Origin of the sequence: Alistipes sp. An66 (genome assembly GCF_002161445.1) — a bacterium.
Classification (GTDB): domain Bacteria; phylum Bacteroidota; class Bacteroidia; order Bacteroidales; family Rikenellaceae; genus Alistipes; species Alistipes cottocaccae.
Genome location: NZ_NFHT01000011.1, coordinates 1 through 57,671, shown reverse-complemented (window position 1 = coordinate 57,671; position 57,671 = coordinate 1). Strand labels below are relative to the sequence as shown.

Genomic DNA, 57,671 nt, shown 5'->3' with positions numbered 1-57,671 from the left:
GTCGAGTTCCGCTCTGACGATGCGGTAGACGGTGGTCCGGGATATTCGTTTGCCTTTGTGAGTTAAAAATAGGGCTTTTTCCGAAGATTTGCAAATATTTTGCCGTTCAATTAGTCCGAGATAGTGCGAAATTTTTTCCCGGACGGGTTCCAGAATCGGAACCAGCCGCTCCTTGTCACCCTTTCCGCGGATGCGCAGCGAGGAGCCGTCGTCGGAGAAGTCGTCGCGGTCGATGCCGATCAGCTCCGCAAGTCGCAGTCCGCAGGTGTAGAAGAGCAGGATGATGAGCGAGTCCCGTTCGCGGTCGAACTCTTCGGAGTCGAATCCGCACTCGTTGACGATGCGGCTCATGCGGCTTTCGGGGACGAAGGCCGGGAGTCGTCGGGCCGTTTTGAGCGACGAGACCGACTGCACGACGTTGTGCGTCACGACGCCCTGCACGAGGAGCCAGCGGAAGAACGAACGCAGCGACGAGACCTCGCGGTTCATCGATGCGGCGCCGATGCCGCCCTCTTCGGTGCGGTGGAGGATCCACGCCCGGATGTCGTCGGTCGTGGCGGTCTGCAACCCGGCGGGGGTGTCGGGGATTCCCGACCACGCCAGGAATTGCTCCACATCGTGGCGGTAATTGCGGATTGTGAGCGGCGAGTAACGCCGTTCGGCTTCGAGATATCGGATGAATTCGTCCAGCATCGAAGCAAAGATAGGGAAAAACCCGTATCTTTGTATGCAAAGAAGCCGAAGTTATGAAACAGCGATGGAAACCCGGCACGGTGCTTTATCCGTTGCCGTCGGTGTTGGTGAGTTGCGGGGCGACGCCCGAGGAGTACAATCTGCTGACTGTGGCGTGGACCGGGACGGTTTGTTCGGATCCGCCGATGTGCTATGTCTCGATCCGCCCCGAACGCCACTCATATGGGATTATCCGCCGCACGGGGGAGTTCGTCATCAACCTCACGACGCGTTCGCTGGCCCGAGCCACGGACTGGTGCGGCGTTCGCTCCGGGCGGGATTTCGACAAGTTCCGCGAGATGGGTCTGACGCCCGTTGCATCGGATCTTGTTGCGGCCCCCGTTGTCGAAGAGTCTCCCGTGAACATCGAATGCCGGGTCCGGCAGGTTGTGCCGCTCGGCAGCCATGACCTGTTTCTGGCCGAGGTGGTCGGCGTTCAGGTCGACGAGGCCTACCTCGATCCCGAGACGGGGCGTTTCTGCCTCGAACGCGCCGATCCGATCGTCTATTCCCACGGGGAGTATTTCGCCCTGGGCGATGCGCTGGGCCATTTCGGGTGGTCGGTGCGCAGGAAAAAACGTCCCGGAAGACGTTAGGCCCCGGTTGCGAACGAGTCGAAGGCCGGCTTCTCTCCGGATGGAAAGTTACGGGAGGATGCCGGCCCGGGGTTTGTCCGATTCCCAGGTCAGTACGACATCCCGGTCGGCCGACAATGCCAGAGAGAGAGTCCCGTCCCGTTCGGTCGTGAACGAGATGTTTGCCTGTGGAGTTCTGGCCCCTTCGGGAAGCCGGATGCGGATGTGCGAATCGCTGCCGCTGCGGATGATCAGTCGGCAGCCGTCGCTTTCCAGTCGGTCGAGCCAGCCGGTCGAGGAGAGAACACGGAGACCGCTTCCGTTATTCCCGACGACGAAGGCTTCCCGCGTGTCATCCGGTGCGGCAAATTGGAGATCGAGCCGGATTCCTTCGGCTTCGGTCGTGTAGGCATGATTCAAGACTCCGAGGACCTGTTGCGGATCGAGTTCGATGCGTTCGGAACAGGCGGCAGGCGAGCCGCTGAATGCGGTGTACAGTGCATATCCTTTTTCCGGAGCGGCTTGCAGGTAGTTCTCGGGAGAAGCTCCGATCCGGCCTGAAATCCGGAGGCGCCGGCCGGACGTATGTTTCAGAACACGGCGTGCCTTGTCGAGCATCTCCCGGATGTATTTCCGATCCGAAGCCGATGTGGTCGTCAGATTGCCCCAGAGTCCGTGCCCGGCTTGCAGAATCGTATTGATCTGGTATCTTTGGGCGCAGTAGGGGGCTTTGTTGTGCGGGTAGACCGCATAGGTGAAGAGCTCGGGCGGGAGCAGTTGTCCCATGGTGTTGATCGTGTTGCGCATGCTCTTTGTGCGGAACGTGGAGTAATCGCCGTAACCGGACGCGCCGTTGTTCATCCAGAAGAATTTACCCTCTTGCAGCGGCATGAGCCCGATCAGGGCCCGTTCCGGTTCCGTGAGGTCGATTTCGACCACGACATCCGGACAGTATGCGCGCAATTCCCGCATCAGTCGGGTTACATAGAAGGGCAGGAGGTAATTGTAACGGTCGATCCGATCCTTCCGACTGTGTTCCGTGCCGCCGTGTCCGAGTCCGGGCTGGGCGCTGTTGAGCGTATTGATTGCATCCCACTTGAAGAAGCGGATCCCCTGATCCGTCAGGCGTTTCAGATCGTCGAGCAGGCAGTCGTAGAACTCGCTTATCAGATCACAGGCGGGATAGTCCCATTGTGCGGCATAGGGCACACCGTTCCGGTCGCGGATGATCCATTCCGGATGCTCTTTGGCCCGATCCAGTGCGGGGTCAATGCCCAGCAGCGAGAGCCAGATGCCGGGTGTGATGCCGTGGCGGCGGAGCGAATCCACGAGTGGCGTCAGCCCGCGGGGCAGGCGTTCGGCATGCGGGCGCCAGTCGCCCATGGCCTGTTGCCAGCCGTCGTCGAAGATGAACAGATCGACTCCGGTTTCAGCCGCCAGTGTGATCTCCCGGGAGATTCTCGATTCGGTGAAGAGCTCTCTCATGTTCGGTGTGGAGTCACGCTGCATTCCCCACGTATTGTAATAGAATTGGGGCTCCCGGGAACGGGTGTTTTCCGTGATGCGGTGGAGCAGGTATTTCCGGATGGCATCGGCCGTGGTTTCATTCGCTTCCAAAACCGTCACCGTGGACCAGACGGTTTCGTAATCCGTATCGTGGGGAATCGCTTCGCCGTCGAGATATCCGCCCCGGCGGATATGCCATTCCAGGGTCCGGCAATCGTCGTGTTGGGCGACAGCCGTAGCAATGAACCACAGGTCGTCGTCGCTCATCGGGTCCATGGCGCCCTTCACCCCCTGGGAGGCATCCGTAAGAGTCGATACCGACTGTGGGCGGAGCATCGTTTCGCAATGATCCTGCGAGGCGTGTTCGTAGGAGGTGAGAATCCGGTGACGGCGGGTCGGGACGAGCAGAAAGGGCCCCTTGACCTCGCAGGAGTCCCCGTCGGAGAGGTTGTGTTTCCGGATATCGGGGTGGAACATGTGGCAAGTGGCCAGGTTGCGGTTCGGACGCCGATCGTCACTCCGTGCCGCATCGTAGTCGGGAAGCACCTCCCGGCCGTAGCTGCCGATGCGTATTTCGGTCGGGGCCCCTCCGTCTGCTTCCGTGAGCGTATAGCGGGGGAAAACGAATCGGTTGCGGCCGTCCATGTTCGTCAGCCGGAATTTCCCGGGACGGTCGGCCCGCAGCCGCAGCCGTTCGCGCAGGAAGATGCCGCTCGGGAAGTATTCCCGGTCGATCATGACGCGAAGTCCCCGCAGTTCCTTTCTTCCGGCAAAGGTATAGGTGACGATCGTTCCCTGATTGGAGAGCTTCTGCTCGGTGGTGGAAACATGATCCCAGAGCGGCATTTCGGAGTCGACCGTACGGCCGTTGACGGCAAACTCGAAGAGAGGTGCACCGACCGGTGCGAGCAGCTCGTTCCCGGAGTTTCTGTCAAGAAGCGATACGGCGCGGATACGCCCGTCGCAGGCCTGCAACGTGGCTGAAAAATCGTTGTTCCCGACTGTAAGCCGTTGTTCCCGGGCGTGGAGACTCCCGGCCGCAAGTATGCCTGGCAAAAGCAGGGCGCAGAGGATCCGTTTCATGGAGAGACTGTTTTTCTGTCGGCAAATGTAACGCGGACCTGCCCGGCAGATTATAATGATTGATTCAAACACTTATTTCTGCGATTCATTCTCCGTACTGTGGACCTGTGGGATGGCGTTTGTCTCCGTCGATCCGCCTTCGGGCTCTTTTTTACCCGAAGTTTCGGCGGCGTAGCGCGAGGGCGGAACGCCGTACTGCTTTCGGAACGAGGCCGAGAAATGGATCAAACTGTTGAATCCTGCGGCGGTCGCGACTTCCGAGACGCTCATCCGGGTCTCCCGCAACATCCTTGCAGCGAGATTCAACCGTACGGACTGGATGTATCGGGCCGGTGAAAGCCCCGTTGCCGCCATCAGTTTCCGGTAGAGGCTGGCCCGGCTCATGCCGATCCGCAGGCAGAGCGTGTCGAGGTTCAGTGTTGGATCTGCGATGTCGTGGTCGATGGCCTGGTTGAGCTGTTGCAGGAATTTGTCGTCGTCCGAATGGATCTCCACGCCGAGATTTTCCAGCGACAACTTTTGTCCGTAGAGTTCTTTGAGTTTTTCGCGCGAGGCAATGATGTTGCGAATTTTGAGGATCAGCGCCTGCATGTGGAACGGTTTCGTGATGTAATCGTCGGCCCCGAATTCGAGACCTTCCTTCATTTGTAGGACGAATTGCCGCGCCGTGAGCAGTACGATCGGAATGTGGGCCGTGCGGGAGTCGTGTTTGAGGTTGTAGCACATCTGCAAACCGTCCATGACGGGCATCATCACGTCGCTGATGATCAGCGACGGCATTTTTTCCAGGGCCAGCAACTGTCCCGTGCGGCCGTTGTCGGCCTCGATGACCTTCCAATAGGGCGACAACCGCCGATGAATATAGGTGCGGAGCTGGCGGTTGTCCTCGACAAGGAGGATCGTCACGTCGTTGCGCCGGTCGGCAGGAGTCTCCGTCGGTTTCGGCTCCGAAGCCGGGGCGTCGTCCGTGTAGCGTTCGAGCGTTTCGCTGTCGAGGTACCCGGAGATGATCTCTTCGGACCGGAAGTGGGCATTCCCACATGGGATGACCGCATGGAACGTACTGCCGTGCCCTTTTTCGGATTCTGCCCAGATGACGCCGTGGTGCATTTCGACAATTCCTTTGACCAGGGAGAGCCCGATGCCCGTTCCGATGCTCTTGATCTCCGAGACCCGGTAGAAGGGATCGAAGATCCGTTCCAGATCCCGGGGATCCATACCGATCCCATCGTCCGTGAGCGTAAGGTAAAGGTAGTTCTCCGCGCCGGGATAGAGCCCCGTGTCACGCTTGGCCCGGTTGGGGAGCTGCGATGCGTCGATCCGTTCGGCGGCGAGGGTGATGTGCCCTTCGTCGGGGGTGAACTTGAAGGCGTTGGACAGCAGGTTGAGCAGCACCTTCTCGAACAGCCATCGGTCGTACCAGAGCATCAATGGCCGTTCGGGGAACGAAAACCGATAGTCGATCCGATGCTTGCGGGCCTGATGGTTGAATGCGATGAAGATCTCCTCGGCGAATCCGGCGAAGTCCCCCTCGGCGACCTTCGGCGACATGGCGCCGGCCTCTTTGCGCCGCAGGTCCATGAGCTGGTTGATGACCAGCAGCATCCGCTTGGCGTTGGCGTACATCATTTGGAGCGATTCGTGGGTGGGCTCCTGCGGATGGTCGGGCGAAAGCATCTCTTCGAGGGGCGAAAGAATGAGGGTCAGCGGTGTCCGGAGTTCGTGTGCGAAGTTGGTGAAGAGTTCGATGCGGGCCTTGTAGAGTTCCTCGTGTTTCTGTTTGAGCATTACGTGCTGCCGCAGTCGTTGGCGTTCGCGGGCATAGCGGTAGATGAGCGTTGCGACCGTGGCCGCCAGCAGCAGATAGATCAGCACGGCCCACCAGCGGAGCCATGCGGGCGATGCGATCTCGATGTCGAGTCCGGCATCCTTCTCGCTCCAAATGCCGTCGTTGTTCGATCCTCGGACGCGGAAGTGATAATGTCCCGGAGCGAGATTGGCATAGTTCACCTCCCGGACCGAACCCACCTCCCGCCATTCGTTGTCGGCACCTTCGAGTTTGTAGGCGTAGGCGTTGCGTTCGGGATAGATGTAGTTCAGTGCGCGGAACGAGAAGGTGAGATTCCCTTCGTCGTGTTTCAGTCGCAGCACTTGGCCGAAATCCGGCCCGATCGGGCGGTTGTTCACCGAAACGGAGGTGATCACCACCGGTGGCGCATAGGTGTTGACTTGCAGGTCGTCGGGGTTGAAACTGACCATGCCGTTGTCGCCTCCGACCCAGATCGTGTTATCGGGAGTGACGAAGGCTGCGGCGGGCGAAAATTCCTGAACGCGGATTCCGCTCGAATGGTCGTAGGTGCGCAGGACACGATTTGTGGCGTCCAGTTCCGAGATACCCGTGCGGGTTACGATCCAGAGACGTCCCGAACGGTCCTCGACGACCGAACAGATCATGTCGTCGTGCAGTCCCTCCTTGTGCGTGAGCGTCGTGAAGCGCTCCGTTTCCGGGTCGAAGATGTTCAGCCCGCCGTCCGAGGTGCCGATCAGCACGCGCTTGCGGCTGTCCTCGAAAATCATCGTGATGCGGTTGCCCGAAACGGCATTGTCCAGATCCGATGTGTAGCGGTCCAGTTCCCCCGTCCGGCGATAGCGGTAAAGGCCCCGGCTGCGGGTTCCGATCCAGAGTGCGTCGTCCGTCGGGCAAAGCACCGATATCTGGGTGATGTTGACCGTCTGGCCTTCGGATGGCAGGTCCCGGTTTTCAATTCCCTTCGGGGAGAGGTATTTGAGCCCGTGGGAGGAGTAGGTTCCCAGCAGGAGCGTGTCGTTCATCTTCGCCAGCGAGTAGATGGCCGTATGCTCGGGATTGCGCACCATGCCGGTCCAGCGCCGGGTGCGGATGTCGAGCGTGTGGAGTTGTCCCGTGTAAAGTCCGACATAGAGCGTCGTTCCGTCCAGCAGCAGGGATTTGACGTTGTTGTCCTTGAACAGATCGCCGGAATCCGTCGTGCAGGGGTAGTAGTCGAATTGACGGGTTGCGACGTCGAAGCGCAGGATTCCGCCTGCGTCGGTTCCGATCCAGAGGACCTTGCCCGAAGGCTCGGCCACGATGGCACTCAATACGCCCGGGGTGTGGTTGCCGCGTCGGGGGTCATGGTAGGAGAACTGGCTGCTTTGGGCGTGTGCATAGTTGACGCCGCCGGCATAGGTCCCCACCCAAAGTGTCCGTGCGCGGTCGATGTAGACCGTTTCCACGGCGTAGTGTGAGAGACCTCCGTTCTCCTGCGACGTCTGGTTGTAGCTTTCGACGACGCCCTGATCCGGGTCGTAGATGCGAAGCCCGTCATATGTTCCCAGGACCAGACGCCCGTCCGATTGCACGGCCATGCTGCGGATCAGGTTGCTCCGGCGGTGCGAATCGTCGGCGATGATCGTGTGTTCGGTCATCGCTCCTGTCTCGGGATCCAGAATGCCGAGCGTGCCGGTGTTGGCGAAACTGATGTAGACAAGCCCTTCGGGGTCGGGATAGACGAGATTGACGGCCCGGTTACGGTCATCCCGGATGATATGACGGAGCGAGCCGTCGGGTGAGAGTTCGGCCAACCCCCGGTCATGGCCGATGTAGAGGTGTTCGCCGTCGCTTGCCAGACTGTAAATGCGTTGTGTGACCGTTTCGTAGCGGACGGCCTGTGCCGAAGGCTGCCCGTCCAGGTGGTAAAGGCCTTCGTAGGTTCCGATCCAGACACCGCCGTGTGTGTCGGGGCAGATGGCGTTGATTTCGTTGACGATTCCGGTGTGACGCTCCCGGTCGATGTAGTGGCGTGTAAAACGCCCCGTGCGCGGGTCGTAACGGTTTAATCCGTTGGCGGTGCCGATCCAGAGCCCCTCGCCTCGGGGATCGTCGGCCATGCAGCGAATGTAACTGTCACTGATCGAGGTCGTATCGTGGAGTTCGTGGCGGAATACACGGAATTCGTAGCCGTCATAGCGGTTCAGTCCGTCACGGGTTCCGAACCAGAGAAATCCTTCGGAATCCTGATGGATAGCGACGACGGACATCTGTGAAAGCCCGTCTGTCACCGACAGGTGGTCGAAACGGAGTCTCTGTGCAGACTGTCCGTATCCGTCGGTCAGAAGACCGATGACGGACGTCAGCAGACACGTGAATTTTCGGAGAGTGGCGTGGGAAAATGGCTTCATGGATCAAATATACGCATTTAATCGAGAATATCGCCCGGGAGTCGATGTGCTTCGGAGTCGGGTTGCGGGGTTGAAACGCTGGAATAAATCAATGAACGTTTCGATTAACCCCTGCCCGCGGATAATCCGTTTCTTTGCTTTCGGAAATCGACCCAAATCCTTTGCCATGAACATGAAACCGCTGTTGATTTTTTGCCTGGCCGTTCTGATCTCCTGGACGGGCTACGCTGCCGGAGATGAAACGTTGTTGCGCCGTGTCGCGGACAAGGTGCTTGCCGATTACCGGATCGCCTATACGGACCGGGCGTCCGGTAGGACCTATGCTTCCGTGGATGAGATTCCGGCCGGGGCCCGGGTCCGCATCGCCAGCAAATACATGGACTGGCATTACAGTCTGGGTGTTCTCAACATGGCTCTGTTGAAGATGGCGGACCGCTTCGGCGAGGAGCGGTATGCCGATTTTGTCGAGCAACAGATCGATTATGCACTCTCCGTTTACGACCGCTTCGGAGTTGAGGAGGGAGAAGATCACGAACCGTACCATTTTCTGCGCAAATTCAACGAACTGGACCATTGCGGGGCCGAATGCGCCGCCATGATCGAGCTCATGGCCCGTCGCCCGGAGAAAACCGCTGCTTACATGCCTTTTGTCACACGGGCGGCGGAGCATATCCGCCGTGTACAGGCGCGTTTCCCCGACGGTACGCTCGTGCGGACATGGCCCTATCGGCATACGCTTTGGGCTGACGATCTCTACATGGGGCTGTCGTTCATGTCGCGTTACGGAAGCCGGTTCGACGACCGCGAGATGTTGCGCGATGCCGCGCGTCAGGTCGAACGTTTCCACCACTATCTCTGGGATCCCGTGACGGAGCTGCTTTGGCATGGCTATTACGGAGACCTGAACCGTACGGCCGGAGCGCATTGGGGCCGTTGCAACGGATGGGTGATGCTGGCTACCTGTCAGCTGCTCGATCTCCTGCCGGCGGAGTTGTGCCGTCCGGTGCTGGATCTGCTCGAACGACAGATCGCGGGTGTGGCGAAGCGTCAGGCGGCTTCGGGGCTGTGGCGACAGGTGCTCGACCGTGAGGATTCCTACGAGGAGGGTTCCTGCTCGGCCATTTTTGTTTATTGTGTGGCGCATGCCGTTTGTGAGGGCTGGATCGACTCTCGTTATGCCACGGTAGCCCTGCGGGGTTGGGAGGGGCTCCGGCGGGAGAAGATCACGCCGGAAGGCGAGTTGCGCGACGTCTGCGTTGGCACGGGAATCGGCACCGACCTGCCGTTCTACTACAACCGTCCGAAGGTCGACGGCGAGACTCACGGTACGGGGCTGTTGTTGGAGGCCGGAATGGAGATCCTGCGGCTGAACGACAAATTGCAAAAATAGATCGAACTTAAATAATCCGAGGAATGAGAAAAATTTTGCTTTTGATCGGCCTGTCGTTGCTGATGCAGACCGTCGGTGCGATTCCGAAAGGGAAGATCCGTATCGAGATCACACCCGATCACACCGAAGACTGGTGTTATCAGGTCGGCGACAGTGTCGCCTATGATGTCGTTGTCACGGTGGACGGCAAACCGTTGGAGAATGCGTCGGTGAAGTATACCTTTGCCCGGGAGAAGATGCCGGCCTATGAGACCCGCGAAGCGGTGCTCCCGGAGGGGCGCATGCGGGTCCGGACCGCCGGCATGGAGTGTCCGGGTTTCCTGACCTGCCGTGTTTTTCTGCTTGATGAACAGGGACGAAGCGTCGCCAACGACCTTGCGCAGGCCGCATTCGAACCCGGGAAACTCCGTCCGATGACCTGGATGCCCGAGGATTTCGAGGCTTTCTGGGAGCAGGCCAAGGCCGAGAACGCGAAAATCCCGATGGCCCCCCGGGTCGAACGGGCCGAAGCGTGGTGTACGGAGACCGTCGATGTCTATTATGTCCGTTTGCAGAGCTTTCGGAAAGACAACTACGTCTACGGTTATGTCTCGGTGCCCAAATCCAAAGGTCCGCATCCGGCTGTGCTGTATGTACCGGGGGCAGGTGTAGCGAAGGTCAAACCTTCGACCTACATGGCTGAAAAGGGTGTGATCACGATGACGATCGGCATCCACGGCATTCCGCTCGACATGCCGGAGGAGAACTACGAAATTCTGAAAAACGGCGCTCTGCTGAATTATCAGTATGCGAACCTCGACAACCGCGACCAATATTATTACAAGCGGGTCTTCATGGGCTGCATCCGTGCGATCGACTATCTGTTCACCCGTCCGGAGTTCGACGGTGAGCGGATGATGGTCTCGGGCGGCAGCCAGGGCGGCGGACTGTCGATCATCACCACGGCGCTCGATCCGCGCGTGAAGTATTTCGTCTGCTTCTATCCGGCGCTGTGCGACCACATGGGCTACCTTTATGACCGGGCCGGCGGCTGGCCCCACATGTTCGACCGGGTAAGGCCCTACTACCGGACTCCGGACCGCATTCTCAATTCGCGGTATTACGATGCGGCGAATTTCGCACGGCTGATCCGGGTGCCGGGATTCTTCTCGTGGGGATACAACGACCTGTCGTGTCCCATTACCTCGATGTACTCGGCCTACAACGTCGTGACGGCTCCCAAGGTGCTGGAACTCGAATTGCGGAACGGACATCGGCGCAGCGACCGTCAGAACCGGTTGGCCGATGCCTGGATGTTGCGCCAATTTTTCGGGGAGCGATGATCCGTTCGGCTGCCGCTCTACTGCTGATCTCCGTATGGCTTTTACGGAGCGGTTCGCCATTTTTTTGTTTCGTTGAATCCAATTCTCAACCGACCATGAACTTTTTGCAAAAAATCTGCTGTCTGGCAGCTCCCGTCGTGCTGTTGAGCGCCTGCTCGACCGACGAGCCCCATTTCAATTATCCCGAGCCGGAACCGACCGATCGGATCTGGCATCCGATGCTCTTCTTCAACTATTGGGAGGGTGAACAGTTGAAAACGGCGATCAGTTCGACCCTGTTGACCCAATGGACCCGCTTCAAGGCGGTGGCCGATGACAAGGTGCGCCGCAATCCGCCTGCCTACAAGGATGACGAGGGCGAACAACTCTGGCAGCGCGATGTCGGGAATACGATTTCGACACTGGCCGTCGCCGGATATCTGACCGGGGATACGGATTATTTCGAGGCGGCCGAACGCTGGGCGCTGGCGGCCTGCGACTATCCCACATGGGGCATGGACGGCACTTCCGACGGCTCCGAATACGGACTTCCTTACGGGCACCAGCTGCTGGGACTGGCCATGCTTTACGACTATGGACAGAATTTTCTGGACGAGGCGACACTCACCACGTTGCGGCAAACGATGATCTCCCGCGTGGAACGGCAATATGCGGCTTACAAGGAGTATGAAAAGGCCTATATCCAAAACCATACGTGGATCAATACCTGCGGAATGCTGGCTGCGGCGCTCGTTCTGCGGAACGACACGCCGAAGGCACAGGAGTGGATCGATTATACGCAGGAGATTCTCGACAAAACGTCCCGGTTGCTGTCTCCCGACGGAGCAAGCCAGGAGGGCCCCGGGTATTGGCAGTATGGCATGGAGTTCCTGATGATGGCCTTCGATCTGTCGCACGACGTGGGGAACGATTTCTACAAGAACAGCACGTGGTGGGAGAATACCGCTGCTTACGGACGGTTCATGACTCTCCCGGCCGATCATTGTACGACCGAATCCAGCCTGGTCGACTGGGCCGATTCGCCGCGTTATTCGTGGTATGGCCCCGAGCATCTCTACCGTCGTCTGGCCGGACTCAACCATCATGCGTTGACGCAGTATGCCGCCGATCAGGCCCGGCGTTACGATGTCAGCTCGTCGTGGCTCAATCTGATCTGGTACGACGATTCGGTGTCGTCCGTTCTGCTGCCGACGACGCCGACGTTCCGCCATTTCGAGAACATGGGACTTGTGGCCTCGCGTACGGACTGGTCGGGTGACGAGTCGTTGCTCGTGTTCCGGAGCGGAGCTCCGCTGGGGCGGTTCGCCGAACAGCAGCCCGAAGGCTCCTATGTTTCGGGGGATATGGGCCATATCCATCCGGATGCCAACCACTTCATCATCTACGCCAACGGCGAGTATATCCTGCGCAACAACGGATATGTCAAGCGAGTGACCAAATATCACAACACGCTGTTGGTGAACGGTCTGGGACAGTGGGGCGAGGTGCGTACCTGGTTTACGCCGTGGCCCTTGACGCCGTCGCGCGACGCGAAGATTGTGGAGGCCGTTTCGGAAGCGGGAGTGGATCGCATCACGGGTGACGCCTCGGCCTGCTACCTCGATGACGCCGGTGTCGAGCGGTTTGTCCGGAAACTGATCTGGATCAAGGAGCAGAATGTGGTGATCGTGTGCGATGACGTGGAACTTGCCGCATCGGGGCGTATCGAGCTGCGCTTTTTTCCGGAGCATGCGCTGTCTGCCGTCAGCGGAGCGGCTGTGGCCGGGGCGACGACGGCCCGCAATTCGATCCGGATGGAGAATCTGACTCCCGCGGTGTCAGCCATGTCGCTGGGCGAGGAATTCATTGAGGAACGCAGTTCTTCGGCGGGAGAGAAGCGCCCGATGGTCACGATTTCGGCCGAAGCCGCCTCTCTGCATCAGGTGACGGCGTTCAGCTGGGCGGCACTTCCTGCGGTGGCCCCGGTTGTGACCTATGATGCTGCATCCGCAACGGTTACCGTTGATGGCCGGACCTACGCCTTGTAGGTCCGGATCCCGGTCGGAAAGTCCTGAACGGAGTTTGAATCATTTCATTAAGGATTTGAATCGCACGGATAAGAACTCCATGCTGTAAATGGCTACCTTGCATGATAGGAGCCCCGACGAATGGAAAGACCAACTAAACGAAGACCCAATATGAAAAGACTTTTACTTTTGATTCTCTCCGGTTTGATGTTGGCGTCGTGCAACGACGAGGAGAAAATCATCGGATCGGAACGTACGTTTGTCGTGAAGTCCACGACGACCGACTGGCCCCGGAATACCTACAAGGCCATTACGCGGACCTATGAGGTGACGGCGTCCGGTGCCGGGAACGGCTGGACGGCCTCGCTGCTCGACGGACAGCAGGGTTTTGTCCTTGAAACGAACCCGGCGGCAAATACCTTTACCGTCTCGATCGGCGAGAACACGGGCAAGGTCAATCTCGAAGACTATGTGTGTGTAACCTATTCCGGAGAGATGATTTATATCCCGCTGCTCCAAATCTCGAACTATTTCTCCGTCAGTCCGGGGGCGGATCTCGGAGGCGGTATCTATAAATATACGGTTGCGGATGACGGCACTTCTACCTATACGGGGACCATTGCCAATCCCGGGACGGGAACCGTTTCGGTGACCTATGTCAGCGGTTCGGAGGTCTTCACGCCGGTGCTCGAACCTGCCGAGAAACCGACGTCGCTGCGTTTTACGGCTCCGGCCAACGTGACGTTCTTCCCCAACGAGGCGATTTATGCCGTTGCCGTGTCGGACAAGCCCGACCAGACGGTTCAGATTACCGTCTATCAGCCGGGGCTGGAGGTCCCGATGGGCGCTCTTCCCGATGCCGGGGCGCCGGGCGGCTATTACTATCCGCTGGTCTGCGGAATCGACGTGGCGGGCGTGAATATCCCGGTTAAAGAAACGGACACGTGGAACGATATTTTCGATCCCGACCTGATGCTTGAACAGACCGGCACTTCGGTCAATCAGACGGCTCCCGTCAATCCGTGCCCCGAGGGTTGGAATGCTCCCACCGAGGCTCAGATGCGGCGGATCATCGAAGCGGAAAACTGGACATGGAACAAGGATGCGGATGCCACGGGACCCGATTATTTCTATTGGAACATGCGGGACGGCGGACGGAGTGACTGCGAGATCTTCGGAGCCACCCGTACGAATCCCGAAATCCGCCCGTGGTCGTGTGAAACGCGCGGCAATGCGCAGCCGCAGGCCTGGCGTTTACAGATCAACCGCAGTTCCTCTGCAAAGTTGTCTATTTCGAGTGCCGGACGTACGACGGTGATGGGGTCCGGAAACTATTCCTATATCGTGCGCTGTGTCCGTGAAGGAGAATAATGGGAGCCATGTTGTGTCGACTGCGTAATTTGTTGCTCGGTCTGCTGACGGGTGTGTTGCCCGCGGTGGTGGCGGCCCGCGACGGCTTCCCGCTGGTGCGGAACGGCCGGTCGGCTCCGGTTTGCTGCCCGGGCGGGGAGGAGGCGGTCGTGCGGACGGCGCTGGCGATCTATGCCGCGGATGCGGAGCGGGTGACCGGCAATCCGCTCGAATCCCGCCGCTCCGTGGCGGACGGGACGGTCGTCGTGGGGACGCTCTCCGGGCGGGAAGGGCTCGATTCGTTGGCCGAAGCCTGGGGTGTTCCGACCGCCGATCTCGCAGGACGTTGGGAGGCGTTCCGCCTGTGCGAAGCCGTCCGGAACGGACAGCGGGTGCTGTTCGTCGTGGGGAGCGATCCGCGGGGAACCGCTTACGGCGTGCTGGAACTCTCCCGGCTGTTGGGCGTTTCGCCCTGGGAGTGGTGGGCTGACGTGACACCCCGCCCGCTCCGGGATCTGACGCTGCCGGCCGATTACGACCGTTCGGAAGCGCCGTCGGTCCGCTATCGGGGTATCTTTCTCAACGACGAAGACTGGGGCCTCGATCCCTGGGGGACCCGTTACGAGGGGAGCGATGTCGCCGGAGAGCTCGGCCCGAAGACCTATTCCCGGATTTTCGAACTGCTGCTGCGCCTGCGGGCCAATACGATTTGGCCGGCGATGCACGCCTCGACGGTGGCGTTTTACCGGGTCCCGGGAAACCGCGAGGCGGCCGAACGTTATGGAATCGTCGTCGGAACGTCGCATTGCGAGCCCATGATGCGCAACAACGTCGGGGAGTGGGACGAAACCCGCTTCGGCGCCTATGACTTTGCCTCGAATCGGACCGGAGTGCTTCGCTACTGGCGGGATCGGGTGCGGGAGGTGGCCCGGGATGAAAATATCTTTACGTTGGGCATGCGGGGCGTGCACGACGGGGAGATGGCCGGTGCGGAGACGCTCGATGAACAGACGGCATTGACCAACGAGGTGATCCGGGCCCAGCGCCGCATGCTGGCGGAGGAGCTGCACCGCCCGGTCACGGTAATCCCGCAAATTTTCGTTCCCTACAAGGAGGTCCTCGATATCTACAACAACGGCGTGGAGGTGCCCGACGACGTGACGCTGATGTGGTGCGATGACAATTACGGCTATATCACCCGTCTGTCGAATGCCGCGGAGCGGGCCCGCAACGGCGGAGCCGGCGTCTACTACCATGTGTCGTATTATGGAAAGCCGCACGACTATCTGTGGCTCACGACTTCGCAGCCGGCTCTGATGGTTGCCGAGATGCAGCGTGCGTGGGAGTACGGCGCCCGGAAGATCTGGATCCTGAATGTCGGAGACCTGAAACCGGCGGAATACCATACGGAGCTCTTCCTCGATATGGCCTGGCGAATTGATGCTGTGACTACGGAGACGGTCGGAGCACACCGGCAGCGCTGGCTGGCCCGGGAGTTCGGCGAAGAGGTGGCTCCGGAAGCCTTTGCGTTGTTGCAGGAGCATTATCGGCTGGCGGCGGAGCGCAAGCCCGAACACATGGGATGGAGCCGGATCCAGCAGCCGGGGGTCAAGGGCGGTATTACGCCCGTTGCCGATACGGAATTCGATTCGTTCGGCCGGGAGGGATTCGCCCGTCTGGAAGCCTACGGGCGATTGCAGGCTGCGGTGCGGCGGTTGGCGGAACGACTCCCGGCCGACCGGCAGGATGCCTGGTTCGAATTGGTCCGCTATCCGGTCGAGGGGGCTGCGCTGATGAATAAAAAGTGGCTCTGCGCACAATATGCCCGCCGTTATGCGGCCGAAGGATTGGCTGCCGGCGCGGAGTATGCCGCTGCATCCCGACAGGCCTACGATTCGATCCGCCTGTTGACCGATCGTTACAACCGGGAGACGGCCGGCGGAAAATGGCGCGACATGATGTCCATGACGCCGCGGAATCTGCCGGTCTTTGCAGCCCCTGCATTCGGGGAGTTTCCAATGGAAACCCGTTCGCTGTTGTGGGTGGAGGGCGCCGCTGCTCCGGTTTCTTCCGATATGGTCCGTTTGCCGCGATTCGTCCGCTCGGCAGGCAACGAAGTGGCGATTCACCTCTTTTCATCCTCCGATGCCGCGATCGGTTCGATGCCGACATGGATCGATATGGAGCGGGTGCGGATGACTCCTTCGCACGAACGGTTGGTGCTGCGGGCCGATTTCTCACGCAAGGCCCGTTCGGGGGACTCCTTTACCATCCGCTTGGGAGAACGGACCTGTCGTTTTGTCGTGGAATGCGAGGATGACTCCGGCATGCCGGGCGTTCCCATGGTAGCCGGAGTCGCAGCGGTGGCCGGCGCCGGTTACGACCGGGCTGACGGTGCGGTGTGCATCGAAGGACTGGGACAGAGTGGCCGGGTCGTACACCTTGAAAAGGGTTGCCGGGCCGAGTATCTGCTCCGCAGCGACCGCACCGGCGCGACCTCCGTCATCATCTGCTTCCTGCCGCAGCATCCTGCCGTGTCGAAAACGCTCCGTTTCCGCCTGACGGTCGACGGCGAGGAGCGTGGGGTCTTCGACATCCGGGAGACCTTCGGTGAAGAGTCCTGGAAGGTCAATGTCCTGCGCAATCAGGCGCGGTGCAGCCTGCGGACGGACCTCGCCGCAGGCCTCCACCGGATCGGGATCGAACCGCTCGACGAAGCGATGATCCTCGACGGAGTCGCCCTTGACCGCACGGAGCGCACACCCTATGTTTTCGACGGATTCACCAGATGACAAATCTATTTGTAAAACCTTTAACACCAATAATATGAAGAACTTTTTACTTCGAAGGACAAATACCCGTTTCCCCGGAGTGCCGCACGCGGGAGCGGGGTGGAGACTTTGCCTGTGGCTCATGGCCGTATGCTGGAGTCTGGGCTCCTTCGCGCAGCCACAAGGCCGACAGGTGAGCGGTTCGGTCACGGATGAATCGGGTACGCCGATGGTCGGCGTTACGATCCTGGAAAAGGGTTCGCAGCGTGGTACGACGACCAATGCCGAGGGGAAATACACGATCCGCGTCAAGGGCGATCAGTCCGATCTGCTCTTCTCCATGCTGGGATACGCCTCCCGGGAAATCCGGGTCGGGAAACGAACCCTCGTCGACGTTGTCCTGGAGGAGGAGACGAGCGCGATCGACGAAGTGGTCGTTGTCGGTTACGGTTATGTGCGGCGTGCCGACCTGACGGGTTCCGTGGCGTCGGTCAATACTTCGGAGATGAACAAGGCTCCCGTGCGTTCGTTCGACGAGGCGTTGGCCGGACGTGTCGCCGGTGTGCAGGTCACTTCGAGCGAAGGCGAGCCGGGGTCGTCGATCAACATCATCGTGCGGGGACAGAACTCGCTGACGCAGGACAGTTCGCCGCTCTACGTGGTGGACGGCTTCCCGTTGGAGAGTTTCAATGCCTCATCGCTGAACCCTGCGGACATCGTGTCGATCGATGTCCTGAAGGATGCCTCGTCGACGGCCATCTATGGCGCGCGCGGTGCCAACGGCGTCATCATGATCACGACCCGCAGCGGACGCGAAGGACGTGCGCAGGTGAGCTACGAAGGTTCGTTCGGCTTGCAGAACACGACGAACCGCATGGAACTGATGAATCCCTATGAGTTTGTGAAGCTGCAACTCGAAATCGACCCCTATCAGGCGCGTCAGAGCTATCTGAAACCCAACTCGCTGGGACTCGACACCCGGACGTTGGAGTATTACCGCCATGCGCAGTACATCGACTGGCAGGAGCGGGTTCTGCAAGTGGCGCCCATGCACAATCATACGGTGTCGCTGACCGGCGGTACGAAGGCCGTGAAGTATGCGGCGTCGCTCAACTACATGGGACAGGAGGGCGTCGTCCGTCAGTCGGGTTATGACCGGGTGTCGGGCCGGCTGCGTCTGGACATCGAGGCTTCGAAGAACTTCAAGGTAGGCTTCAATACCAGCTACTCGTGGACCAATCAGTACGGGACCTCGGTGCGCATGCCGTCGAGCAACGCCGAAGCATCGTTGACGCTGATGTACAACATGTGGGGCTACCGTCCCGTGACAGGCGGCAATATCGATGATCTGCTCAACGCCGACGAGGATACCGAGATCGTCGAAATGACGACCTGGGGCAACCGCTACAACCCGATGCTTTATCTGAACAACGAAGAGAAGGATTACGGACAGAGCAACTTCGTGGCCAATGTCTACGGGGAGTACCGCTTCGGAAAATACCTGAAACTGCGCGTGACGGGCGGTATCAACCGGAATGTGGCGATTCTGGAAGACTTCTTCAACAGCAAGCACCCCTATTCACAGAAGATCGCCGGTGTCATCAAGGGCGTCAACGGATATGCGCAGTATGAAACGCGGCAGTCGCTGCTCAACGAGAATACGCTGACCTTCGACCGCACGTTCAATAAAAGCCACCATCTGAATGTGGTTGCCGGTGTGACGGTTCAGGAGTACAAGTTCTCGAATTTCCGCGGTACGGCCTGGAACGTTCCCCGCGAAAGTCTGGGCATTTCGGGGCTGGACGAGGGCGTAGCCCAGCCGCTCATTTCGTCGAAATCGATCAACCGCATGATGTCGGGGCTGGCTCGCGTGAATTACGACTACAAGCACAAGTACTACCTTACTTTCTCGTTCCGGGCCGACGGGTCGTCGAAATTCCCCGCCGGGAACAAGTGGGGATACTTCCCGTCGGGATCTGTTTCCTATCGGATTTCGCAGGAGAACTTCCTGAAAGACAGCCGTGTGATTTCGGATGCCAAGATCCGTGCCAGTTACGGTCTGACGGGTAACAACCGCGTGGGGGATTTCGCCTACATGTCGCAGTTGAACCTGACGAACGTCGACGGATACAGCTGGAACAACGAACTGGTGCAGGGAGCACAACTGGCGTCGCTCGGCAACTACAAACTCAAATGGGAGAGTACGAAAGCCCTGGATGTCGGTATGGATTTGAGTTTCTTCGACCAACGGATCGCCCTGACGATGGATTATTACGACAAGGAGACCTATGACTTGCTCCTGAATGCCAATCTGCCCCTCTCTTCGGGTTATCAGCGGGCGATGATGAACGTCGGAGCCGTTCGCAACTACGGTTTCGAGCTGACGCTCAATACGGTCAACATCCAGACCAAGAACTTCATGTGGACGACGAACTTCAATATCTCGTTCAACCGTTCGAAAGTGCTCGGCCTGGCCGACGGGGAGCAGAGCATGGATTCGTTCATCAACTGGCACTCGGACTATCAGAGCGTTCCGCTCTATGAGACGCGGGTCGGCAAGCCGATCACGATGTTCGTGGGCATGGTTTACGACGGCCTTTATCAGATCAGCGACTTCACGTGGCAGAACGACAGCGATCCGTCGATTCCCCACGAGAACCGGCAATACGTGCTCAAAGACGATGTTCCCGACAACGGAATGGCCCGCAACCAGATCCAGCCCGGATATATCCGTTTCAAGGACTTCGACAATGATGGCCATGTCGGTACGGAGGATCGTCGGGTATTGGGCGACCCGAATCCGAAGTATGTCGGCGGTTTCTCGAACAGTTTTGTCTGGAAGGACTTCGACCTGAACGTCTTCTTCCAGTTCAGCGGCGGCAACAAGATCATGAATGCCAACCGGATTCTTTTCGAGGGAACCTACCGTTACGGACTGAACCAGTTCGCTTCCTATGTGGACCGCTGGTCTCCGGAGAATCCCCATTCGAACAACTATGTGCCGGGCGGACAGAAGGTGGCCTACTATTCGGACAAGACGCTCGAAGACGGCTCCTACCTGCGTTTGAAGACCGTGCAGATCGGTTATACGCTGCCCAAACAGATCCTTTCGAAACTGCACATCTCGAAACTTCGGGTCTATTTTGCGGCGCAGAATCTCTTCACGTGGACTGCTTATACGGGTTACGATCCCGAGGTGTCGATTTTCAATTCGCCGCTTACGCCGGGCTTCGACTACCTCTCCTATCCGCGCAGCCGGACCTATACGGTGGGCATCAACCTTTCGTTCTGAACGTTTAACTTATCTATTGCAGACCGCATATGAAACGAATCCTGATATTGTTCGTGTCCGTCGTCATGCTGACGTCGTGTCTGGACACCGAACCCTATGATTTCACCTCTCCGTCGACGTGGTACCGCAACCAGGAGGAGCTGGAATCGGCGTTGGCGGCGATTTACGATCCGCTGCGCAACTGTTACAGTGTCTATTTGAGCGTGGAGTTCTCGCAGGGAACGGACGAGTGTTTCTCGAAGGAGTCCACGCCGAAGCTCGTTCCCTATTACTACAACTACGATACGGGCAACAACAGCGTCAAATTGGTGTGGCAGTATCTCTACAAAGGGATCGACAATGCCAATGTGCTGCTGGAAAATGCCGATCGCGCATCGTGTGATGAGTCTGTGATCCGCCAAATCAAAGGAGAAGCACTTTTTCTCCGGGCCTATTACCATTTCCTGCTGACGGCCTATTGGGGCGATGTCCCCCTGCGTTTGGAGTCGACCAAGTCGGCTGATGACGTACATCAACCCCGGGTGGCCTCGGAAACGATCTACCAAACCGTTATCCGGGACATGACAGATGCCTGGGAGATGGTGGCCGATATCTCGACCCTCGGATTTGGCGGGCGTGTGAACAAGCAGGCTGTTAAAGGTATTTTGGCCCGAGTCTGCCTCTATGCGGCCGGACGGCTTGACAAGCCCGAATACTATGCCGATGCCCGCAAGTGGGCCAAGAGCCTGATGGATGAGAACAGTTGCGCGCTCAATCCGGATTTCAGCGACATCTTCATCAAGCTGATGCAGGATCAGTACGACATCAGAGAGTCGCTTTTCGAGGTGGAGTGTTACGGGAACGTGGAATCCACGGAGATGAAGGAGACCGGTCAGTTCGTGGCCTATTATACCCCGATGTATACCAAACAGGATTATTTGGTTGATGATCTGACCAAAAAATCGATCGCCCGCGGACGAGGGGTCTTCTATACGACGCCGCAGTTCTACGATTCGTTTGAGGATGGCGATCTGCGGCGGGACTGGACGATCATGCCCTACATGTACAAGAATGAAGCCTATTTCGAGCAGGTTCCCTATAATGCGGAGTTCCGATTCCGTTGGCCGGGCAAGTTCCGCCGGGAGTACGAGATCAACCTGCCGGTCTATTCGTGGGGCAATTCGACGAATTATCCGTTGCTGCGTTATTCGGACGTGCTGCTGATGTTCGCCGAAGCGGATTACAAGGTCAACGGAGGGCCTACGGCGGAGGCTTTGGAGGCGATCAACCAGGTTCGCCGCCGGGCGTTCGGGTTTGATCCGCTGACTCCGCTGCCCGATGTCGACAAAACCATGTTCGACGATGTGAAAGACATCTTCGGCAATCCAGTGTCTGACGGCTTTATGGAGTATATTCAACAGGAGCGGGCTCGCGAATTGGCTTTCGAATCGCATCGCCGTCTCGATCTGCTGCGTTGGGGGATTTTCCTGGACCGGATGCACAAGATCGGCGAGGAGTTGGCTGCCATCCCGTTGAAGGTGGTGAATGAGGCGGGACAGTCGGTCGACAATCCGATCTTTACCCAGTCGGGATCCAGTTTCCCGATGAACTCCAATCCTTCGGGGCCGGAGATGATGGCGCGTCCCTTCCGGAATGTGGATGCCAAACATCAGTTGATGCCGATTCCGGAGTTGGAGATGTCGGTCAACAAAGCCATCGGGGAGAACAATCCCGGATGGTGATCCGGAATCCGTATTTGGGGAAACGGGATTCGCATTCAAGGCGAGTCCCGTTTTTTGTCGGCAGGAGCGGATCAGACATCCCCGAGCATAAGCCTTTTGAGGTCAGAGGCTCCAGAAAATAAAGAAAATGAGCAGGTTATTCCGTAGGTATTTCAACGATAGTTGGATGTGTTTTTCTACGGTCTTTTCCGAAATGGACAGTTGAAGTGCGATTTGGCGGTTTGTCAGACACTCCTTGCGGCTTAAATTGAATACCGTACGCCGTTGAGGTGGCATCGCTTCGATGAGTTTATCGATAAGTTGACGCATGTTTTCGGTATCAATATCCGTCGAAATGTCGTACGACAACTCCGATGCATTGCGGAGTGTCAGTTCGAAAAAGTCGTTATTGAACGATTTGTGACGTTTTCGGTTGAAAACGTGATTGCGCGTGATGATGAACAGAAAATTCTCGATGTTGTCAAACTCTTTCAGGAAACGTTGCGAGTCCCACAATTTCAGGAAGATCTCCTGTACCGCATCCTTGATCTCCTCTTCGTCCCGCAGGTAGAGGGCGGCGAAGTGGTACACTTTGAACCAATAGCGCTCGTAGAGTTCGGCGAAAATATGCTCCTCACTCTCTGCGGAACGCAACAGCGAAAGAAATGATCGGGAATCCTCTCTTTTTTTGGGACGTTCAAACTTCATTCGTACGAGCTTTGGGGTGGATGTTGCAAGGCAAATATAACCATTTTTTTCTGCGGTGAGCCATTTGGAAAATTTTATTCGAAAAAAAGTCGATCGGAGGTAGGGATCGGCTCCGGTCATGTGTCTTTATGATAAAAGAAGCACGATGAAACGCAATCTGAAAGAGTGGATCGAGGCCTGCCGACAAGGCGATATTGTATCGGATGATCCGGATCTGTTGTCCGATGAACGGGTGACCCGGGAGTTGATGCGGCAGTGGGATCGGGTTCCAGAGACCCGGGACGAATCGTTGGACCCAATCAAGCGGATCGTCTGGAATAGAATTTCCGGGCAGTTGTCTCTGCAAAAGGCGCAGGTCCGGATGCGGCTGTACCGTCGGCTCTGCGTGGCGGCGAGTCTCTTTATTGTGCTGCTCGGGGGATATGCGTTCCTGCAAAAGCCCGAAGAATCCGTCCGTTGCGAATTCTCGACCGGGAATCAGGACAAACGGGAAGTGTTGTTGAGCGACGGAACACGGGTGATCCTGGGACCGAACAGCCGCTTCGGCTATCCGGAACGCTTCGGATCCGACGAGCGCCGGGTCGTATTGGACGGACAGGCCTTTTTCCAGGTCGCCCCGAATTCTTCGGCACCCTTCTCGGTTGATGTTGACGGTGTGCAGGTCACGGCTCTTGGTACGTCGTTCGAAATCTTTGTGCCGACGGACCGCCACTGCGTGGAAACGATCCTGCGGACCGGAAAGGTCCGCATCGACCATCCGTCGGCGGACGGCAGTGCCACGGAGTCGCATGTCTTACTGCCGGGTCGGAGGCTGACATTTGATCGTACGACGCGGAATACGACCGTTGAACCGATCGACGCCGTCCGCTATACCGAGTGGATTTCCGATACGGGACAGAGTTTCAAGAACGAACGTCTGCAATTCATCCTTCCGCGGCTGGAACGGTGGTACGGCGTCGAGATCCGACCCGACGAGGGCGTTCTTGGCCGCGGTGACCGATTCACGTTTAAGATTACGGACGAGTCGCTGGATCACATCCTGAATCTGATCCAGAGTTCTTCGGGCATCAAGTGGCAGAAAGACGCTTCGGGCTGTCTCTACTGGCTCTATTGAACCCATCCACGGATTCCGATATTGGCAAGGCCCGATGTCCGGAGCTTCGGACAGACGGTGCCATGGCTTCGCCGTATCGTGCTTTTTTCGTTGAAAACCAATTCAAACTACCAATTTATGAAGAACAAACTACGATTGATGTTTCTTTGGGTGTTCGCGATCGTTTCGTTGACCCCGTTGAACGGACAGCCCGGCGTCTGACGCTGGATGTCGAGAACAGGCGCTTGTCGGAGGTCTTGAAGATGATCGAGCAGGGGACCGATTACACCTTTTTCATCAATGAGTCGCGAATTGATCTGACGATCCCAGTATCGGTCCATGTGACGGACGGAGAACTGAATGCAGTGCTCGATCAGGTGCTTGCCCGAACCCCATACGAGTATGCGATTAAATCCCGACAGATTCTTTTGAGTTTGCGGGAGCACTCTTCGGCATCGGCTCCGTCGGGACAGGCCGTGGAGGGCGTTGTGAAGGATAAGGCCGGGAATCCGCTGATTGGCGCGAGCATCGTGGTCGAGGGTACGACCGAGGGTACGACCAGCGGTCCGGACGGAGCGTTCCGGATCGTTGTTGCCGGCTCCTCGGCACGCCTCGTGGTGAGTTACCTCGGTTATGAGACGCAGACCGTGTCGGTCGGCGGCCGCACATATCTCACTGTCGAGATGGCGGAGGATGCGACGCTTGTGAGCGACGTTGTGGTGATCGGTTACGGCAAGCAGACGAAAAAGACCCTTACGGGAGCTGTTTCGGTTGTGGGCATGTCCGACCTGGAAACCGCTACGGTGTCGAACATTTCGCAGGCGCTGGCCGGAAAGGCCGCGGGACTCTCCGTGCGTCAGATGTCGGCCCAGCCGGGCGGCGGCTCGAAACTGCGGATTCGCGGCGAGGCGTCCCCGGGTGCCGGTAACGAACCGCTCATCGTGATCGACGGATTTCCCATATCGTCCACCTCCAGTCTCGGTTCGGGAACCGTGTACAGTGCCGGAAACATGGATAATGTGCTCGAATCGCTCAACCCCGACGACATCGAATCCATCTCGGTCCTCAAGGATGCCGCATCGACGGCCATCTACGGAGCCCGGGCCGGCCACGGCGTCATCCTCATCACGACCAAGCGGGGCCGTGAACAGCGGGCGGGCGAAGGTGACCTATTCGGGGAATTTCTCGGTGAATGCCATTGCCCGGCAGTACCAGATGCTCTCGGGCAGCCAGTTTATGGACATCTACAATCGGCAATCGTACGAGAATTATCTGAAAAACAACGGATTGAGCATCTACAAGGGATACATTGCCACTCCCGAGCAGATCCCGGAGTTCGTGGCACCGTACTCGAACGACGAAATCCTTCGGGCCCGCAATACCGACTATCTGGATGCGATCACCCGCCTGGGGTACATGCATCAGCACAACCTTTCGATCGTCGGAGGCAGTGCGAAGACGCAGTATCTGGTCTCGGCAAACTACATGGATCAGGCCGGTATCGTCAAACACAACAACGCCTCGCGCATGTCGTTCCGCCTGAATCTGGACCAGGAGATCGCCCGCTGGTTGAAAGTCGGTATCACGGCAACCTATACGCAGAACCGTTATGACAACGTGCCGCTGGGCGACGGCGAGCAGGAGAATTCCGGCATCCTGACGACGGCCATTCTGGCAAATCCGACGCTTCCGATCCGTGATTCGCAGGGCAACTACGTCATCGACAACAACCGTCCGTTCGTTCCGAATCCGGTTTCGCTGCTTGATATCGAAGATGAGACGGTCAAGGACCGGTTTCTCGGGATGGCGAATGTGACGATAGAACCTTTGCAGGGACTGGTGGTGAAGCTCGGCCTGGGTGCCGACCGGAAGTTCGAGAAGCGGAACAACTATCTGCCCAAGACGACGCTGCTCGGACAGATCGACAACGGATCGGCCAACATCAACCAGCAGGACGGCACCGACCTGCTGTTCGATGCCACGGCCACCTATGACCGGAGTTTCGCGGAACGGCACAAACTGACGGCCCTGATCGGTTATTCCTACCAGCAGTTCGACAACGCGAGCGTCTATGCCGGAAACCGTGATTTCATCACCGATGCGCTGTTGTGGAACGACCTGTCGGCCGGCGCCTATGCCAAGCCGCCCGTAGGGTCGTCGAGAACCAAGAGTGCCATGGCCTCGGGATTCGTGCGTCTGCACTACAACTACATGAACCGCTATCTGGTCGAGGGAACGCTGCGTATGGATGCATCGTCGAACTTTACGCCCGAAAACCGGTTGGGGTTCTTCCCGTCGATCTCGGCCGCCTGGGCCTTCTCCGAGGAGAATTTCATGCAGGGAGCCCGGAACTGGCTCTCCTATGCGAAGCTGCGCTTCTCCTACGGACAGACGGGTAATGCGAATATCGGCTATCACATCGTCGATATGTACGGTGTGGGCTCTCCGAGCATCATCGGTAAGGATGAGACCGAGATCAAGGGTATCTCGCTGACGGACTACGGAAACCCTGACCTGACGTGGGAAACCACAACCGAGTACAACGTCGGTCTGGATCTCAAATTCTGGGACGAACGCATCTCTCTTTCTGCGGAATACTTCTATCGGAAGATTACTGATATTCTGGGGACGGTGCCGCTGCTCTCCTACAACGAAGTGCGCTCGATGTACGCGAATGTAGGGGCGACGCAGAGCCGGGGTATCGAGGTGACGCTCAACACGGTCAACATCTCCCGCCGCCATTTCCGGTGGGATACGACGCTGACGCTGGCCAACTATCAGGACCGCTGGCTGGAACGCAGCCCTTATTGGAAACCGGAACCTTATGAGCGTGAGACGGATTATATCCGGTCCTACTACTCGACGATCTCACAGGGACTTATGCGTCCGGGCGATCCCGCACCGAAAGGGCAGCCGACACTGCTGCCCGGTATGGTCGTACTGAAAAATCTCAATGATGACGAGAAGATCGACAACTACGACAAGGTAAACCTCGGCAATAGTGATCCCTCGCTGATCTTCGGCTTCGGGAATACGTTCAACTACCGGAACTTCGATCTCAACATCTATTTCTACGGCGAACTCGGACGCCTGCGCGGGGGCAGCTATCTGGACGAATGGACCCGGATGGCGAACGGCGAGAATGTCTCGGTCAGGGCCTACGACGTGTTCAGCCATGCGAACGTCAATTCGGATTATCCGACCATCATCAACAATGCCGACGGTTGGGGCGACTATTTCGTGAAGAAGGTGAATTTCCTGCGCTGCGGCAGCATCACCCTGGGTTACACGGTGCCCGTTTCCGGCAAGGCGGTCAGCAATCTGCGGATATACGCCTCGGTGACGAATCCCTTTGTGCTGACGAACTGGAACGGTCTGGATCCGGAGACCGAAACGACACCTATTCCTATCCCAACGTGCGCTCGTACAGTTTCGGCGTGAATATTTCGTTCTGATTAAAGCATTGCATTATGAATAAATTGATTTGCGGCATATCGACGTTTCTGCTGCTGTTCAGCAGCGCATGTACGCTCGAAAGCGTGGTTTACGACAAGATTCCCGGGAATGACTTCCCCGGCAACGAGGAGGATGTCCGTTCGCTGGTTTCCGCCAGCGCCTACAACGTCTTCTCGCCCCGGAAGATCTTCAACGTGGCGGCGGGCTACTGCCTGACTTCCGACATGGTGACCGACATGGGTGAATGTTCGTGGGGCAACTGGGAGAACTGGAAATACAACTCCTACGAGGCGAACGACATCCTGCTGAACGATGCCGGACGCAACATCTACTTCTATTCGAACCATTTGAGTTCGATGATTCTGAATATTGACCGCATCCGGTCGGTTCCGATGGATGCCGCCCTGCTGGAACGTTATACAGCGGAGCTTAAATGCGGTCTGGGATTTCTGGCCTTCATCTATTACGACATGTTCGGACCGATTCCCATCCCGGATCTCGAAACGCTGAAAAATCCCCGCGAGGAGAAGATCGTTCCGTGATTGAGCGAGGAGCAGATGCAGGAGTTCATCGTCAGCAACCTGACGGAGGCGGCGCGTGTTTTGCCCTACCGATATGAAGATGCGGACTATGGCCGCTTCACGAAGGGTCTGGCGAAAACCGTTCTGCTCAAATTCTACATGCTCACACACCAGTGGGACAAGGCCGTGGAGATCGGTGACGAGCTGTGCGGCGAGGACATGGAGGGGAATCCCGATTACGGTTATCGCCTTGTCGACGACTACAATTCGCTCTTCGACATGAGTACGGAGAAGAACCCGGAGGTCATCTTTGCAGCAACGGCCAAGCGGGGTATCACCCACGGGGACAATCAGTGGCTGGCGCATGCCATGACCAGTGATTTCCCGACGCCGGACAACATCACCAAATGGGGAGGTTACAAACTGGCCTGGCCCTTCTATCAGGAATATGAGGCCGACAAGGGGCGCGACCATCGTCTCGACCGTATCCATGCCGAGTATGTCGGGACGGGCGATGATCCGGTGACGCACAGTTATGCAATCGACCGTCCCTCGAACGGACTGCTCTATCTGGGTGCCGTGCCACAGAAGTACAGCTTCGACGGGACCGTCGGTGACGAGATGAGCAACGATATTCCGGTCTACCGTTATGCGGATGTGGTGACGCTCTATGGCGAGGCGCTGGTGCGCAGTACGAACACCGTTCCGGAGAAGTCGAAGAAGGCGTTGAACATGCTTCGGACCCGTGCGGGGCTCGATCCGCTGCCGGACGTGGAGATGAACACTCCGGAACTCTATCTCGATGCGCTGCTCAAAGAGCGCGGTATCGAGTTCTATTACGAAGGGGTCCGGCGTCAGGATCTCATCCGTCATGGCAAATTCATCGAGAAGGCGCTTGAAAAGGCTCGTTTCGCGGGCTTCTCCACGGAGAAGATCGACAAACAGGTCGACGGCGTCTACAAATACGAGCGCTTCCCGCTGCCGACATCCGTCATCACGGAAGGGAAAGGGCTGATCAAACAGAATCCCGGATGCTGCATTTCGAATGGAATACCGACGGAATGCCTGCCACGGAGCGTTACACGCTCTGTATCTCACCGACGCAGAACTTTTCCGGCGACGTGTATGAGATCCCGGTCGGGACGGAGCACTCGCTGGATGTCGGTTACGAACGTTTGCAGGAGGCTTTCGAACAATTGGGCTGCACGCGCTTCGAAACGGCCGAACTCTATTGGAACATCCGGGCCGACGAATCCGGGGATTTCCTGTCACGGACCTCGTCGATCCTCTATCTGGACGGAATCATGGAGTTCACCGATGTGCGCGGCGACGAGCAGATCACCTATCGGGTGACCAAACTGACCTACTCCAACGGCAAGAGCGTCGTCTGGCTGGCCGACAACCTGCGCACGGTGCGCTACCCGGACGGTTCGGCGCTTGACCCGTCAAAGGATTACATCCGGCTGGACGAGGACGACGAGGCGGAGCGCTTCCGGGCTTACGGCTGTCTTTATTCGATTGCCGTGAGCAAGCAGATCGTTCCGGAGGGATGGCGGATCCCGACGGTGGCCGATTACGAGGAACTCTTTTCCGAAGCTGCGAAGGTTCCGGGCGGCTATAACGTACTCAAAGACAACGTTTGGTATGGCGATTTCCCGCGCGAGGAGGGGCACATCAACGAGTGGCGCATGAATTTGAGCTCGGCGGGACGGCTTCCCGAGGACGTTCACGAGATCTGGGGATCCGCCTCCATCTATTGTTATCTGATCGTCTCCGACATGGACGATCGGGTCATCCTGCACGATAACGGCGATGAGCTGTGGAAATCGGCGAACGATGGCGCGGCCTTGCGTCTGATCTATGTCGGAAATGATTGATACCATCCTGAAAAACAAAGACTTTTATGAATAGAAGAATCGTATTTTGGAGCGTATTGATGCTGATAGGCAGCATGTGCGGCGCCTGTCTGGAAGAGAAGGCGACGTTCACCGCCGGCACATATCCGGACATGCGTCCGGAGGAGAATCCGGATCCGGGCCCGGACGAGGATCTCTCGACGAAGGATATTGTGCGCATTGCGCCGCTGACCAATCCGGGAACGGGCTATCACCTGGAAATCAAGTATGTGGTATCGCCGGACGGCATCGAGGAGTTTTTCAATCCGTTCACGACGCCGTGGAGCTACTACCCTGCGGGATTCATCGAGGACGGAGTTGCCGACAACAATGCCGGGCGTGACGAATTGCATCTGTCGCAACTCTATTTCTACCTCTCGGAGTTTCATGATTCGGAGACTATTCCCGAGTCGGCAATCGCGAACATGCAGCAGATTCTCGACGCCTTCCGCGAGAACGGCTACAAGGTGATTCTCCGCCTGGCGTACGATCCGGGGGACATCTCCATTGGGCGGGAGGTGCGCGACGAGGCGCTGCTGAAATCGCATCTGAATCAGTTGCGGGAGTTCATTCTGCGGAATATCAACGTAATTGCCACCGTGCAGGCCGGGACGATCGGTCTCTGGGGTGAATGGCACACCACCTCGCTGGCCGCTTCGCAGTCGGCGCGCAATGCGGTGGTCAACACGTGGCTCGACATTCTGCCCGAATCCTACTGCATCGAGGTGCGGCTGCCGGAGTACAAGCGGGCGTTGACGCTTGATGATCCGTCGGATGCCAACTGCATCGGCATTCACAACGATTACTTCACGGCGGGGCAGCATCCCATGGCGCCGGGCAGCGACGTTGTGCCGGGGACGGAGGATTACGCCGAGGCGGCCTCCTATGCACCCTATTGTTACATGAGCGGCGAAATGCCCTACGATGAGGACAGCGATTACGGGCTGGGGTTCAACCTCGACGTCAATACGACACTCCGGGCGCTGCGCGACCAGCACTATTCAGGCTTCAACCTCACGCACAACAACAACCGGAATTTCCCGAACTGGCAACTGGTGAAGGTCTACCCGAAGATGCTCGACGGCTTGCAGATCCTCTATTCGGAGGATTACTTCCGCGAGGCGGACGGTGAGCTGGTTCCGCGTTCGATGTATGAATTCATCCGTGACCACCTGGGGTATCGGCTCAACTGTCTGCCGACCTCGTCCGTCGGGGCCGAGAGTGGGAATCTGGTGTACGACATCCGCTTCACCAACACGGGTTTCGCCACGGTCGTCAACCCGGTGGAGGTCTACCTGGTGCTGATCGATGGGAACGATCAGGTGGTGAAGGAGTTCGAAGTCGACACGGATCCCCGGACGTGGCAGCCCTATGCTCCGGGCGATTCGAGTTTCACGGTGCTGGAACATGTCATGTCGGGATCGGTTCCGGCCGGGGTGTCGGGAACCTACCGGGTCGGCATCTGGATGCCGGACGGCGCGGCAGAGTTGGCGAACAACAGGTATGACAACCGTTTCGACGTGAAATGGGGCCTGAACGGCCAGTTGTCTCACTGACGCGATGCGGAGAATAAATATTGTGTGAACGTCATCGGGGAGGTTACGTTCTGAACCCGGTTGCCGGGGGCATGCGGAGGGGCCGGCTTCCGGGTTTTCCATCGCATGCCCTCCGGTATTCGCAGAAGATAAAGATATGATGAAACTGTTGGTTTGTGCGGCGATGCTGGCCGGAGTCGTTCCGGCATCGGCATCGGCTCCGGAGTCCCGGATGCCGGACCGGATTGTGTTCGAGGGACTCGTGGCCGGAGATTCGCTGGCGCGGCAAGGGTTGCGGAATCCCGGTCGGGGATTCCGGTTGGAGACGGCCGTCGATGTGGTGAAAGACCGTGAGCGGGCCGATGCACAGTTGCTTGAACTGGCCACCGAGTATGCCTCGGACAGCGTTGCGTTGGCTCAGAGTTATTTCTATCTGGGCGGGGCCCTGGGTCGGAGCCTTTCGGATGAGGATTTCGCCGTAATGCAGCGTTATTTCGATCGGTTGCGGGATCTGGGCATGAAAAGCGTGCTTCGTTTTGCCTATGAACGTGATTTCATGGGGCGGGCGACCGATGGTCCGACTTTGGAACAGGCGTTGGGGCATCTCGACGAACTGGCTCCGTTTCTGTCGAAAAACCGGGATCTGATTCTGGTCGTGCAGGCCGGGGTGATCGGTGCCTGGGGCGAGTGGCACAGCTCCGTACATGGACTGGAATATTCGGAGCCGGCCCAGCGGGCAATTCTCGAAAAATTGTTGGAGATCGTCCCCGAGGAGTTGCAGGTTCAGGTGCGTGTCCCGGATTACAAGAATATCCTGCGGGATCGTCCGGAACTCTATCGACGGCTGTTGTTCCACGATGATTTCATTGTCATCCGTCCGAATCGCTGGGACGGTAACATGCACGAAGGGACCCCGAATTTCGAGCAGATGGTCCGTGAATCCCCCGATCTGATCGTCGACGGCGAACTCCCGTGGGGCTTTTGGAGTGTGGGCGGAGATCCTGATGCTCCCGATTCCGGATGGCTCATCGACGGACGGGAGACGGCCCGACGTCTCTTCCTGCAACACTATACGTCGCTCAGCGTCATTCACAACTACAAGGAACGGCATGCCGTGCAGAAGGAGGATCAGCCGACGGAGTTTTCGATGATCCGCTGGAAGCGTACGCCGATCGATCCGGAATACCTCGTCCGGGAGGGAATGCCGTTTTCGGAGGACTACTTCCGGGATGCGGAAGGGCATTCCGCTCTCCGCTCCGAGTTCGAGTATGTTCGTGACCATCTGGGTTACCGGCTCGAATTGCAGGAAATGCAATATACCCGGAAGATGCAGCCCGGACAATGTTATCCGGTTCGGGTGACATTGATCAACCGGGGATTTGCCACCGTATTCGGACGTTACGAGGTTCGTTTCGCTTTGATCGACTCCTGCGGACGGGTTGTCGGAAGTTGCGCGACGGACGCCGACTGCCGGGCGTGGCAGCCGTACGAGCCGGGTGATCCGACCCACACGCCGAAGGTGCATGCGATCAACGGTGTGTTGGACCCAGCCCTGCTCCCCGGACCGGGATGTTATCGGTTGGGACTTTGGATCGCGGATGCCTCGGAGCGTCTCCGGATGGATCCCCGGTATGCGATCCGATGCGCCAATCGGGGGCTTCCGTGGTGGGTGTCTGCCGATGGCTCGTACGGGATGACGATTCTCGGCGAGGTTGAGATTCCGGAGTCGGATGAAACCTCTTTTTGAACTGATCAGTCTGACCTAAACCCGAAACTACCATGAAAATATTCTTGATTGTATGGCCTTTACTGGTGTTTTTTGCCTGTACGGAACTCCCGAATCCGGCCACGACATCCGGTCTTGACTGGACCGAACCGGCCGATCCGCAGGGCGAACGCCCCGAGGCATGGACCAACATCACTGAACCGGTCGTTACCTTCGGATCGACCGACGTACGTTATCCCCGTTCGACACCTTATGCGGACGACGTTCCCGAATCACACACACTCGCAGGGTGGCGCGGCGAGAAAGTCTCGGCGCAGATCGTCGTTTCGACGCCCGATTCGATCGGCGGATTGCAGTGCCGGATCGGCGACTTCCAGACCGCAGCCGGAACACCGCTCCGGGATATTGCCCGGGCTCGCTTCGTGAAGTATGTCATCAGCGACCGCTTCCTGCCGGAGCGCCCGTGTGGGGATCGTCCGAAGGGTAATCCGGCTCACCTCGAAGCCGACCTGCTCGACGAAATCTCCACGTTTGACGTCCCGGCCCGCTCGACCCGCCCGATCTGGATCACCGTGGCGATTCCCCGCAATGCAGCGCCCGGTCGCTATACGGCTTCGGTCCGGATCACGGGAACGGGCCTCGACCGGACACTGACCCTGCATCTCGACATCACGGAGCGGACGCTGCCCGCACCGTCGGAATGGGCCTATCACCTCGACCTGTGGCAACACCCGGCGGCCGTAGCGCGTGTCGAATCCGTGCCTCTGTGGAGCGATGAGCATTTCGAGCGGATGCGCCCGACGATGCAGATGTTGGCCGAGGCCGGGCAGAAAGTCATCACCGCCACACTCAACAAGGATCCCTGGAACAACCAATGCGAGGATGCCTATGCCGACATGATCGAATGGAGACGTCTGGCCGACGGTTCCTGGGAATACGACTTTACGGTTTTCGACCGCTGGGTGTCGTTCATGCTCGATCTGGGAATCGGGAAATACATCAACTGTTATTCGATGCTTCCGTGGAACAACATGCTTCACTACCGGGATGATGTATCGGGACAATATGTCGATGTCCGGGCGGATCCGGGCACACCGGCGTTCCGGGAAATGTGGGCACCATTCCTTAACGCCTTTGCGGCCCACCTCCGTGAAAAAGGATGGCTCGGGATCACCAACATCGCCATGGACGAACGCTCTCCCGAGATGATGGCCGAGGCAACCTCCCTGCTGAAAGAGACAGCACCGGAATTGGGCATTGCACTGGCGGACAACCAAAAAATCTTCAAACAATATCCCTATATTAAGGACATGTGTACCGGGATTTTCGGACCGATCGAACGGAGTGATATTGCCGATCGCCGGGACAAAGGATTGACGACGACCTATTATGTCTGTTGCTCTTCGGGGTTTCCCAATACTTATACATCATCGGCCCCGGCCGAAGCTGTCTATTTGAGTTGGTATGCTGCCGCCCGGGATTACGATGGTTTCCTGCGGTGGGCCTACAATTCGTGGGTCAAGGACCCGATCCGCGATTCCCGATTCCGCACATGGACGGCCGGGGACACATACATCGTCTATCCGGAAGGCCGCTCTTCGATCCGTTTCGAACGGCTGGTCGAGGGTATTCAGGACTGGGAGAAGATCCGGATCCTGCGGAACGAGGCCGCCGGGAATGAGGAACAGCTCCGCAGGCTGGAAGAGCTCTTGAAGCCTTTCCGTTCGACCATAGCCTTCGAGGGCTGGGAACAGACGCTCCGCGAAGCCCGTATTGGTCTCAATACGTTTTGAAGTACGTTCCCGGACCGTTTCTCCGGTGGCTCCCCCGGGTGCATTCCCGAGCCAAACCGAATCCGGGTCGATATTACAAGGACCGTAAGATTACCGACAGAATTTTTCCGAAGTGCCGACAGGGTGATCAATCTCCAATAATCCGAATTATGTTCGAGCCGTTGGAATCGGTATGAATTTGCAGGAGCAGATGGTGCTCATGTCCCATTTGATTGATGTGCAGAATCTGGTTTTCCGGTTTTTGTGCTGGAAGGTCCCGCCATTTCCGGTCTCTCGAACAAGGTGCGCGTTGAGTTTAACTCGACAAGCGAATTGGACCATGATGATACAAAGAATCAGCAGGCAAAGTTTTTCATGCGGAAGTTCGGCAATGGGCGCAAACCGGAATTGTCAGTAGGTGCAGTCGATCTCTTTAACCGGATCAACAATGCGCGGACCCTGTTTGCGGACCATTGGCTTTCGACCGCGGCGAGTGCCTGTCCGGGGCATTATGACTGTATCCGGACGGCTTCTCTGTGTTGAGAAATTATTCCCTTCGCGTGTCGGTATTGCGATCCTGACATCTCTTGCAGCCGGGGTTCTCCGGACCTCTGTTTTGATCTGTTTTTCTCCTTTCTCATGTCTGAAAGAATTGTGCAACTCCTGTGCAGGCGGAAAAACAAAAATGGCGGTCTGCGGATAATCGGCAGTCTGCTTTTTGGGGCAAGGATCAGTTCGTGCGGACGGGAACACTATTCGGGTACGTAGATGATCTCGCCGTTTTCGAGTTCGTAGGCTACGCCAACCTTGCGGCCGCGCCTGCCGCTCTGCGGGTCCTGATCCTCCGAGGGGGTGTAGCGGTTGATCTTTTCACCCTCTTTTGTAATGATCTCCATGTTCTCCTTGCCCGGGTTCTTCACCACCGTGAAATCCTCCCGGCTGAACACCTCGGTCATGTTGTAACGGCTCACCAAAGCCACCATCAGCGCCACGGCAAAGACCATCGCCACGTCGAACAGGTTACTCACGACGCTCATCGGGTCGCTCTCCTCGTCGTGTTTCAGTAAATTGCGTCTCATCGCTTCCCGGTTTGGGCATTCAACAACTCCGCTACGAACTCCAGGTTGGACAGATCCTTCAGGTACCAGCGTTGCTTGACCTGCTGGGTGATGAAGCCGATGGCCGCGGCGAACAGTCCCACGACGGTTGTGGCAAAGGCCACCTGCATGTTGTAGGCCATCGAGGCGATGTCGCCCGTCGAGAGCCCCACCAACGCCGGGCCCATCGGGATGAGCGTACCCATCAGCCCGAGCATGGGGCCCATCTTCGAGAGCGTCTTTGAGGTGGCGAGGTCGCGGTCGGCTTCGATCTCGAAATCGGCAAGCAGCCGTTGGCGGAGAGGGGCATTGTCGCGGGCCTCAAGCAGGCGGTTCAGGTAGACCACGAGCAGCGACGGATTCTTTTTGGGAAGACGCTCGGCAAGCGTGGTGACCGTCTGCGGAGTGAGCCCATCCAGTTCGCGCCCGATGAGCGAGGCCGTGCGGCGGATGGCAAGATACTGCCCGAAGAAGCTGCCGATCAGCAGCAGCGAGCGCCCGAAGAAAAAGATCAGCAGGACGATGTCCGGAACGAGCAGACCGGTCGAGATCCAATAGAGAATGTCGGAAATGTAATTCATGGTTTTATTTCTGTTTTTTATTCATAAGTTTCTGTTTGATGCGGAAAGCCGCCATGCCAAGCAGCAAGCCAGCAGCGACAAAGGCCATCACTCCACCCAGAGACGGCCAGTCGACAGAGGTGATACCGGCAACGGCCGTGCGGCCGTTGACCGTGGCGATAATTCCCAGAATGGCAATCAGTGCATTGGTGAGGAAAAGCAGTTCGAGACGGATCTCCTTTTCGGGCAGAAGGTGCTTCAACGCCCAACGCCCCAGAGGAATCACGACTGCCACGACGGCGGCCAGCGACCAGGCCACCAGCGGAAACGATACGCCGGGCAGGGCGAAGATGGCGGCCACCAGCAGGCTGAACAACACCGGGAAGACGAGCAATCCCGGAAACCAGCGCAGCAGGCGGTAGATCCGCACGATGGAGGTTTTTACGCGCCCCGCCGTGTGGATGTGTGCCGCAACGATGCAGAAGGTCATCTGCAGGGCGACTTCCAGCGTGAGGAGGACCGCCAGATCGAGCATCAGCGCGGAGTCGGCAAGCCAGCCCGCGATCTGGTTTTTCGACTGCTCGATGGCCCAGGGCCACGCCAGCCCGACAAGCAGAGCACAGACTACGGCCGAAAATGCCACATAAAAGGGCTTGCGCCAGGTCTGCTTCAACAGGTAGTTGAAGCAGACCACGATCATCATGACCAGTACGACGGTTTCCATTACTCTTCCATCTTTTTGCGACGGCGGCGAACCACAAGAACCAGCACCGCGATGATGCCGATCACCAGCATGGCAACAACGGTATTGCTGACCAGCGTGGTCGTCCGGTCGGCGGCTGCGAGCTCCTCGCGTTTGAGCACCGTGCCGTTCGCAGCGTCGAGCGAAGCTTCGCGTACCTCGCGGATCTGCCGCTGGTAGTTACGGGCAGTCTCCGGTGTACTCTTCGAGGCGATGAAGTCACGCAACTTGGCGTTGTCGCAGACGAAACCCGAGCAGGAGGGACCGTGCTTGTCGATCAGTTCGGTATGGAGCTCCGCGAGGGCAGCGAGCTGCTCGTCCGAGGCCTGCCACATCCCCTTGCGGGCCGTTTCGAGCATCACGGCTGAGATCTCCTCCAGCGCCGCGGGGTTCTGCCGCTCGAAATAGCCGCGGAGACCCATGCCGAACTTGTCCTGCACGTAGACCCGGTAGATTTCGTCCCAGAGCTCGTTGTCCACCACATCGGGCTTCATGACGTTCCATCCGTAGGTATTCTGCACCACTTCGGCAAATCCGGCGGCGGCGCTCGCTCCGCCCCGCATCTTCTCGCGGAGATAGTTCGGGTTGAAGATCGTCGTGCGGCTCTCGACGCCGATCGCCTCCTTGAGCTCCTGCATGCGCATGCGGTTTCGGTTTCGGTAGTCGCTCAAATAGGCATCGGGTTCCTTGCCCGTGACGTTGCGCACGGCGAGGTTCATGCCGCCCATGAATTCGTAGACGTGGTCGAGGCTCAATGCGCCCCACGTATTGCTCTGACGGGGCTGTACGACGGCATCGGTGTTGGTCAGCGCGGCTTCCAGCGCATACTGCCGCACCTCTTCCCACTCTTTTTCGCTGCCGTAGTAGGCCCCCATGTTCTGCAAATAGACTGCGGCGATCTCCGAAGAGTTTTCCCAGCGGTCGCCGCGCTGCACCATGTCGGTGATGCCCGTTCCGTAGTTGCCGTTGACGCCTCCGAAGACCCGATGGGTCGAGACCTCGCGCGCCTCCCGCGGCGAGAGGCCCCGCTCGATCAGCGCCTGCTCGGCATCGACGATCCCCTTCGCCACGAAGTTCTCGTAGCGGTCGTCCTTCGCGGCGGCAGCCATTTCGACGGCCCGCGCGATGAGGAACAGACGCGAGGCGGCCAGATCCCGCAGCTGGCCGCTGGTCTGTACCACGACGTCGATGCGCGGGCGTCCCAACTCCTCGGAGGGGATGAGCCGCAGGTCGTTCACGCGGCCGAACACGTCGCGCACGGGCTCGACGCCCAGCATGTAGAGCACCTGCGCGAGGGTCGCCCCTTCGGTCTCCACGAACTCCCCGCTCCAAAGCGTATAGCTCACCTTGCGGGGCAGCGAGTCGTGGTGGCGTTCGCGGTAGAGGCGGATCGTCTCGTCAGCCAACTCCTTGCCGCGCTCCCAAGCCTGCGCGCTCGGCGTGGCCTCGGCGTTCACGGCGTAGAGGTTGCGGCCCGTAGGCAGGGTGTTGGGGTTGGCTACGGGGTCGCCGCCCGGCGAGGGAGCCGTGTAGCCGCCGTCCAGCGCATTGATCAGTGACGAGAGTTCCGCTTCGGGACTCTGCTCCAATGCCCGCCGGTAGTTGCCGACGTTGCGGATCGTGCGTTCGAGTTCCGACACGACGCGGGCCAATTCCCGCTCCTCTTTCGAATACTCCTTTCCGAGACCCATCATGGCGGCCATCGCTTCGGCCGGCATTGCGGCGGGTTTCTTCTGCGTCGTCTCCTCCGCCTGCCCGGTGTTTGCGGGACGCTTGCCGATCTTGGGGATCCACGAGGGGTGTTTCGAAGCCCCCTTCCCCGACTTCGGAATACCGGCCGGATGCTGCATCGGCGCGCCTGACGACATCATCGCCATCATGCGGGCCATCATATCCTGCGGTGCGGAGAGCGCACGCTGGATTTCGCGTGCCTTCTCCAACTCCGCGGCCGGGATGCCCGCCGTCGAGCAGATGAAGGCGTCGGTCGGCTGTTGCGAGCCGTCCAGCAGCCGGGCAACCAGCCCGCGGGCCGGCGTCAGGTAGCGGCGCGTGAAGAGCGTGCGGTGTTTTTCGAGATCGGCAGAGGCCCGGCCCCGGAACTTGTCCAGCGCCAGCAGCGAATAAGCAATCGGTTCGGTGGACATGGCGAAGACGCTGCTGCAGATACGTTCCGGCGAATAGGGTCGGCCCATCGTATAGAGTTCCCCGGTGATCTTCTCCGCGGCCAGTTCCTCGGCAAAGGACTCGATGCGGGCGATCTCCGCCTCGGTATAGGGCTCGGCGGACAGCGAATCGAGCCGCAGCTCGCGGTGGATGCCCAGTTCGACGGTCAGCCGCTTGACGCGCAGCGCCGCGGCCCGCGTGTCGGGCCGACCGTCGGCGTAGAGCAGGTCGTTGTAGGTCTGGATCGCCGCGTTCAGGTCGCGGTAGATGCCGCGCACGCCGCTCTCCATGAAGGGCGGCGTCAGGCAGGATTGCAGGGTGGCATACGCGCGGCGCTTGGCGATGATGCCCTCGCCGACGTTGCCGATCGAGTAGACGTAGAGGTGGGGCGTCGCTCCGACGAGCGCATCGGGCCAGTCGCTGCCGCTCAGGGCCACCTGTTTGCGGGGCGTGAACTCCAGGCTGCCGTGCGTGCCGAAATGGACGATGGCATCCGCCCGGAAGGCGTAGCGGACCCAAAGATAGGAGGCAATGTAGGCGTGGGGCGGCGCGGCGTCGGTGCCGTGGACGATGGCGAAGTCGTCGTCGCCCGCTCCGGCGGCCAGCTGCGGCAGCAGCACGACGTTGCCCAACTCGATGCGCGGCAGGGCCAGCCGGCCCTGACCGTCGGAGAGGTAACGGCCCGGGAACTCGCCGTCGAGCGCAGCCACCTCGGCCATCCGTTCGGGGCGCACGGCCTCGGAGGTCCAGGCGGCATACTCTCCGGCGGAGATCAGCGCCGGATTGCCGTTTTTCAGAAAGTCCGATTTTGCGCCGTGAGCGTAGCCGTTGAAAACGGCCCCCTGCCGCTGGATCAGCGCGGCCAGTCCGGCGGGGGCGTCCGGGAGATTCTCCACGCGATAGCCTTCGCTCCGCAGCCGTACCAGCAGGTTGTAAAGAGACGGTACGACCTCCATGCCGGAGGCTGTCAGGGTATTCTGCCCCGGTCCCTTGTAGTAGTAGATCGCCACGCGCTTCTCGCGGTTGGGCTTGCGTTGCAGGGCGATGTGGCGGTTCACCGTCTCGACGAACCGCTCCCGCCGTTCGGGAATGGCATGGACCTGTTGCAGCCCTTCGCCGTCGAGACGGTGGCCGAAGAGCGCCTGGGTCCGGATCGCCCCGTCGATTTCGGGCATCACGACGCTCTGCGACAGGAAACCGCCGTTCATGCCCATCTTGTCGGCCTCCCACTCGCTGACCGGCCGGTTGACGTTGAGCGGCGCGAAGAGCGGGATGTTCCGCCGGGTCAGGTAGTCCACGACGGCATCGCCCAGACGCCCGTGCGCCATGTTGATCACGGCCGACGGACGGATCGAATCGGCCTGTCCGTTCCGGATCGCCGCTTGCAGGTTGCGGAGGGGGTAGACCATGTTGCCGGTCTCTTCCAGCCGGGCAATCAACTCGGCGGGTTCGCCCATCTGTCCCGTTACGATCACCCGCGGGGCATCCGGTTTCAGCAACCCGTGCCGCGACAAAAAGGCCTCGTAGGCCTCCACGCTGTCGAAATCCGGCTCTTCCGCCTCGGGATCCGAGGGGTCGGCGTGGTAGAACTGTTTCAGGTCGCGCACCACGGGCGGCTCGGGCTCGTCCGTGTCGAACCGCTTGCCGTCGACCGTGCGGCGAAGGGTGACGAGCAGGTTGCGGTAGTTCTTCCGGCCGCCGCCGTTGAGATACCCCTTGACTGTGGCCACGGTCGCCGAGTCGGCCGAGACGATTTCGTTCGCCGGATTGGTTGCCATGGTCGTGATGACGGCGAGCCCCCGATCGGCGGCCCGTTGGAGAACCTCCCGCTCTTCGGCCGTGATGCGGAGCCCCATGCCGTTCATCAGCACCACGTCGTAGCGCCCCAGACGGTCGAAGTCCGCCGGGGAGAGCTCCGCGAGGCGGATGCGGCCGTGATCGTTGGCCCGGGCGATCTGTCCGAGCGTCGTGGCCTGGTAATTTACAAAGGCGATGCGCGTGGCCGAGAACCAGCTGTTCCACGCCACAACGCCCAATACGACGGCAAGCAGAATCACGCCTGCCCAGATCATTGGTATCTTATGTTTCATCCTTTATTTACGCTTGAAAAATTGTTCGAGATTCAGCGAAAGTCCCACCGAGCCGGTCGTGCCGATGGTCGTGGGCGAGTTGCTGTAATAGTAGTCGGGCCGGTAGTTGAAGAGGTTGTCCACGGCCAGCGTGAGATCCATGCCCCGCCACAGATGCTGCGCAAGGCTCAATTTCCAGATCGTATAGCCCGGATAGGTCTGCCGCACGGTCTGCTCGTAGGAGGTCAGCTCGGTATAGACGTCGCACGTGACGGCCGAAAGCCAACGTCCCGACAGAGCGATGCTCAAACCGTAGTTTTTCCACGTCTTGTCGTACGCCAGACGTGCTGTGGCCGCATGGGGGCGCGTCGACGAGAGGAGCGGCTGTCCCCGTTCGATCATCTCGCGCGTGTAGGCATACGACACGCGCCACGAGATGCCGCACGGGTAGCGGCCCGTCGCATTGGCCTCGGCTCCGGCCACCTGCAGCGGCGACATGTTCGTGTAGACCTGTCCGTCAAGTTCCTGGTTCCAGACCGTGGTGATGCGGCTGTCCACCAGATTGTAGAATCCCGTTACGGTGAAACTGTGCTGTCCTTTCAGATACTCGGCCGAGAGTGAAAAGTTGTGGCTTGTCTCGGCTTTCAATTCCGGATTTCCGTAGATCATGAAGATGTTGCCCATGTAAAAGTCCATGTACATCTCCTTGAGGGTCGGGGCGCGGAATCCGCCTGCGTATGATGCCCGAAGCGAACAGTTTGCAACCTTATACATCACGCCGAGTATTGGCGAAAGGTGCGAAAGATTTGCCGCCGAAAAATGGTCGAAGCGCAGGCCCGCAATGAGGTTGAATCTCCGGTGCGGGTTCCAGTCGAACTGTGCGAAGGCATCGGCCGTATGCTGCGTATGGCTGCCGTTGTCCGTAAACTGGTAGGACATCAGGTAGTCTCGCATGTAGTCTCCGCCGACGGTGAGGATGTGTTTCCCGGAGAACGTATGGTTGTAGAGCGTACGCAGTGTGTGCTGCACGTTGCTGTAATCGCGCACGTCTCGCGACGTGGGAACCAGATAGTCGCTCTTGTCGTACTGGTCAAAGGTATAGGAGAGTTCCAGATCATCGGACGGCGTAATCGCCCAGTTGCCCTTCAGTCCGCCCGAGAAGCTGCGGTAGCGGTCCTTGATGCTTTCCGAAGCGTCGCGCTCGCGGTAAAAGTAACCTGCCCGGGCCGTGAATTTCAAACCTTCGGCCGCCGTGACGACGAGCCGCTCCTTGATGTTGAGCGACGAATTGCCGAATATGGTGCTGTAATCGCCGACCTCTGCGTTGTCGGTTCCCTTCGAGAGGTCGATGGCGTCGATCGAAGTGTACTGCACGTTGGTCATCGAATTGAACCGGCCCTGATTGAATCCGACTGACCCACCGTAACGCTGCTCGTTGTGGGCTCCGTAACGACCGTTCAGATTGACCGACCACGGCTCCTGCGACTCCCTGCTGATGATGTTCACCACGCCGCCGATGGCATTCGAGCCGTAGAGCGACGAAACGGCCCCCTTGACGATCTCGATGCGCCCGACATTGTCCATGTTCAGACGGCTGTAATCGACGTTGTCGAGCGTTTCGCCCGCCAGCCGCTCACCGTCGACGAGAAACAGCACCGAGTTGCCGCCGAAGCCCGACATGTTAAGCGCAACCTGCTGGTTCATCGAATAGGAGAACTCGATGCCCGGCAACTCGCTTTGCAGCAGGTCGCCGATATGGGTAGCATCGACCTGTTTGATATCGGCCTCAGAGATGACTCGGGTGACAATCGGGACATCTTTCAACAATTTCGGGGTACGGGTGGCCGTCACCACCACCTGATCCATCATCGTGGAGCCCTCCGCGAGCCGGAAATTCAAGGGTCTGGTCTGGCCGGCAGCGATCTTTTCGCTGGCCGATTCGTAGCCGACAAACGAGGCGCAAAGCGTATACGTCTCTTTGCCCGGAAGCGCAATTTCATAACGACCCTCCGTGTCGGCCACGGCCCCGAGCGACGGCAATTCCTTTACGGTAACGGCCGCTCCGGTGAGCGGTCTGCCTGCCATGTCCGAAACGGTACCGGAGATCTTGTATTGAGCCTGCGTCTGCAGCGTAAACAGCAATCCCAAAAGAGATAGTACCAGCAGTTTCATCATTATTCAACGGGATAGAGGTAGTCAATGGTCATGTAACCCTTTACGGCAGCATCGTTCATGAAGTTTGCGAGACGCAGGGCCGCACAGGTACCGTCCTTCAGACGAAGCAGATAGATCTTCCCCGAAAGGGTGTAGATCGGCGGCATGGTCGAGGTGTCTACATTGAGCCAGCGCGAAAGAGTGGGGTTCCAATAATCCTTGGCATAGAGGATGATTCCGTCCATCATCTGTGACATGTCGATCGTGATGCGGTCGGTGGTCCATTCATCGGCCACCCACTGTTCTTCGGAAACCGATTCCAGAGCGGGAAGCGCATCGAAAGCCCCCGCCTGGCTTTCCCAAACGGTGCCGCCGTTGGTCTTCGAGTCGTATCGATGTACGGCAAAATCCCACGTTTCGGGAGCCGTGTCACCCACCTGTGTCGTTGTCACCTGTTTGTCGTGCAGATCGACATAATGCCATTCGGTGTAATCCGTGGCGTCGATATAGATCCGTCCCGTACGGGTTCCTTCGTCGATAAGGATAAACCCGTATTCGTTCCCGGTCTCGGATGTGGGCATATCATAAATACCCTCGAAGATGCCGTTGCAGGCCGGGAGCGACAGCAGCAGTGTCGCTCCCGACAGGAACAGCCCAGCCTGTTTGCAGTTCATGGCCAATCTCGCTTTTTCCGTAGAGTTACTCTTCCGTGGCGGGAGCCGTTCCCGGCAGCAGCGTGATGGTCAGCCCTCCCATGACGGCCGGCACCTTGAACACGATGGAGTAGTCGTCCTTCGCCGCATTGGTCGAGCCGCTCACCGTAAAGTCATAGTCCGTTGCCGGACCGCCACCCATTCCCATGGCTACGCTGCCGCTGCCCGTAAAGACGTACTCTTCGCCCTCTTTGGTCGCAGTGGCCGACTCAACAGTAAAGGTTCCCCACAAGTCGGACTCGAAGACAACCTTCACGCTGCCGTCGCCGTTGGCCGTCAGTTTTACGCTTTCGCCATCGGTATAACGATCATGGAACATCGCACAGTCGGCATCCGTATATCCTTCGTAGGTTCCGGCCAGCAGCAGGTCGGCCGGGGCGTCGCCCGTCTGGAACGTAAGGGTCATGCCGCCCATGACCGCCGGAATCTTGAACTCCATCCGGGCATCGGTCTGTGACTTGATCTCGGCCGTGAAGGTGCACTTGTAGGTCGAGGTGCTTCCACCCATGCCCATCTGCGTCTGCCCGCTGCCCGAAAGGGAGCAGACGTTTCCGCTTATACTCGCCTGTGCATCGGTGATGGTGAATGTACCCCACATGGCGGAGGTGAACGATACGGAGGCGGAGCCGTCCGTATTTTTCGTGATGACGACGGTTTCGTCCGGTGAGATCCTGTTTTGGAAATAGTCGCAGCTGGCCAGCGTATAGCCGTTGTAACTGCCTGCAAAGTCGACCGTTTTCGAACCGTTTTCATCTTTGTCGCATCCCATCATCAAGGCTGCAACGGATAACATCATAAAAATAGATTTGATTTTCATATCGTTTGTATTTTTTGTTTTCGACTGCAAAATTACCCGAAGATCCGAGGTCGGGCAATACCCAGTTTTCAGTATTTTCCGACTCTTCCGGAGTACTCCGCGGGTATCTACATTTACAGGGTGTTTCTCCGTTCTCACATTGTCCGCCCCTTCCGGCATCCGATTTTTGCCCCGCCGGATTTTTTTGTTATGCGGATAACAACATTGAAAAAAATAATTACCTTTGCCCCCGTCAAGGTTCTTGTCCGGCAGTCCGGACAGGATGAAAAGGGAATCCGGTGAGAATCCGGAACAGTACTCGCTGCTGTAAGTCCCCTCCTTCGGGAGAAGTTGTTTATCCAAATCTTTGCCACTGGGTCATACCGGGAAGGCGTGATAAACGGGACGAGTCAGAAGACCTGCCTTAACGAATGATTTGCACCCGCGGGTTTCGGGTTGGAATCAAATGCCGGGTCGTCGTTGTCGCGACGCTTCTCCCTGATTTGATTTGTCCGTATCCCCCGTTGTGCAGTCACCACTGATTTGCACCCGCGGGTTTCGGGTCGGAATCAAAGGGTCCGGTCGCCGTTCGTCGGAACGTCCCTTCCCTTATTTTTCTGCGTTTCCCGTCGTGCAATCACCGCTCGTGATTCGGATGATGACAGGGATACGACATAATGGACCACTTCGCGGCGTGAGGAGAAGCCACCTTGCGCCGACTCTGCATGTCTCTTTGTCTTCACGTCTGCCTGTCGGGGGTATGGAACCTTCGGCGGGCATTTTCTGTTTTGTTCTGGACATTACCCAATTAAAAATAACAGAGATGAAAAAACTATTTGCCTTTTTTGCGATCGCCCTGCTGGACCTTGTAACATGGAGTTGTTCGTATGACGACAAGGATTTGTGGAGTGCGGTAAATGATCTGGACGGGCGGATGAAGGTCCTGGAACAAGCTGTAAGAAATGCCAACACGGACATCGAGGCGGTTCAAAAACTGGTGAAGGCCCTGCAACAGAATGTGACGATAACTTCCGTCGTCGAGACAGCCGACGGCTATACCATCCATTTTTCGGACGATACGAAGGTGACGATTACCAACGGCGCAAGCGGGACCAATGTCCCGGCACTTTCCGTCGTAAAAGGCGAGGAGGGGCTCTACTATTGGGCGCTCGACGGTGAGATCGTCGAGGTCGACGGCCATAAGGTCAAGGCCGAAGGTGCGGACGGCATCACTCCGCAGCTGCGCATCAATCCCGATACGAAAGAGTGGGAGATGTCGACCGACGGCGGACAGAAGTGGACCTCGATGGGCGTCAAGGCCGAAGGTTCGGGCGGCGATTCGATCTTCTCCGACGTGCAGGACGGCGATGCCGAAGTGATCTTCACGCTGGCCGACGGCAAGACGACCATCATCATCCCGAAAACCTCGGCGACAGGATTCGCGTTCATCTATCCCGAAGAGTTGCCGCTGGGTGCGACCGACGTGGACAATTACTTCCTGTTCGCCTTCGGCGAAGAGAAAACCCTCTCGTTTACGGGCGCGGTAAAGGCTGCCGATCTGATGAACGTACCGCAGGGATGGTCGGCCGAGATCGACTCGAAAACCAGGAGTGTCAAGGTGACGGCTCCCTCGTTCTCCGGAACGTACTACACGGAGGGGGTTCTTTCGCTTGTCGCCGTCGACGGCGAAGGGCGGACGGTCTTGGCTTCGGCCCGCATCTGTGCCGTGGATTTCTCCGACCCCAAGGCGACGTTCGTGCTCAACGAGGGGAACATGACGTCCGAAAACGGTTCGATTATCTACATCACGGCCGACGGTCGCGTGATCGATTATGCCTATTGGCGGATGAACGGTTCGGAGCTGGGCAACGTGGCGCAGGACCTCTTCATTTCGGGAGGCAAGATGTATATCATTTCGCAGAACGGCGGCAATGACGGCCTCCTGGTCGAGGCGGAGGCCCGAACGCTCAAAAATACGAAAAAGTTCGGCAAGGAGGAGTTGTCGCGGCTGTTCTGGCCCTCTCATATCGCTGTTGTCGGGAACACGGTCTACATCCGGGACAATGCCGGCGTTTGGACGCTGGACCTTGATACGCGGAAATTCACGTCTGTTGCCAACGCGAAAGGCACGCTGAAAAACCGCATGGCCGTGGTCAGCGGCAAGGTCTTCGTTCCGGGCAACAGGGCGATCCTCGTGCTGGAAAACGGTGTGCTCGTGAAGAAGATCGAGATGGATGGCACCGTAACCGGCGTGATCAAATCCGACGAGGAGGGCTACCTGTGGGTTTCGTGCTCGACCAGTCCGGCCCAGATCGTCAAGCTCTCGGCCGCGGACTACACGATGGACAAGCACACGCTGACCGACGGGGGCGTTTCTCTGGGGTGGAGCTCCACGCCGGGTATCTCGGCCAAGGGCGACGAGATTTATTTCAGCAACAACACCTCGACGATCTACCGCCACAATTTCACGTCGAACACCACGGAGGCGCTGGGCGACGTGAAGTCGAATATTGCGAACTGGGGGATCATCTACAACATGCCGGCCGTACATCCCGTAACGGGGCAGTACTATTTCAACACGATTCTGGGCTACGGTTTGAGTTTCCTCACCAATGATATTTCGGTGTACGATCTGGGTGCGGGAACCCCGTCCATGGTTGCCGACTACCGGAACTACACCCACTTCCCGGCGGGATTCTTCTTCACGGCATCGTTCTGACCCGAATGCGCTCCTGTCCATCCGGAACGGATGTGCCGCCCCGTTGCGGTATATCCGTTCCGGGGCGGACAAACCAACTGAAAATGAATATGAGACAATACCTGTCGCGCATCCTCGCAACCCTTGCCTTCCTGTTGCTCGCCGGTTGCACCGAGTGTGGCCCCGAGGAGCCGCTTCCCGAGCCTCCGGTGATCACGCTCGACAGCCCGACATCGGTCTACACGGTCAAGGCCGGGCGCGAGATCGAGATTTGCCCGCGATACGAGAACGCCGGGGAGGCGACCTTCACCTGGCGGCTCGACAACGAAGTGCTCGGAACCGGGCCGACCTTGAAGTTCGCTTCGGAGCGGAGCGGACGTTACTACATTACCCTTACGGTGACCAATCGCGGCGGTACGGACGAAGAGGAGCTGCGCATCGACGTGCTCGACCTGACCCCGCCGACCATCTCGCTGCCCGGCTCCGACAAAGGGTTCACCGTGCTGCTCGGCTCGGAGCTGTCGCTCAATCCGCAGGTGGCCTCGGCGCTCGAAACCGCATTCCGCTGGACACTCGACGGGAAGCCGGTCGGCGACGAACGGAATTATGTTTTCTCCGCGACGGAGCGGGGCGACTATGTGCTGCGTCTGGATACGCGCAACGAGGACGGGTCGGATTCCATCGAATTCCCGGTCCACGTGCGGAGTGCCGCGGAGATCGGCTTCGCCTGGACCTTCGAGCAGAGCTCCTACAACGTATCCGTGGGCCGCACGATCCGCATACGGGTCCTGGATGTCGAAAACGCATTCGACGCCGTCTATACGTGGAGCGTCGACGGCAAGGCCGTACAGGAGAGCGACAGCCCCGAATACGCCTATGCGGCCGAACGCGAAGGGACGCATGCCGTCAAACTCGAAATGAAAAACGGATTCCTCACCGCCTCGCAGCTCTTCACGGTCAACGTCTGTCCGGCCGAAGGGACCTACTATCGGCCCCGTTCGGGCAGCAGTCAGGTGTTCTGCAACAAGGTGTACGAGTTCCTGCCGGCTCCCGGGCAGTTCGTCAACGAACGCTGCACGGCAACGACCATGGAGGAGGCCTGCGCCTATGCCGAGAGCTGTCTGGCCCAAAAGTCCTACGTTTCGCTGGGCGGGTTCGGGGGCTGCCTCGTCGTCGGGTTCGACCACAGCATCGACAACGACGGCGACTACAACATCTCCATCACGGGCAACGCCTTCGACGGTTCGTCCGAACCGGGCATCGTCTGGGTCATGCAGGACGAGAATGGCGACGGCCTTCCCAACGACACCTGGTACGAGCTCCGCGGATCGGAGTACGGCAAGGAGGAGACCCTCCGGGACTATGCCGTCACCTATTACCGCCCTTCGGCCCCGAAGATGAACGTTGCGTGGAGCGACAACCGGGGACAAAGCGGCACTATCGAATATCTCGGCGCGTTCCACCAGCAGGATTACTACTATCCGGCGTGGGTTGCCGCGGACAGCTACACGCTGCGGGGCCCGTGTCTCAAATCGCGCAGCTACGATCAGTCCGGGAACGGAACCTACTGGGTCAATCCGGCCTTCGACTGGGGTTATGCCGACAATTTCAGCCCGGTCGACCGCCTGACCGATGACGGCAACTACAATGCGGCGCCGGCCGACAACCACTTCAAGATTTCGAATGCCGTCACCTTTGACGGGCGGGCGGCCGACCTGAAATACATCGACTTCGTGAAGATTCAGGTTGCCGTCAACCAGCAGTGCGGCTGGCTCGGCGAGGTTTCGACCGAGGTCTTCGGCGTCAAGGACTTCAACATGACCAAATAATGGCGGTGAAAGCGGGCAAAGGAGCGATTCGGAGATTAGTATTTGCCTTTGTGTCGTGCCTGGCCCCCTGCCTGGGGCCGGGTACGGCCGCCGCTTTTGCCCGGGTTCCGGATTCCGCGCGGCTCGACCGGATGCAGCACATCGACTCGGTGGTTGTCGTCGGTACGTTCCGTCCCGAGAAGGTCATCCCGGCCCAGGTGTTGAGCGGAGAGCGGCTGCAACGGCTCAATGCGCACTCCGTGGCGGATGCCATCCGCTACTTCTCCGGGGTCCAGATCAAGGACTACGGGGGGATCGGCGGGTTGAAGACCATCAACGTCCGCGGCATGGGCACGCAGCACGTCGGGGTCTTCTACGACGGCATCCAGCTGGGCAACGCCCAGAACGGACAGATCGACCTGGGGAAATACTCGCTCGACAACATGGCTGCCGTAACGCTCTACAACGGCCAGAAGAGTTCCGGCGTGCAGTCGGCCAGGGATTACGCCTCGGCCAGCGCGGTCTACCTGCGGACGCGGATTCCCGAATTCCGGGAGGGTCGGCGCTGCAACCTCAAACTGACGCTCAAAGGCGGCTCCTTCGGCACGGTGAATCCCTCCGTACTCTACGAGCAGCGGCTCGGTGAGCGGATCTCCAACTCCCTGAACGCGGAATTCCTCTATACGACGGGCCGATACAGGTTCTCCTACGTCAAGGCCGACGGATACGACACGACGGCCGTGCGGCAGAACGGCGACGTGCGGGCGCTGCGCATCGAGGAGGGGCTTTTCGGCCGGATCCCCGACGGCAACTGGCGCGTCAAGGCCTACTTCTACAACTCCGAGCGCGGCTATCCGGGCGCCTTCGTCCGCGAGGAGCCCGGCAGGTTCCGCCACGAAGACCGCCAATGGGATTCGAACTTTTTCCTGCAAGGGTCGTTCTTCAAGGCCTTCGGAGATCGTTACAGGCTGTCTGTCCACGGCAAATATGCCTGCGACTACCTGCACTACCTCTCCGACCCGCGGCTCGACGTGACGACGATGTACGTCGACAACCACTACCTCCAACAGGAGGCCTATCTCTCGGCGGCCCATGAATTCGCGCTGTTCAAATGGTGGGATGTCAATCTGGCGACCGATCTGCAATACAATACGCTCGATGCCGATCTGGTAAATTTCGTCTATCCGTCGCGCCTCACCTCGCTGACGGCGCTGGCAACCACCTTCCGGTTCGGCCGGGTGACCGTCCAGGGGAGTCTGCTCCATACGTTCGTGGAGGATTTCGCCCGGGAGCGGGGCGCGGAAGCCGGAGTCAAAAATGTGTTTACGCCGACCCTCGTGGTGCAGTACCGGCCTTTCCGCAGCGTGGACCTCGCCCTGCGGGCCTTCTGCAAGCGGATTTTCCGGATGCCGACGCTCAACGACCTCTACTACACCTTCATCGGCAACAAGTACCTCAAACCCGAATACACCACCCAGTACAACCTCGGGGCCGCCTACACGAAAGAGTGGCCCGGGGCCCGTTTCCGGAGGTTCGAAGCCAGCCTCGACGCCTACTGCAACGAGGTCGACGACAAGATCATCGCCATGCCGACGTCGAACCAGTTCCAATGGACGATGGTCAATCTGGGGCATGTCGGGATCCGCGGTGCGGATGCCGTCGTGAGCGGCTCGATGCGTTTCGGACGACTCGGCGTCGACTGCCGTGCGACCTACACCTGGCAAAGGGCCCGGGACCTCACCGACCGCACCAGCGCCTACTACGGCGGGCAGATCCCCTACATCCCGTGGCACAGCGGCTCGGCCGTCGTGGGGTTGAGTTTCGGCGGCTGGATGCTCGATTACAGCTTCATCTACACCGGCGAGCGTTACGAATCCTCGGCCAACATTCCCGAGAACCACGCCCTGGCCTGGTACACGAGCGACCTGTCGCTGTCGAAGCGCTTTCACCTGCGGCGCTCGCAACTGCGGGCCTCCGTCGAGGTGAACAACCTCCTGAACCAGCAGTACGAGGTCGTACAATGCTACCCGATGCCGGGCACGAATGTGAAACTCATCATCAGTTGGATATTATGACAGCCAGACAAACCTTTCGCAAGGTGCTTCTTCTGCTCGCGGCGGCATCGCTGCTGGCGGCCTGCCGCAAGGAGGAGCCGATCGTTCCCTCGACCTCGACCCCCGTTGCGCCTCCCGGCGATTCCTCCGGCGGGGACGGCAGCGAAGAGAGGATCCGCGGTTTTTTCCTGCTCAACGAGGGCAACATGGGCAGCAACAAGGCGACGCTCGACTACTTCGACTACGCCACGGGCGTCTACACGAAAAACATCTACGCCGAACGCAATCCGGGCGTGGTGAAGGAGTTGGGCGACGTGGGCAACGACCTGCAAGTCTACGGCGGGAAGCTCTACGCCGTGATCAACTGCTCGCACTTCGTCGAGGTGATGGACCTCCGGACCGCCCGCCACATCACGCAGATCTCCATTCCCAACTGCCGCTACATCGTCTTCAAGGGACGGTATGCCTATGTCAGTTCGTATGCCGGGCCGGTTCAGATCGACCCCAATGCGCGGCTGGGGTACGTGGCGAAGATCGACACGGCCACCATGCAGATCGTCGGGACCTGCACGGTCGGCTACCAGCCCGAAGAGATGGTGATCGTCGGCAAGAAGCTCTATGTCGCCAATTCGGGCGGCTACCGCGTGCCCGACTACGACCGCACGGTCTCGGTCATCGACCTCGACACGTTCGGGGAGGTGAAGAAGATCGACGTGGCGATCAACCTGCACCGCATGGAGCTGGATGCCTACGGACAGATCTGGGTCTCCTCGCGCGGCGACTACTACGACACGCCGTCGCGGACCTACGTTATCGACAGCCGCACGGACGAGGTGACCGACGAGTTCAAGCTGCTCCCCAACAGCGAAATGACCGTCTGCGGTGATTCGCTCTATGTGTACAGCACGGAGTGGAGCTATCCCACACAGAGCAACACGGTCAGCTATGCCATCGTCAACGTGCGGACGAAAAAGATCGTGACCCGGAATTTCATCACCGACGGCACGGACCGGCGGATCGCCATTCCGTACGGCATTGCGGTGAACCCTGCGACGCGCGAGATCTTCGTGACCGACGCCGGGAACTATGTTACCCCCGGCAAACTCTACTGCTTCAACCCCGACGGCACGAAAAAATGGGAGGTCGAGACCGGCGACATCCCGGCCCACATCGCCTTTACATACACTGAACTCGCACCTCTCCGATAATTCATGGTCAAATCAAGAACAGAAAGAATCATGTACCGCAATCCTTTTGTCTCGGAATCCGTTTTCATGAAGAGAATATGTTTCCTCCTGTTGTCGGCGATTCTTGTTTCATCTGTCGCTTGTAAACGGGGCGCAACGGGATTGGACGATTACGATCAGGAGATCTATCGTCCCCGTTATGCTTCCGGCTTCGAGATCGTCGGGGCCGAGGGGCGGCAGAGCACGCTTCTGAAAGTCTTCAATCCGTGGCAGGGCGCCGAGGACACCGAGACGCAGCTCTTCATCGCCCGCAACGGAGAGAAGGCTCCGGCCGGTTTCACCGGACAGACCGTGGAAGCCGGAGCGGGGCGTATCGTCTGTATGTCCTCGACCTATGTGGCGATGCTCGATGTGCTGGGACAAGCGGACCGGATCGTCGGTGTTTCGGGCAAGGATTATATTACCAACGAATATGTAACGACCCGCCCCGAAGCGGTGGCCGATGTCGGATTCGACGGGAATGTCGATTGTGAGCGGCTGCTGGCTTTGAAGCCCGATCTGGTATTGCTGTTCGGCATCGGCGGCGCCAGCAGCATGGAGCCCAAACTGTCGGAGATGGGGATTCCGTTCTGTTATGTGGGCGAATATCTGGAAGAATCGCCGCTCGGCAAGGCCGAATGGCTGGTCGCCGTGTCGGAGATTACCGACAGCCGCGAAAAGGGCGAATCGGTTTTCGCCCCGATTCCCCAAAGATACGGAGCGCTGAAAGAGAAAGTCGCGAAGGCGGCTGCGGGGAAACCGAAAGTGATGATCAACACCCCGTATGCCGGTTCGTGGTTCATGGCCTCGACCGAAAGCTACGTCGCCCGGCTGATCGCCGATGCCGGAGGGGATTATGTTTACGGGAAGAACACCTCGAACCGCTCGCTTCCCATCGACCTCGAAGAGGCATATGTGCTCACGGCGCAGGCCGACCTGTGGCTCAATGCGGGCAGCGCCGCATCGCTCGGGGAGTTGAAAGCGCAGTTCCCGAAATTCGCCGACACCCGATGCGTAAGAAGCGGTGCCGTTTACAACTGCAACAAACGGCAGAATGCCGCCGGAGGCAACGATTACTGGGAGTCGGGTGTCGTCCGGCCCGATGTCGTGCTGCACGACCTGATTGCGATCATGCACCCGGAGGTGCTGGACGAAAACGATCGGGGATTGTATTACTACCAGCGTCTCGAATAATCGACGGGCACAGCCGTTGTCGCAGGCCGGCTCCGGACCGGTATTTTCCTTCGTGTCGCAGATCCGACGCCCGAAGGTAACGGGGCGGCGTTGCCAAGTCCCGGACCGTGGAGCATCGCAGGGCGCATGTGGAAATTGAGTGAGGAGGGGCACCGGCGGCTCCGGGAAAGCAAAACCCCGCTGAACTTTCGTTCAACGGGGTTTTCAGTGCCCAGGACAGGAATCGAACCTGCACGCCTTGCGGCACACGCACCTGAAACGTGCGCGTCTACCTATTCCGCCACCTGGGCATTGTACCGGTGTTTTCCGGAATTGCGGTGTGCAAAGGTAACACTTTTTTCCGAATCCGCAACTCTTTTTCCGAAAAAAATCTACTTGTTGAAGAACTTGTATTGAAAAATAAGCAGATAGACTACGGCTACCGAGATGTAGGCATCCGCCAGATTGAAGATTGCTCCGAAGAAGTAGTTGTTGCTGTCGACCAGAAACCGCAGCAGCCGCGGCACACCGTTCCATTGGAACAGCGGGAAGTAGAACATGTCGACGACCTTCCCCATCATGAACCCGGCGTAATGGCCTCCGAACTCCGCGACGGCGTAGGGCGTCGATTCGGAGAAAATCAGCCCGTAGAAGGCGCTGTCGAGGATGTTGCCCATGGCTCCGGCGAAGATCAGCGCCAGCCCGACGATCACGCCTTTGGGCGTTTCCGGGCGTTTCCGGAGCAGGTGCAGGAGCAGCCATCCGATGAATCCGACCATCACGATGCGGAAGAATCCCAGAAGCAGTTTGCCCCAGTCGAAGCCGCTGCCGGTGTAGATGTGCATGCCGAATGCGGCTCCGTTGTTCTCGATGAACCGCAGCTGGAACCAGTCGGAGCAGACCGTGATCGACTCGTCGAGGTGCATGTGGGTCTTGACCCAGATTTTGAGCGCCTGATCCGCAACGAGCAGCAGGACGATGAGCAGCGATATTTTTTTCAGATTCATGAATCCATGCGTGTTGATCACGCGCAAAAATAGTGAAAAAATCTCTTTTTCTGGTCTCCTGTGCGGAATTTTGGAATGGTAATTTTGTATTTTATGAGAAACCCCTATCTTTGAAACCTTGCATGGATTGTGTGTCTTATGAAGAAGTTTTTGTTTTTGTGCTGCCTGCTGGCAGCCGTTGCGTGTACGAAGGAGTCGGTGGAGTCCGGCTCGGAACAGGCCCGTGTGATTGGGGTTCCGACCTCGGATTTTGCCATGAAGGGAACGCTTTCCGTCCAATTTTCGCCGGAGATGGCACAGACCGTGGCCGCTGCACAGGCTCGGACCGCCTCCACCCGTTCGGGTGCTCCGGCCACCCGTTCGGGCGTGTCGGAGATCGATGCGCTGCTCGACGAGATCGGCGCCGAATGCTTCGAGCGGATCGTTGCCTACGATCCCGAATGGGAGTCGGTCTACGACCGTACGGGAATGAACCGCTGGTATTGGATTGCCTTCGATGAGGAGGCCGATCTGTCGGCTGTCGGCAGCCGCTTTGCGGCTCTGCCGGGAGTGTCGGTCGTCGAGTACGAGATCCATCCGCGCCATATTCGTCCGCAGCATGTCGGACGGGTTGTTCCGGCCCGACCCGAAAACCTCCCGGCACGGGGCGAAACCCGCGCCTCGGTCTCCATGAACGACCCGTTGCTGCCCTACCAGTGGCATTTCGACAACGAAGGCCCGAACAAAGACTTCTCCACGCCGAAGGCCGGGGCGGATATCGACCTGCTGGACGCATGGCAGCTTTGTACGGGAAGCGACGAGATCATCGTGGCCGTGCTCGACGAGGCGGTGCAGACGACGCATCCCGATTTGGAGGCCAACATCTGGTCGAACCCCTCCAACCCCGGGGAACACGGCTATAATTTCTGGGACAACCGGGCGGAACTCGACTGGCGGACCGCCATCCAGGAGGATGGCGAATGGATCTATGCCGACCACGGGACCCATGTTGCCGGCGTGATCGCCGCCGTGAACAACAACAGCCGCGGTGTCAGCGGCATTGCCGGCGGCCGCAGCACCCGGAAGGGGGTGAAGATCATGTCGTGCCAGATCATGGGGTACAGCGACGGCAACTACTCGGGCAACCCCATTGTCAAAGCCTTCGAATATGCCTGGAAGAACGGGGCGATCATCGCCCAGAACAGTTGGGGGTATGATTTCGAGGGAACCTCTCCGTCGCAGTTCGAACAGGAGTGGATCCGGGGATACCAGGTGATCCGCGACGCGATCGACACCTTTATCGAGGGCGCCGGCTCGAAGAACCCGAACTCGCCGCTGAAAGGCGGGCTGGTGATCTTCGCGGCGGGCAACGACGGGGATGCCTTCGGGGATGCCCCGACCTATCCCGCAGCCTATTCTCCGGTGATTGCCGTGGGGTCGATGGATTGGGCGTTCCGCCCGGCCTATTATACCGACTACGGCACGTGGGTCGACATCACGGCTCCGGGCGGCGATGCCTATACGGCCCCGGGGGAGAATGGCCGGAATTATGCGGAGGTGTTGAGCACGATCCTCTGTGACGATGCCATCAATTACAAAGACGGCCGGAAGTATAATTCGCTTTACGGCTATGGGTTCATGCAGGGGACCTCGATGGCGTGCCCGCACGTTTCGGGAGTCGCGGCGCTGGGGCTCTCCTATGCGGCGCAGTTGGGACGTCAATATACGGTCGGGGAGTTCAAGTCGCTGCTCTTGTCGTCGGTCTACGGGATCGACCGCTATTTTACCGGCACGAAGGTCGGCATCACGGTCCCGGATCTTTCGGAATACCGGGGCAAGATGGGCGGCGGATGTGTCGATGCGCTCAAAATGCTGCTGGCCGTGCGGGGTACGACGGCCCTCCTTGTCCCGACCGGAGAGTCCGCAACGGTGGATCTGGCCGGGAGCTTCGGCGGCTCGCAGAGCGCGATCACCCTGACGTCGGCCGAGCTCGATTCGCCGGGCAACCTCGGTCTGACCTCCTCTTCGCTGTCGCTGGACGGCAGCCGGATCACGCTCACATGTCCCAAACAGGGCGTTTCGATCCTTCGCGTTGTCGCTGTGGCGGGCGATACGGAGATTACACGCGAGTTTGCGCTTGTCTCCCGTACGGGTCTGGCCGGGAACGGCGGCTGGCTTTGAGTGCGGGTTGCTTCCTTATTATATATATGGTATAAGTCCTGCACGGTCTCTGAATTTAATTTTTTTGAAAAAAAGATCGGCAAAAATTTGCAGATACCGAAAAAGTCGCTACCTTTGCATCCGCATTTGAGAAACAGCGGTTCTTACAAATAAGTCGGGGGTTTGCAATAAGGGGACTCGTGATGGTTTTGTGACTTGGTTTTCAATAAGATGCAAAGTTCTTGAAAAAGTTTTTGGAGGTTTGAAAAAGATTACCTATCTTTGCAATCCCTTTCGCTCCGGTTCTTCGGAACGGTCCGAAAAAAAATCTTGAAAAAGATTTGCAGGATTCGAAAAGATGCCTTATCTTTGCAATCCCTTTCGCAGCCAAAATGCGAAGCTTTTTTAAAGTGGTTCTTTGAATTACTGGTTATATTTTGAGAGCAAAATTGTAGTATTTATCTGTCAATTTCCTTTAAAGGAAAGCGAATAGTCAGGACTCTAACGAAACATTATTTTCTTTTACAATGGAGAGTTTGATCCTGGCTCAGGATGAACGCTAGCGGCAGGCCTAACACATGCAAGTCGAGGGGCAGCGGGGTTGAAGCTTGCTTCAACTGCCGGCGACCGGCGCACGGG

Annotated in this window: 33 protein-coding genes, 1 tRNA gene, 1 rRNA gene, 3 pseudogenes and 1 riboswitch (1 of these 39 running past the window's edge); of the genes and pseudogenes, 25 read left to right on the top strand and 13 right to left on the bottom strand. The window is 58.6% G+C overall.

Translation table 11 applies throughout. The features are described from left to right. Window positions 1-693: the 5' portion of a tyrosine-type recombinase/integrase gene (locus tag B5G16_RS08545; RefSeq protein ID WP_087263271.1), read on the bottom strand. 210 nt of this gene lie to the left of the window's left edge; the window shows 693 of its 903 coding nt (coding positions 1-693); the start codon lies at window positions 691-693; its stop codon lies beyond the left edge, outside the window. Window positions 694-746: 53 nt separating this feature from the next. Here B5G16_RS08545 and B5G16_RS08540 point away from each other — a divergent pair, with 53 nt between their 5' ends. Further along, window positions 747-1,328 carry a flavin reductase family protein gene (locus B5G16_RS08540; RefSeq protein ID WP_087263269.1) on the top strand — a complete coding sequence of 194 codons (582 nt, stop codon included), beginning with the start codon at window positions 747-749 and terminating at the stop codon, window positions 1,326-1,328. A gap of 48 nt (window positions 1,329-1,376) precedes the next feature. On the opposite strand, the gene B5G16_RS08535 is transcribed toward B5G16_RS08540, so the two are convergent. Both B5G16_RS08535 and B5G16_RS08530 read right to left on the bottom strand, forming a co-directional pair. Beyond that, window positions 1,377-3,896: an alpha-galactosidase gene (locus tag B5G16_RS08535; protein WP_087263266.1), complete on the bottom strand. Its 2,520-nt coding sequence runs from the start codon at window positions 3,894-3,896 to the stop codon at window positions 1,377-1,379. 72 nt (window positions 3,897-3,968) lie between these two features. Then, complete coding sequence (locus B5G16_RS08530; RefSeq protein ID WP_087263264.1) at window positions 3,969-8,096, bottom strand: hybrid sensor histidine kinase/response regulator transcription factor; 4,128 nt, start codon at window positions 8,094-8,096, stop codon at window positions 3,969-3,971. Between the two features lie 166 nt (window positions 8,097-8,262). On the opposite strand from B5G16_RS08530, the gene B5G16_RS08525 reads away from it, so the two are divergent. From B5G16_RS08525 to B5G16_RS08495, 7 genes are all read left to right on the top strand, one after another. Beyond that, on the top strand, window positions 8,263-9,486 hold the full coding sequence (locus B5G16_RS08525; protein WP_162612047.1) for a glycoside hydrolase family 88/105 protein: 1,224 nt from the start codon (window positions 8,263-8,265) through the stop codon (window positions 9,484-9,486). 23 nt (window positions 9,487-9,509) lie between these two features. Next, on the top strand, window positions 9,510-10,808 hold the full coding sequence (locus B5G16_RS08520) for an acetylxylan esterase (RefSeq protein WP_087263262.1): 1,299 nt from the start codon (window positions 9,510-9,512) through the stop codon (window positions 10,806-10,808). Window positions 10,809-10,903: 95 nt separating this feature from the next. Next, complete coding sequence (locus B5G16_RS08515) at window positions 10,904-12,835, top strand: DUF4962 domain-containing protein (protein ID WP_162612046.1); 1,932 nt, start codon at window positions 10,904-10,906, stop codon at window positions 12,833-12,835. 150 nt (window positions 12,836-12,985) lie between these two features. Then, window positions 12,986-14,185: a hypothetical protein gene (locus B5G16_RS08510; RefSeq protein WP_143260854.1), complete on the top strand. Its 1,200-nt coding sequence runs from the start codon at window positions 12,986-12,988 to the stop codon at window positions 14,183-14,185. An 8-nt stretch (window positions 14,186-14,193) separates the two neighbouring features. Continuing rightward, complete coding sequence (locus B5G16_RS08505) at window positions 14,194-16,956, top strand: glycosyl hydrolase 115 family protein (protein ID WP_143260853.1); 2,763 nt, start codon at window positions 14,194-14,196, stop codon at window positions 16,954-16,956. A 121-nt stretch (window positions 16,957-17,077) separates the two neighbouring features. After that, window positions 17,078-20,227, top strand: a complete 3,150-nt coding sequence (locus B5G16_RS08500) for a SusC/RagA family TonB-linked outer membrane protein (protein WP_087263255.1) — start codon at window positions 17,078-17,080, stop codon at window positions 20,225-20,227. 29 nt (window positions 20,228-20,256) lie between these two features. Beyond that, on the top strand, window positions 20,257-21,948 hold the full coding sequence (locus tag B5G16_RS08495) for a RagB/SusD family nutrient uptake outer membrane protein (RefSeq protein WP_239406046.1): 1,692 nt from the start codon (window positions 20,257-20,259) through the stop codon (window positions 21,946-21,948). A 102-nt stretch (window positions 21,949-22,050) separates the two neighbouring features. Here the strand turns inward: B5G16_RS08495 and B5G16_RS08490 are convergent, their stop codons facing one another. Further along, on the bottom strand, window positions 22,051-22,635 hold the full coding sequence (locus B5G16_RS08490; RefSeq protein WP_087263253.1) for an RNA polymerase sigma-70 factor: 585 nt from the start codon (window positions 22,633-22,635) through the stop codon (window positions 22,051-22,053). 145 nt (window positions 22,636-22,780) lie between these two features. Here B5G16_RS08490 and B5G16_RS08485 point away from each other — a divergent pair, with 145 nt between their 5' ends. From B5G16_RS08485 to B5G16_RS08455, 10 genes and pseudogenes are all read left to right on the top strand, one after another. Beyond that, complete coding sequence (locus tag B5G16_RS08485; RefSeq protein WP_162612045.1) at window positions 22,781-23,749, top strand: FecR family protein; 969 nt, start codon at window positions 22,781-22,783, stop codon at window positions 23,747-23,749. A gap of 62 nt (window positions 23,750-23,811) precedes the next feature. After that, window positions 23,812-24,822, top strand: a pseudogene (locus B5G16_RS12880) (TonB-dependent receptor plug domain-containing protein); the annotation flags it as partial. Next, the gene (locus tag B5G16_RS08480; RefSeq protein ID WP_335340993.1) at window positions 24,746-27,169 is read left to right on the top strand and encodes a SusC/RagA family TonB-linked outer membrane protein; all 2,424 of its coding nucleotides are present in this window, start codon (window positions 24,746-24,748) and stop codon (window positions 27,167-27,169) included. The pseudogene B5G16_RS12880 and the gene B5G16_RS08480, both read left to right, overlap by 77 nt. A gap of 29 nt (window positions 27,170-27,198) precedes the next feature. Continuing rightward, window positions 27,199-27,726, top strand: coding sequence for a hypothetical protein (locus B5G16_RS12875; protein ID WP_239406042.1), 528 nt, complete (start codon window positions 27,199-27,201; stop codon window positions 27,724-27,726). A 15-nt stretch (window positions 27,727-27,741) separates the two neighbouring features. Then, window positions 27,742-28,725: pseudogene (locus tag B5G16_RS08475) on the top strand (RagB/SusD family nutrient uptake outer membrane protein); the annotation flags it as partial. An 11-nt stretch (window positions 28,726-28,736) separates the two neighbouring features. After that, window positions 28,737-28,886: pseudogene (locus B5G16_RS13020) on the top strand (hypothetical protein); the annotation flags it as partial. Between the two features lie 123 nt (window positions 28,887-29,009). Beyond that, the gene (locus B5G16_RS08470) at window positions 29,010-29,582 is read left to right on the top strand and encodes an FISUMP domain-containing protein (protein ID WP_162612044.1); all 573 of its coding nucleotides are present in this window, start codon (window positions 29,010-29,012) and stop codon (window positions 29,580-29,582) included. A 26-nt stretch (window positions 29,583-29,608) separates the two neighbouring features. Beyond that, window positions 29,609-31,156, top strand: coding sequence for a DUF4874 domain-containing protein (locus B5G16_RS08465; protein ID WP_087263245.1), 1,548 nt, complete (start codon window positions 29,609-29,611; stop codon window positions 31,154-31,156). 136 nt (window positions 31,157-31,292) lie between these two features. After that, complete coding sequence (locus B5G16_RS08460; RefSeq protein ID WP_087263243.1) at window positions 31,293-32,882, top strand: DUF4874 domain-containing protein; 1,590 nt, start codon at window positions 31,293-31,295, stop codon at window positions 32,880-32,882. Between the two features lie 32 nt (window positions 32,883-32,914). Continuing rightward, on the top strand, window positions 32,915-34,654 hold the full coding sequence (locus B5G16_RS08455; RefSeq protein ID WP_087263242.1) for a DUF4091 domain-containing protein: 1,740 nt from the start codon (window positions 32,915-32,917) through the stop codon (window positions 34,652-34,654). 731 nt (window positions 34,655-35,385) lie between these two features. Here B5G16_RS08455 and B5G16_RS08450 read toward each other — a convergent pair. Genes B5G16_RS08450 through B5G16_RS08420 form a run of 7 tightly spaced genes read right to left on the bottom strand, consistent with a single transcriptional unit; the run spans window position 35,386 to window position 44,927 of the window. Beyond that, window positions 35,386-35,712, bottom strand: a complete 327-nt coding sequence (locus tag B5G16_RS08450; protein WP_087263238.1) for a DUF2149 domain-containing protein — start codon at window positions 35,710-35,712, stop codon at window positions 35,386-35,388. Next, window positions 35,709-36,311: a MotA/TolQ/ExbB proton channel family protein gene (locus B5G16_RS08445; RefSeq protein ID WP_087263235.1), complete on the bottom strand. Its 603-nt coding sequence runs from the start codon at window positions 36,309-36,311 to the stop codon at window positions 35,709-35,711. The genes B5G16_RS08450 and B5G16_RS08445 overlap by 4 nt, the downstream gene beginning before the upstream one ends. Window positions 36,312-36,315: 4 nt before the next feature. Then, entirely contained in the window at window positions 36,316-37,014 is a 699-nt protein-coding gene (locus B5G16_RS08440; protein ID WP_087263233.1) for a hypothetical protein, read from the bottom strand. Then, window positions 37,014-41,285 carry a cobaltochelatase subunit CobN gene (locus B5G16_RS08435; RefSeq protein ID WP_087263231.1) on the bottom strand — a complete coding sequence of 1,424 codons (4,272 nt, stop codon included), beginning with the start codon at window positions 41,283-41,285 and terminating at the stop codon, window positions 37,014-37,016. The genes B5G16_RS08440 and B5G16_RS08435 overlap by 1 nt, the downstream gene beginning before the upstream one ends. A 3-nt stretch (window positions 41,286-41,288) precedes the next feature. Next, entirely contained in the window at window positions 41,289-43,439 is a 2,151-nt protein-coding gene (locus B5G16_RS08430; protein ID WP_087263229.1) for a TonB-dependent receptor, read from the bottom strand. Then, window positions 43,439-44,092, bottom strand: coding sequence for an HmuY family protein (locus B5G16_RS08425; RefSeq protein WP_087263227.1), 654 nt, complete (start codon window positions 44,090-44,092; stop codon window positions 43,439-43,441). Before B5G16_RS08425 ends, B5G16_RS08430 begins: the two co-directional genes overlap by 1 nt. Before the next feature lie 25 nt (window positions 44,093-44,117). Next, window positions 44,118-44,927 (bottom strand): calycin-like domain-containing protein, encoded by an 810-nt coding sequence (locus B5G16_RS08420; RefSeq protein WP_162612043.1) that lies wholly within the window; start codon window positions 44,925-44,927, stop codon window positions 44,118-44,120. 239 nt (window positions 44,928-45,166) lie between these two features. Beyond that, window positions 45,167-45,368, top strand: a riboswitch (cobalamin riboswitch). Window positions 45,369-45,750: 382 nt separating this feature from the next. Between B5G16_RS08420 and B5G16_RS08415 the strand changes: the two genes are divergently transcribed. The 5 genes from B5G16_RS08415 to B5G16_RS08395 all read left to right on the top strand — a co-directional run bounded on the left by B5G16_RS08415 (window position 45,751) and on the right by B5G16_RS08395 (window position 53,907). Continuing rightward, the gene (locus tag B5G16_RS08415) at window positions 45,751-47,646 is read left to right on the top strand and encodes a DUF5074 domain-containing protein (RefSeq protein WP_162612042.1); all 1,896 of its coding nucleotides are present in this window, start codon (window positions 45,751-45,753) and stop codon (window positions 47,644-47,646) included. An 83-nt stretch (window positions 47,647-47,729) separates the two neighbouring features. After that, window positions 47,730-49,454, top strand: a complete 1,725-nt coding sequence (locus B5G16_RS08410; protein ID WP_239406040.1) for a PKD-like domain-containing protein — start codon at window positions 47,730-47,732, stop codon at window positions 49,452-49,454. A gap of 131 nt (window positions 49,455-49,585) precedes the next feature. Continuing rightward, the gene (locus tag B5G16_RS08405) at window positions 49,586-51,508 is read left to right on the top strand and encodes a TonB-dependent receptor (protein ID WP_087263332.1); all 1,923 of its coding nucleotides are present in this window, start codon (window positions 49,586-49,588) and stop codon (window positions 51,506-51,508) included. Further along, the gene (locus B5G16_RS08400; RefSeq protein ID WP_087263218.1) at window positions 51,505-52,695 is read left to right on the top strand and encodes a YncE family protein; all 1,191 of its coding nucleotides are present in this window, start codon (window positions 51,505-51,507) and stop codon (window positions 52,693-52,695) included. Before B5G16_RS08405 ends, B5G16_RS08400 begins: the two co-directional genes overlap by 4 nt. A 66-nt stretch (window positions 52,696-52,761) precedes the next feature. Continuing rightward, complete coding sequence (locus B5G16_RS08395) at window positions 52,762-53,907, top strand: ABC transporter substrate-binding protein (RefSeq protein ID WP_087263330.1); 1,146 nt, start codon at window positions 52,762-52,764, stop codon at window positions 53,905-53,907. A gap of 208 nt (window positions 53,908-54,115) precedes the next feature. Here the strand turns inward: B5G16_RS08395 and B5G16_RS08390 are convergent. Together B5G16_RS08390 and B5G16_RS08385 are read right to left on the bottom strand one after the other, a co-directional pair. Next, window positions 54,116-54,197, bottom strand: a tRNA-Leu gene (locus B5G16_RS08390). Between the two features lie 81 nt (window positions 54,198-54,278). Further along, the gene (locus B5G16_RS08385) at window positions 54,279-54,893 is read right to left on the bottom strand and encodes a signal peptidase II (protein ID WP_087263328.1); all 615 of its coding nucleotides are present in this window, start codon (window positions 54,891-54,893) and stop codon (window positions 54,279-54,281) included. 138 nt (window positions 54,894-55,031) lie between these two features. Here B5G16_RS08385 and B5G16_RS08380 point away from each other — a divergent pair, with 138 nt between their 5' ends. Beyond that, entirely contained in the window at window positions 55,032-57,053 is a 2,022-nt protein-coding gene (locus B5G16_RS08380) for a S8 family serine peptidase (protein WP_087263216.1), read from the top strand. A 503-nt stretch (window positions 57,054-57,556) separates the two neighbouring features. Continuing rightward, window positions 57,557-57,671: ribosomal RNA gene (locus B5G16_RS08375) — 16S ribosomal RNA — on the top strand; the annotation flags it as partial.

Coding starts and splice junctions, on each gene's coding strand:
- B5G16_RS08485 (WP_162612045.1), top strand. CDS start 22,781: ATGAAACGCAATCTGAAAGAGTGGATCGAGGCCTGCCGACAAGGCGAT.
- B5G16_RS08420 (WP_162612043.1), bottom strand. CDS start 44,927: ATGATGTTATCCGTTGCAGCCTTGATGATGGGATGCGACAAAGATGAA.
- B5G16_RS08535 (WP_087263266.1), bottom strand. CDS start 3,896: ATGAAACGGATCCTCTGCGCCCTGCTTTTGCCAGGCATACTTGCGGCC.
- B5G16_RS08455 (WP_087263242.1), top strand. CDS start 32,915: ATGAAAATATTCTTGATTGTATGGCCTTTACTGGTGTTTTTTGCCTGT.
- B5G16_RS12875 (WP_239406042.1), top strand. CDS start 27,199: ATGAATAAATTGATTTGCGGCATATCGACGTTTCTGCTGCTGTTCAGC.
- B5G16_RS08495 (WP_239406046.1), top strand. CDS start 20,257: ATGAAACGAATCCTGATATTGTTCGTGTCCGTCGTCATGCTGACGTCG.
- B5G16_RS08395 (WP_087263330.1), top strand. CDS start 52,762: ATGAAGAGAATATGTTTCCTCCTGTTGTCGGCGATTCTTGTTTCATCT.
- B5G16_RS08490 (WP_087263253.1), bottom strand. CDS start 22,635: ATGAAGTTTGAACGTCCCAAAAAAAGAGAGGATTCCCGATCATTTCTT.
- B5G16_RS08510 (WP_143260854.1), top strand. CDS start 12,986: ATGAAAAGACTTTTACTTTTGATTCTCTCCGGTTTGATGTTGGCGTCG.
- B5G16_RS08500 (WP_087263255.1), top strand. CDS start 17,078: ATGGCCGTATGCTGGAGTCTGGGCTCCTTCGCGCAGCCACAAGGCCGA.
- B5G16_RS08525 (WP_162612047.1), top strand. CDS start 8,263: ATGAACATGAAACCGCTGTTGATTTTTTGCCTGGCCGTTCTGATCTCC.
- B5G16_RS08385 (WP_087263328.1), bottom strand. CDS start 54,893: ATGAATCTGAAAAAAATATCGCTGCTCATCGTCCTGCTGCTCGTTGCG.
- B5G16_RS08430 (WP_087263229.1), bottom strand. CDS start 43,439: ATGATGAAACTGCTGGTACTATCTCTTTTGGGATTGCTGTTTACGCTG.
- B5G16_RS08465 (WP_087263245.1), top strand. CDS start 29,609: ATGAATAGAAGAATCGTATTTTGGAGCGTATTGATGCTGATAGGCAGC.
- B5G16_RS08425 (WP_087263227.1), bottom strand. CDS start 44,092: ATGAACTGCAAACAGGCTGGGCTGTTCCTGTCGGGAGCGACACTGCTG.
- B5G16_RS08445 (WP_087263235.1), bottom strand. CDS start 36,311: ATGAATTACATTTCCGACATTCTCTATTGGATCTCGACCGGTCTGCTC.
- B5G16_RS08415 (WP_162612042.1), top strand. CDS start 45,751: ATGAAAAAACTATTTGCCTTTTTTGCGATCGCCCTGCTGGACCTTGTA.
- B5G16_RS08380 (WP_087263216.1), top strand. CDS start 55,032: ATGAAGAAGTTTTTGTTTTTGTGCTGCCTGCTGGCAGCCGTTGCGTGT.
- B5G16_RS08470 (WP_162612044.1), top strand. CDS start 29,010: ATGGAGTTCACCGATGTGCGCGGCGACGAGCAGATCACCTATCGGGTG.
- B5G16_RS08400 (WP_087263218.1), top strand. CDS start 51,505: ATGACAGCCAGACAAACCTTTCGCAAGGTGCTTCTTCTGCTCGCGGCG.
- B5G16_RS08515 (WP_162612046.1), top strand. CDS start 10,904: ATGAACTTTTTGCAAAAAATCTGCTGTCTGGCAGCTCCCGTCGTGCTG.
- B5G16_RS08520 (WP_087263262.1), top strand. CDS start 9,510: ATGAGAAAAATTTTGCTTTTGATCGGCCTGTCGTTGCTGATGCAGACC.
- B5G16_RS08460 (WP_087263243.1), top strand. CDS start 31,293: ATGATGAAACTGTTGGTTTGTGCGGCGATGCTGGCCGGAGTCGTTCCG.
- B5G16_RS08410 (WP_239406040.1), top strand. CDS start 47,730: ATGAATATGAGACAATACCTGTCGCGCATCCTCGCAACCCTTGCCTTC.
- B5G16_RS08540 (WP_087263269.1), top strand. CDS start 747: ATGAAACAGCGATGGAAACCCGGCACGGTGCTTTATCCGTTGCCGTCG.
- B5G16_RS08440 (WP_087263233.1), bottom strand. CDS start 37,014: ATGGAAACCGTCGTACTGGTCATGATGATCGTGGTCTGCTTCAACTAC.
- B5G16_RS08530 (WP_087263264.1), bottom strand. CDS start 8,096: ATGAAGCCATTTTCCCACGCCACTCTCCGAAAATTCACGTGTCTGCTG.
- B5G16_RS08405 (WP_087263332.1), top strand. CDS start 49,586: ATGCAGCACATCGACTCGGTGGTTGTCGTCGGTACGTTCCGTCCCGAG.
- B5G16_RS08480 (WP_335340993.1), top strand. CDS start 24,746: ATGTGCTCGAATCGCTCAACCCCGACGACATCGAATCCATCTCGGTCC.
- B5G16_RS08505 (WP_143260853.1), top strand. CDS start 14,194: ATGTTGTGTCGACTGCGTAATTTGTTGCTCGGTCTGCTGACGGGTGTG.
- B5G16_RS08435 (WP_087263231.1), bottom strand. CDS start 41,285: ATGAAACATAAGATACCAATGATCTGGGCAGGCGTGATTCTGCTTGCC.
- B5G16_RS08450 (WP_087263238.1), bottom strand. CDS start 35,712: ATGAGACGCAATTTACTGAAACACGACGAGGAGAGCGACCCGATGAGC.